This window comes from Nonomuraea sp. NPDC054003 (assembly GCF_055585125.1).
The window spans coordinates 1-55,129 of the sequence record NZ_JBVJKR010000028.1; the positions used below are offsets into that span (position 1 = coordinate 1).

General features: G+C 69.3%; 59 protein-coding genes (1 of these 59 cut by a window edge). 22 read left to right on the top strand and 37 right to left on the bottom strand.

Annotated elements, in window-relative coordinates; genetic code table 11:
- The 25 genes from ACZ6YG_RS43120 to ACZ6YG_RS43240 form a co-directional block, all read right to left on the bottom strand.
- A partial coding sequence (locus tag ACZ6YG_RS43120; RefSeq protein ID WP_466021159.1) for a hypothetical protein occupies positions 1–481 on the bottom strand: 481 nt, incomplete at its 3' end.
- An 85-nt stretch (positions 482–566) separates the two neighbouring features.
- A complete protein-coding gene (locus ACZ6YG_RS43125) occupies positions 567–812 on the bottom strand; it encodes a hypothetical protein (RefSeq protein WP_466021160.1) in 246 nt (81 codons plus the stop codon).
- Positions 769–2,211, bottom strand: coding sequence for a hypothetical protein (locus ACZ6YG_RS43130; RefSeq protein WP_466021161.1), 1,443 nt, complete (start codon positions 2,209–2,211; stop codon positions 769–771). Before ACZ6YG_RS43130 ends, ACZ6YG_RS43125 begins: the two co-directional genes overlap by 44 nt.
- Positions 2,212–2,843: 632 nt before the next feature.
- Positions 2,844–3,599, bottom strand: coding sequence for a hypothetical protein (locus ACZ6YG_RS43135; protein ID WP_466021162.1), 756 nt, complete (start codon positions 3,597–3,599; stop codon positions 2,844–2,846).
- A complete protein-coding gene (locus ACZ6YG_RS43140; protein ID WP_466021163.1) occupies positions 3,596–4,099 on the bottom strand; it encodes a hypothetical protein in 504 nt (167 codons plus the stop codon). Before ACZ6YG_RS43140 ends, ACZ6YG_RS43135 begins: the two co-directional genes overlap by 4 nt.
- A gap of 3 nt (positions 4,100–4,102) precedes the next feature.
- Positions 4,103–5,077 carry a DUF5131 family protein gene (locus tag ACZ6YG_RS43145; RefSeq protein WP_466021164.1) on the bottom strand — a complete coding sequence of 325 codons (975 nt, stop codon included), beginning with the start codon at positions 5,075–5,077 and terminating at the stop codon, positions 4,103–4,105.
- A 59-nt stretch (positions 5,078–5,136) separates the two neighbouring features.
- Positions 5,137–5,538: an RRQRL motif-containing zinc-binding protein gene (locus ACZ6YG_RS43150; protein WP_466021165.1), complete on the bottom strand. Its 402-nt coding sequence runs from the start codon at positions 5,536–5,538 to the stop codon at positions 5,137–5,139.
- Complete coding sequence (locus tag ACZ6YG_RS43155) at positions 5,535–6,281, bottom strand: hypothetical protein (protein WP_466021166.1); 747 nt, start codon at positions 6,279–6,281, stop codon at positions 5,535–5,537. The genes ACZ6YG_RS43150 and ACZ6YG_RS43155 overlap by 4 nt, the downstream gene beginning before the upstream one ends.
- Positions 6,278–6,946 carry a hypothetical protein gene (locus ACZ6YG_RS43160; RefSeq protein WP_466021167.1) on the bottom strand — a complete coding sequence of 223 codons (669 nt, stop codon included), beginning with the start codon at positions 6,944–6,946 and terminating at the stop codon, positions 6,278–6,280. Before ACZ6YG_RS43160 ends, ACZ6YG_RS43155 begins: the two co-directional genes overlap by 4 nt.
- Positions 6,943–7,086 (bottom strand): hypothetical protein, encoded by a 144-nt coding sequence (locus tag ACZ6YG_RS43165; protein WP_466021168.1) that lies wholly within the window; start codon positions 7,084–7,086, stop codon positions 6,943–6,945. The genes ACZ6YG_RS43160 and ACZ6YG_RS43165 overlap by 4 nt, the downstream gene beginning before the upstream one ends.
- Complete coding sequence (locus tag ACZ6YG_RS43170) at positions 7,083–7,691, bottom strand: Pycsar system effector family protein (protein WP_466021169.1); 609 nt, start codon at positions 7,689–7,691, stop codon at positions 7,083–7,085. The genes ACZ6YG_RS43165 and ACZ6YG_RS43170 overlap by 4 nt, the downstream gene beginning before the upstream one ends.
- Before the next feature lie 114 nt (positions 7,692–7,805).
- A complete protein-coding gene (locus ACZ6YG_RS43175; RefSeq protein ID WP_466021170.1) occupies positions 7,806–8,126 on the bottom strand; it encodes a hypothetical protein in 321 nt (106 codons plus the stop codon).
- A gap of 48 nt (positions 8,127–8,174) precedes the next feature.
- Positions 8,175–8,843, bottom strand: coding sequence for a hypothetical protein (locus ACZ6YG_RS43180; RefSeq protein WP_466021171.1), 669 nt, complete (start codon positions 8,841–8,843; stop codon positions 8,175–8,177).
- Between the two features lie 74 nt (positions 8,844–8,917).
- Entirely contained in the window at positions 8,918–10,501 is a 1,584-nt protein-coding gene (locus tag ACZ6YG_RS43185; protein ID WP_466021172.1) for a hypothetical protein, read from the bottom strand.
- Positions 10,498–11,418, bottom strand: coding sequence for a hypothetical protein (locus ACZ6YG_RS43190; protein WP_466021173.1), 921 nt, complete (start codon positions 11,416–11,418; stop codon positions 10,498–10,500). Before ACZ6YG_RS43190 ends, ACZ6YG_RS43185 begins: the two co-directional genes overlap by 4 nt.
- 20 nt (positions 11,419–11,438) lie before the next feature.
- Positions 11,439–11,870, bottom strand: coding sequence for a hypothetical protein (locus ACZ6YG_RS43195; protein ID WP_466021174.1), 432 nt, complete (start codon positions 11,868–11,870; stop codon positions 11,439–11,441).
- 11 nt (positions 11,871–11,881) lie between these two features.
- Positions 11,882–13,921: a hypothetical protein gene (locus ACZ6YG_RS43200; protein ID WP_466021175.1), complete on the bottom strand. Its 2,040-nt coding sequence runs from the start codon at positions 13,919–13,921 to the stop codon at positions 11,882–11,884.
- Positions 13,922–14,068: 147 nt separating this feature from the next.
- Entirely contained in the window at positions 14,069–14,293 is a 225-nt protein-coding gene (locus ACZ6YG_RS43205; protein WP_466021176.1) for a hypothetical protein, read from the bottom strand.
- A gap of 81 nt (positions 14,294–14,374) precedes the next feature.
- The gene (locus ACZ6YG_RS43210) at positions 14,375–14,854 is read right to left on the bottom strand and encodes a hypothetical protein (RefSeq protein WP_466021177.1); all 480 of its coding nucleotides are present in this window, start codon (positions 14,852–14,854) and stop codon (positions 14,375–14,377) included.
- A gap of 11 nt (positions 14,855–14,865) precedes the next feature.
- Positions 14,866–15,354, bottom strand: a complete 489-nt coding sequence (locus ACZ6YG_RS43215) for an ATP-binding protein (RefSeq protein ID WP_466021178.1) — start codon at positions 15,352–15,354, stop codon at positions 14,866–14,868.
- The gene (locus tag ACZ6YG_RS43220; protein WP_466021179.1) at positions 15,355–15,639 is read right to left on the bottom strand and encodes a hypothetical protein; all 285 of its coding nucleotides are present in this window, start codon (positions 15,637–15,639) and stop codon (positions 15,355–15,357) included.
- The gene (locus tag ACZ6YG_RS43225; RefSeq protein ID WP_466021180.1) at positions 15,636–16,046 is read right to left on the bottom strand and encodes an SsgA family sporulation/cell division regulator; all 411 of its coding nucleotides are present in this window, start codon (positions 16,044–16,046) and stop codon (positions 15,636–15,638) included. Before ACZ6YG_RS43225 ends, ACZ6YG_RS43220 begins: the two co-directional genes overlap by 4 nt.
- On the bottom strand, positions 16,043–17,227 hold the full coding sequence (locus ACZ6YG_RS43230) for a hypothetical protein (RefSeq protein WP_466021181.1): 1,185 nt from the start codon (positions 17,225–17,227) through the stop codon (positions 16,043–16,045). Before ACZ6YG_RS43230 ends, ACZ6YG_RS43225 begins: the two co-directional genes overlap by 4 nt.
- Positions 17,224–18,066 carry a DUF6197 family protein gene (locus tag ACZ6YG_RS43235; protein ID WP_466021182.1) on the bottom strand — a complete coding sequence of 281 codons (843 nt, stop codon included), beginning with the start codon at positions 18,064–18,066 and terminating at the stop codon, positions 17,224–17,226. The genes ACZ6YG_RS43230 and ACZ6YG_RS43235 overlap by 4 nt, the downstream gene beginning before the upstream one ends.
- On the bottom strand, positions 18,066–18,281 hold the full coding sequence (locus ACZ6YG_RS43240) for a helix-turn-helix domain-containing protein (RefSeq protein WP_466021183.1): 216 nt from the start codon (positions 18,279–18,281) through the stop codon (positions 18,066–18,068). Before ACZ6YG_RS43240 ends, ACZ6YG_RS43235 begins: the two co-directional genes overlap by 1 nt.
- 250 nt (positions 18,282–18,531) lie before the next feature.
- Here ACZ6YG_RS43240 and ACZ6YG_RS43245 point away from each other — a divergent pair, with 250 nt between their 5' ends.
- From ACZ6YG_RS43245 to ACZ6YG_RS43290, 10 genes are all read left to right on the top strand, one after another.
- Positions 18,532–19,272: a GntR family transcriptional regulator gene (locus tag ACZ6YG_RS43245; protein WP_466021184.1), complete on the top strand. Its 741-nt coding sequence runs from the start codon at positions 18,532–18,534 to the stop codon at positions 19,270–19,272.
- Between the two features lie 16 nt (positions 19,273–19,288).
- Positions 19,289–20,128, top strand: coding sequence for a phosphoribosylaminoimidazolesuccinocarboxamide synthase (locus ACZ6YG_RS43250; RefSeq protein WP_466021185.1), 840 nt, complete (start codon positions 19,289–19,291; stop codon positions 20,126–20,128).
- Positions 20,125–20,367, top strand: a complete 243-nt coding sequence (locus tag ACZ6YG_RS43255; protein ID WP_466021186.1) for a hypothetical protein — start codon at positions 20,125–20,127, stop codon at positions 20,365–20,367. The genes ACZ6YG_RS43250 and ACZ6YG_RS43255 overlap by 4 nt, the downstream gene beginning before the upstream one ends.
- A 583-nt stretch (positions 20,368–20,950) precedes the next feature.
- The gene (locus ACZ6YG_RS43260; RefSeq protein ID WP_466021187.1) at positions 20,951–21,583 is read left to right on the top strand and encodes a hypothetical protein; all 633 of its coding nucleotides are present in this window, start codon (positions 20,951–20,953) and stop codon (positions 21,581–21,583) included.
- A 114-nt stretch (positions 21,584–21,697) separates the two neighbouring features.
- Positions 21,698–22,795 carry a helix-turn-helix domain-containing protein gene (locus tag ACZ6YG_RS43265; RefSeq protein ID WP_466021188.1) on the top strand — a complete coding sequence of 366 codons (1,098 nt, stop codon included), beginning with the start codon at positions 21,698–21,700 and terminating at the stop codon, positions 22,793–22,795.
- A 198-nt stretch (positions 22,796–22,993) separates the two neighbouring features.
- The gene (locus ACZ6YG_RS43270) at positions 22,994–23,806 is read left to right on the top strand and encodes an AAA family ATPase (RefSeq protein WP_466021189.1); all 813 of its coding nucleotides are present in this window, start codon (positions 22,994–22,996) and stop codon (positions 23,804–23,806) included.
- Positions 23,807–23,925: 119 nt separating this feature from the next.
- The gene (locus ACZ6YG_RS43275; protein ID WP_466021190.1) at positions 23,926–24,645 is read left to right on the top strand and encodes a hypothetical protein; all 720 of its coding nucleotides are present in this window, start codon (positions 23,926–23,928) and stop codon (positions 24,643–24,645) included.
- A gap of 97 nt (positions 24,646–24,742) precedes the next feature.
- Positions 24,743–25,030, top strand: coding sequence for a hypothetical protein (locus ACZ6YG_RS43280; protein ID WP_466021191.1), 288 nt, complete (start codon positions 24,743–24,745; stop codon positions 25,028–25,030).
- A gap of 586 nt (positions 25,031–25,616) precedes the next feature.
- A complete protein-coding gene (locus tag ACZ6YG_RS43285) occupies positions 25,617–26,195 on the top strand; it encodes an RNA polymerase sigma factor (RefSeq protein WP_466021192.1) in 579 nt (192 codons plus the stop codon).
- Entirely contained in the window at positions 26,185–26,346 is a 162-nt protein-coding gene (locus ACZ6YG_RS43290) for a hypothetical protein (RefSeq protein ID WP_466021193.1), read from the top strand. The genes ACZ6YG_RS43285 and ACZ6YG_RS43290 overlap by 11 nt, the downstream gene beginning before the upstream one ends.
- Before the next feature lie 193 nt (positions 26,347–26,539).
- On the opposite strand, the gene ACZ6YG_RS43295 is transcribed toward ACZ6YG_RS43290, so the two are convergent.
- A complete protein-coding gene (locus tag ACZ6YG_RS43295; protein WP_466021194.1) occupies positions 26,540–26,665 on the bottom strand; it encodes a hypothetical protein in 126 nt (41 codons plus the stop codon).
- A 456-nt stretch (positions 26,666–27,121) separates the two neighbouring features.
- Positions 27,122–31,288: a MobF family relaxase gene (mobF, locus tag ACZ6YG_RS43300; RefSeq protein WP_466021195.1), complete on the bottom strand. Its 4,167-nt coding sequence runs from the start codon at positions 31,286–31,288 to the stop codon at positions 27,122–27,124.
- A 449-nt stretch (positions 31,289–31,737) separates the two neighbouring features.
- On the opposite strand from mobF, the gene ACZ6YG_RS43305 reads away from it, so the two are divergent.
- The 6 genes from ACZ6YG_RS43305 (at position 31,738) to ACZ6YG_RS43330 (ending at position 36,175) form a co-directional block, all read left to right on the top strand.
- Positions 31,738–32,088, top strand: coding sequence for a DUF6313 family protein (locus ACZ6YG_RS43305; RefSeq protein ID WP_466021196.1), 351 nt, complete (start codon positions 31,738–31,740; stop codon positions 32,086–32,088).
- Positions 32,085–32,339, top strand: a complete 255-nt coding sequence (locus ACZ6YG_RS43310; protein WP_466021197.1) for a DUF6313 family protein — start codon at positions 32,085–32,087, stop codon at positions 32,337–32,339. The genes ACZ6YG_RS43305 and ACZ6YG_RS43310 overlap by 4 nt, the downstream gene beginning before the upstream one ends.
- 300 nt (positions 32,340–32,639) lie before the next feature.
- A complete protein-coding gene (locus tag ACZ6YG_RS43315; protein ID WP_466021225.1) occupies positions 32,640–32,777 on the top strand; it encodes an excisionase family DNA-binding protein in 138 nt (45 codons plus the stop codon).
- An 89-nt stretch (positions 32,778–32,866) separates the two neighbouring features.
- Positions 32,867–34,120, top strand: coding sequence for a sigma-70 family RNA polymerase sigma factor (locus ACZ6YG_RS43320; protein ID WP_466021198.1), 1,254 nt, complete (start codon positions 32,867–32,869; stop codon positions 34,118–34,120).
- A gap of 129 nt (positions 34,121–34,249) precedes the next feature.
- Complete coding sequence (locus ACZ6YG_RS43325; protein ID WP_466021199.1) at positions 34,250–34,903, top strand: hypothetical protein; 654 nt, start codon at positions 34,250–34,252, stop codon at positions 34,901–34,903.
- 294 nt (positions 34,904–35,197) lie between these two features.
- Positions 35,198–36,175: a hypothetical protein gene (locus ACZ6YG_RS43330; RefSeq protein WP_466021200.1), complete on the top strand. Its 978-nt coding sequence runs from the start codon at positions 35,198–35,200 to the stop codon at positions 36,173–36,175.
- Between the two features lie 56 nt (positions 36,176–36,231).
- Here the strand turns inward: ACZ6YG_RS43330 and ACZ6YG_RS43335 are convergent, their stop codons facing one another.
- The 3 genes from ACZ6YG_RS43335 to ACZ6YG_RS43345 all read right to left on the bottom strand — a co-directional run bounded on the left by ACZ6YG_RS43335 (position 36,232) and on the right by ACZ6YG_RS43345 (position 37,993).
- The gene (locus tag ACZ6YG_RS43335; protein WP_466021201.1) at positions 36,232–36,498 is read right to left on the bottom strand and encodes a hypothetical protein; all 267 of its coding nucleotides are present in this window, start codon (positions 36,496–36,498) and stop codon (positions 36,232–36,234) included.
- Between the two features lie 100 nt (positions 36,499–36,598).
- Positions 36,599–37,036, bottom strand: coding sequence for a hypothetical protein (locus ACZ6YG_RS43340; RefSeq protein WP_466021202.1), 438 nt, complete (start codon positions 37,034–37,036; stop codon positions 36,599–36,601).
- A gap of 171 nt (positions 37,037–37,207) precedes the next feature.
- The gene (locus ACZ6YG_RS43345; protein WP_466021203.1) at positions 37,208–37,993 is read right to left on the bottom strand and encodes a hypothetical protein; all 786 of its coding nucleotides are present in this window, start codon (positions 37,991–37,993) and stop codon (positions 37,208–37,210) included.
- Positions 37,994–38,093: 100 nt separating this feature from the next.
- On the opposite strand from ACZ6YG_RS43345, the gene ACZ6YG_RS43350 reads away from it, so the two are divergent.
- Positions 38,094–38,291, top strand: a complete 198-nt coding sequence (locus tag ACZ6YG_RS43350; protein WP_466021204.1) for a hypothetical protein — start codon at positions 38,094–38,096, stop codon at positions 38,289–38,291.
- An 83-nt stretch (positions 38,292–38,374) separates the two neighbouring features.
- On the opposite strand, the gene ACZ6YG_RS43355 is transcribed toward ACZ6YG_RS43350, so the two are convergent.
- Positions 38,375–39,610, bottom strand: coding sequence for a hypothetical protein (locus ACZ6YG_RS43355; RefSeq protein WP_466021205.1), 1,236 nt, complete (start codon positions 39,608–39,610; stop codon positions 38,375–38,377).
- Positions 39,611–41,676: 2,066 nt separating this feature from the next.
- Between ACZ6YG_RS43355 and ACZ6YG_RS43360 the strand changes: the two genes are divergently transcribed.
- Positions 41,677–43,122, top strand: coding sequence for a hypothetical protein (locus tag ACZ6YG_RS43360; protein WP_466021206.1), 1,446 nt, complete (start codon positions 41,677–41,679; stop codon positions 43,120–43,122).
- A gap of 322 nt (positions 43,123–43,444) precedes the next feature.
- Here the strand turns inward: ACZ6YG_RS43360 and ACZ6YG_RS43365 are convergent, their stop codons facing one another.
- From ACZ6YG_RS43365 to ACZ6YG_RS43385, 5 genes are all read right to left on the bottom strand, one after another.
- Positions 43,445–45,169, bottom strand: a complete 1,725-nt coding sequence (locus ACZ6YG_RS43365) for an IS1634 family transposase (protein ID WP_466021207.1) — start codon at positions 45,167–45,169, stop codon at positions 43,445–43,447.
- Between the two features lie 105 nt (positions 45,170–45,274).
- Positions 45,275–45,979, bottom strand: coding sequence for a hypothetical protein (locus tag ACZ6YG_RS43370; protein WP_466021208.1), 705 nt, complete (start codon positions 45,977–45,979; stop codon positions 45,275–45,277).
- Between the two features lie 444 nt (positions 45,980–46,423).
- Positions 46,424–47,773 carry a competence protein CoiA family protein gene (locus ACZ6YG_RS43375; protein WP_466021209.1) on the bottom strand — a complete coding sequence of 450 codons (1,350 nt, stop codon included), beginning with the start codon at positions 47,771–47,773 and terminating at the stop codon, positions 46,424–46,426.
- 626 nt (positions 47,774–48,399) lie between these two features.
- Positions 48,400–49,197, bottom strand: coding sequence for an ECF-type sigma factor (locus tag ACZ6YG_RS43380; protein ID WP_466021210.1), 798 nt, complete (start codon positions 49,195–49,197; stop codon positions 48,400–48,402).
- Positions 49,198–49,342: 145 nt separating this feature from the next.
- The gene (locus ACZ6YG_RS43385; RefSeq protein ID WP_466021211.1) at positions 49,343–50,278 is read right to left on the bottom strand and encodes a tyrosine-type recombinase/integrase; all 936 of its coding nucleotides are present in this window, start codon (positions 50,276–50,278) and stop codon (positions 49,343–49,345) included.
- Positions 50,279–50,507: 229 nt separating this feature from the next.
- Between ACZ6YG_RS43385 and ACZ6YG_RS43390 the strand changes: the two genes are divergently transcribed.
- The 3 genes from ACZ6YG_RS43390 to ACZ6YG_RS43400 all read left to right on the top strand — a co-directional run bounded on the left by ACZ6YG_RS43390 (position 50,508) and on the right by ACZ6YG_RS43400 (position 52,899).
- The gene (locus tag ACZ6YG_RS43390) at positions 50,508–51,317 is read left to right on the top strand and encodes a hypothetical protein (protein WP_466021212.1); all 810 of its coding nucleotides are present in this window, start codon (positions 50,508–50,510) and stop codon (positions 51,315–51,317) included.
- A 115-nt stretch (positions 51,318–51,432) separates the two neighbouring features.
- Positions 51,433–51,834 (top strand): hypothetical protein, encoded by a 402-nt coding sequence (locus tag ACZ6YG_RS43395; protein ID WP_466021213.1) that lies wholly within the window; start codon positions 51,433–51,435, stop codon positions 51,832–51,834.
- A 267-nt stretch (positions 51,835–52,101) separates the two neighbouring features.
- Entirely contained in the window at positions 52,102–52,899 is a 798-nt protein-coding gene (locus ACZ6YG_RS43400) for an NYN domain-containing protein (RefSeq protein WP_466021214.1), read from the top strand.
- A gap of 30 nt (positions 52,900–52,929) precedes the next feature.
- Here the strand turns inward: ACZ6YG_RS43400 and ACZ6YG_RS43405 are convergent, their stop codons facing one another.
- Complete coding sequence (locus ACZ6YG_RS43405) at positions 52,930–53,151, bottom strand: hypothetical protein (protein ID WP_466021215.1); 222 nt, start codon at positions 53,149–53,151, stop codon at positions 52,930–52,932.
- A gap of 1,804 nt (positions 53,152–54,955) precedes the next feature.
- On the opposite strand from ACZ6YG_RS43405, the gene ACZ6YG_RS43410 reads away from it, so the two are divergent.
- On the top strand, positions 54,956–55,129 hold the 5' end (the start) of the coding sequence (locus ACZ6YG_RS43410; protein WP_466021216.1) for a hypothetical protein. It continues 897 nt past the right edge of the window; 174 of the gene's 1,071 nt are visible here — the first part of the coding sequence; it begins with the start codon at positions 54,956–54,958; the stop codon falls past the right edge of the window.

Consider the following 55,129-nt stretch of genomic DNA (forward strand, 5'->3'; position numbering starts at 1 on the left):
GGGCCAGCGACGGGGCCAGCAGGGTGCGCAGCTGGTCGGCGAGGTCGGCCAGGTCTTCAGGGGCGGGCATCAGGCCGATCGCCCGCTGCATTCTGCGCTCGGGGCTGTCCCAGTCGAGCCAGGCCGCCGCGCTCAGCGTCTCGGCGAGGGAGGTGAGACGGTCCACGAGCGCCTCCAGCTCCTGGACCGCCACCGGGTTGACGAGCCCCAGGCGCGCCCGCGCGAGCTCGGCTTCTGGGCCGCCGAGCTGCTGCAGGCGCTGGGACTCGATCAACCGCCCGGCCTGGCGGGCCAGCGGAACCAGTTGACGCAACAGCTCAGTGATCAGGTCGAACTGTCGTGCCTGCCGGTCGGGGTCGGCGAGCGTCGGGTCAACGGCCAGCGCCTGGGCGACCACATCGACGGCGGCCAGGGCTCGCCGGCGGGCCGTCACCACCACCGGATCGCCCTGAGCCGGCAGTTGCCCGGCCTTGCTGCGCATTCGGTCGACGACACTCACCAGACACCGGCCTTTCCGTACGGGTTTCGTGACAAGCATGGCGCATCCCGCCCTCTATCGTCGCCTGCTAAGGCTCGCCGCTGCCGGCCTTCTGGGCGGCCACCACCCGGGCCAGCCAGGCCCGTTCCATCGCTGGCGTCGGGTCGTCGGGGTGCGGGGCCTGCTCGTGGAGCTGCTGCGGTAGCGCGTGGCGGTGCAGGACCTCCCGCTGGAAGATCTCCGGCGGTTCGGTCGTGATCCACGCAGGGACATCCGGCGCCGCCGGGCCCTCAGCGCGTCGCTGAGCGCCGATCTCCGCCCGGCCGGTGTCCATCGCCCCCGGCGGAGGCGGGATCGTCGCCAGCGGTCGCTACAGACCCGTCCGACGCCCTCGAATTTACAAAGTAAAGACCAGGTGGTCGCTGATCTTGCTGCTTGTGGCGCTGCAACGCGGCGGCAGCGGTCGGCCCGGCAGCGGCCAGTGCGGCGCGGGCGGCGGCCGCGGCCCCGGCGCTGGCGTCGACCCGCCGGGCCTGGCGGGTCCGGCGTTCGGCGGCCGCGGCGGCCTGGCGTTCCACGGCGGCCTGGCGGCGGGCGGCGCGCTGCTGTGACAGCGAGGGCTGCAGGTCGCCGTCGGCGGTGCGCCAGGCGGCCAGGCGGTGCCGGATCCAGCCGGGCAGCCAGCGCGGCGGGTCGGTGAAGGTCCAGGCGCTGCCGTCAGGCCGGTGGTCGAGAGCGTGCAAGACGTCGTTCGGCGTCCACTCGGCGCGGAAGGGCTCGCGCAGCAGGCTGCGCAGGTGCTTGGCGCTGACCTTGCGCAAGATCGGGCTGCGCGTACGCAGCGCCTGGGCCGCTTTCAGCATGTCGATCTTGGTTCCTGGCGTCGCGGACAGCGGCCACGTCCAGGCGGTGCCGTCGCCGCTCTCACTGTCTGCTGTGCGGTCCTCGCGCCCGCGTACGACGGGGGAGTCCATAACTGGTTCTCTCTCTTCAGAGAGAGAACCAGTGGGGGGTCGCTTTTGATCCCCCGAAATCAGCTCGGACTCAGGGGAAACGACCTGATCATCAGGAGTGCCGGCGTCTTCGGCGCGCGGCTGGGGGCGCTGCGGAGCCAGGGGGATGATCAGCGCCCACTCCGCGCCCAGGTTGCCGGCGCCGTCGTCGACTAGGCCTCCGCGTGTCGTCGACCGGAAGCGGGGCGTGGAGCCCTCGGTCACCGTGGCAAGGAAGCCATGCTCACGCAGCCAGCGGACCCACTTCTTGGCCGTGGACTCGCTCAGGCCGGTCTTGGCCATGATCCGGGCCCGGGTCGGAATCGAGGTCCACACGGCCGGGTTGACCGGGCTGCGTTTGCCGCACCACATGATCACGCGCGCGACGGCCAGCAGGTTGCGGCAGGCGTCGCGGCGCCGGCCGGCCAGGAATGGGTGCGCCTCGAGGGCGCGCATCCACGCCCGCTGGGAGCGGGCGGACACGGCGCCGCCGGTCAGGTAGTTGACCGTGGCGATCGCCACGGTGATGGCCTCCCGCTTGACCAGCATGCAGGCCGTGCAGGCCGGATCGTGGCCAGCACCGTGCACCTCGCACGGCGGCCGCGACGTCGCCGGCGGCGCCGGGTCGGTGCGGTCCCCGCGGGCACGCCAGGCCGACACGGCCGCGAGCTCGTCGCCGGGCCAGCCATCGAGCTGGTCATCCCGCTCGGTGCCGGGCGGGGTCGGGGAAGCGGTTTGCATGCGCCCCGGCGTGTCTTCAGGGCGTAGTGGGCTAACCGCCTGGGTGCCTGCTATCGTCGGTCTCCAGACGTGACAAAACCCGTCGACGTCGATCTGCTCTTCGCCGGCCAAAGCTTCGGAGCTGATCGATTCAGACGCGTCAATCGGAATGAAGTTGTTTGTCCCAGCCCCGCAGCCAGCGGGGCATTTTTTATGTCCTGATCGCCTCCCGGCGTGATCAAAGTCGGGTCAGTCCCGCAGTCTTCCACGTTGACAGCCTGTGGATGAACGCTGACGGCCAAGAAAGCCCCGGCGTGTCGCGCATGGCCAGTGCAAACCGGACGGCAAGGCCGCAGACGGGCACCGGCACGAACGCCGGGCACCCCGGCTGCGGACAGCGCCGTGGCCGGCACCGGCGTGTTGTGATCACTCCTACCAGATTTCCTGACAAGCCGGGCGATTCTCTTTACAACGAGTGCGATTCGCTTGTCAGATTGCCTGTTCAATCGGGTTTTCCCGGCTCGCTCTGGCCCGATAGGACGGGCCGTCAAGCTGATGCGCGACGCGATCCCAGCGAGCGAGCCAGAGGGCAGGCCCTCGCCCCGGGGAAGCGGGGCGAGGGCCTCGGTGCGGGAGGCGTGGTGCGGCATGGGTCAGGCCACCCCGAGCTCGGTTATTGAGGCGCCGTCCTGGTCGACGTCGTCTTCGAGGGAGGCGACCCACGTGTCGGCGGCCACGGCCTGCTCGTGCGCGGCCTGGATGACGGTGGTCAGCTCGGCGCGCAGGCCTTCCAGCAGGGCGGCCGCCTGGACGGCGTAGCGGGCGATGTGCGCGGCCGGGCAACTGCCGGCCAGCTCCACCAGCTCGGTGGGCCCGGCGTGGGGCAGGCGGGCCAGCAGGCCGGCGATCGCGTCGGCCTCCGTGACGAGCTCCATGCCTTCGCCGCTGTCCGCGTCGGCCAGGGCGTCGAGCTCGGCGAGCTCGGCGTGGCCGACCGGGGTCACGACGGGCAGGCAGACGGGCTGGCAGGCACTGCACAGGTCGCCCAGCATGAGCGGGTCGGGCACCCAGGCGTAGCCGCCGATGCAGGCCGCGTTCTCGGTGCATCCGCACATCCGGCAGGCCGGCCCGTCCAGATTGGCGTCCAGGTCGGCCGACAGCTCGGCGACCGTCTCCTGGACCTCGGGGTCGCGCTGCGCGGTGCGGATCGCGGCCAGCAGCAGGTCTCCGGCCAGCTCGTACGGGCGGCGCCCGGCCCGCCGGCACATCGCGGTGTAGGTGCGGATCTGGCGCTCGCCGAGCACGTGGGTGGTGAAGCGGGCCTGCGGCACGCCGGTGCTCTTGTCGACGTGGCGGACCAGGCGCGGCACGCCGGCGCCCAGCGCGGGGGTCATGTCGGTGGCGGTCATGCGTCCCCCTTGGCAGCCAGCGCGTAGGCCAGGGCCAGCAGCGCCCGCGGGATCAGCGCGTCCTGGTCGGGCAACTGGTCGAACTCGGCAGCGGCCCGGCCCAGGTGCACGGCCATCTGCGCGGCCGGCCCTCCGGCGATCGCGTAGCAGGCGGCCAGCAGCGCGTCGACGAGCGCGATCTCCTCGTGGACGACAATCGGGTCACCGCGGTGCTCGTCCAACGCCCGGGCGGCCGCGGTCAGGTAGCCGACGCCGCGCCCGCCAGTGTGGCCGGTGCTGATCGCTGCGTGACCGGCGCCGATCAGGCACGCCAGCGTGACGTGGTCGAGGACATCGAGGCCGGGGGTCTGCTTGGCGGCCCGGGTGATTGCGTCCAAGCGGCGGGCGGCCTGGCCGCGGTAGGAGCGGGTGGCGGCCGCGGCCGGGCTCAGCGACCCGGTGTCGGCCGCCAGCGCGTTGGCCACGGTGCTGGTTGTGGTGCTGATCGTGGTGGTGGACATGGGTTATCTCCCTTGGATGGATGGGACGGAGCAGGGGTGATCGGAGGGCGGCGAGGTGATCGCCCGAGTGGGGCTTCGGTGGGCCGGGAACTCGTCCCAGGTGCGGCCGTCCAGGAGCCGTCCGCCGGCTTTCGGGGTGAGCCCGCCGCGCTGCTTGAAGAAGAAGGGGATGCGCTGGTCGACGCAGCGGTCGCGGACATCGCGGACCCAGGCCAGGTCCAGCGTCCGGTGCCCGGGACCGCTCTCGCCTCCGGCGATCACCCAGCCGATGCCGGTCAGGTCGAGGCTGGGCAGCGGGCCCAGCAGCGGCTCCAGCGACAGGAACCTGATCGCGGCCGGTGCCCGGCGGATCTCCTCAGCCCGCCGGCAGTACGCGTCGGACTCGATCGAGGTGCCGATCCACACGTTCGGCAGCGGCCACGGCGGCAACCACACGGTGTCTCCGCCGGTGCCCGTCGTCCTCCAGCCTCCGCCGAGGCCGGAGTCGCCGGCTAGCCGGTGCCCGCCGAGATCGAGTTGCCAGGAACGCCAGGCCCGGCTCGCGATCAGGTCGGTGGCCTGTTCCCCGACCTCGCGCACGAACGCCGGATCGGCCAGGACCGCCGCGAGCCGCTGGGGCCGCTTGGTCAGCACCTGGAACTGGTGACGGCCGGTCAAGGCCATGACCGCCCAGATGCGAGCCTGGACCTTGCGGCCGACGCGGGCGTGCCCGAGGTCGCTCATCGAGTTGACGAACACGGTGCGCGGGGTGCGCCAGCGCAGCGGCTCGGTGAAGGTCTGCTCGTGGACGGTGAGGGCGAAGCCGGGGCCGCTGGAGCGGGGGTCGCCGTCTTGCTGGTACTTCGCTGAGCCCATGGCCTTGAGGCGCTTGGCCAAGGTCAGCGCGTAACAGTTGTCGCAGCCTGGGGAGATGCGGTCACAGCCGGTCGTCGGGTTCCACGTGACCTCGGTCCATTCGATGCGGGAAGTCGTGCTCACCTCAGACCTCCTGGTCGTGGTGGTCGGAGCGGATCTTGCTTGTCGGGGTGGGGTGCGCATCAGGCGCTCACCTCCCAGCCGTGGCAGTCCAGGCAGGCGCCGTAGCGGCGGGGTAGGCAGTAGTCCTGCTCGATCCCGCAGTCGGGGCAGATCCGGCGGGCCCGCAGTGCCTTGGCGATCGCCTCCAGCTGCGCCGCGGTCGGCCGGCGTTTGGGTTTGGCCAGCGCCCGCTCGTACAGGTAGGCGACGCCGATGCCGCGCGGAGCTCCGGCGGCCTGGCCGCCGCGCCGGGTGCGCCACATGATCTGCGCGCGGACCGGCTGGCCGCCGGGCCGCAGCCCGTCGGCGGCCAGCTGGCGCCGGGTGGCCAGCCCGGCCGGGGCCATCCGCCACGGGTAGGTGGGCAGGCCGCTGTGCCGGGACCCGTCGGGGTCCCAGAACGGCAGCCGCGCCCTGCTCACCGCGAGTCCTCCGGCGCCGCCGGGGACACCGGCTCAGAGGCCTGCTGAGAGGCGTCCTGGGCGGCGCGCATGGCGTCGATCACCTCATCGGGCACCCACCGGCCCGATGCCGGCAGCAGCGCGCCGTGGCCGTTGGCCTTGGCCCACGCGCGGGCCTGGCGGGTGTCGTAGTCGGCGCCCGGCTGGTAGCGGCGTCGGGTGGCCGGGGTGCGGGTGCGGCCGCCGCTGATGATCTCCTTGGCCTGGTCGAGCCTGGCCTTGGCCTGGTCCAGCTGCGCGGTCAGCCGGGCCTTGGCCTGATCGAGCTGCGCGGTCAGGCGGGCGATCTCCCGTTCGGCCTCGGCCGCCGCCTGGACGGCCGCCGCCTGCCGCTCCTTGGTCTTGTCCGTCTCCATCAGGCAGCCGCGCAGCACCCCGGCGGCGTGCTCCAGCTTGGCCCGGGCCCGCTTGACCTTCGGGTCGGGGCAGACGGCGGCCAGGCGCAGCAGCTCGCGCAGGTCGGCCTGGGCGATCGCCTTCTGCCCCGGGGAGGCGTCCGGCGGGTGCGGCACTCCATGCTGGTCGATCAGCAGGCCCTCGCGGGCGGCGAGCTTGCGCACTGCGGCGACCGGCCAGGTGGTGGCGTCGCTGATCTTGGTGACGTTGACGCTCTGCCGCAGCAGGGCCAGCACCTGGCCCTCGCCTCGCACGTCCTGAACCTCACGACCGTCGCGGGTGGCGGTGCCGTTGGTCACGGCGTTCATGCCGGCACCACCCCCGAGGGTGCGGGGTGGCACTGCGGGCAGCGGCTCAGCTGGCCGCGCTTGTCGACGGCCTGGCGGGCCACCGGCAGACACCGGCCGCACCACGGCGGCCGCCCGTCCAACGAGGCGAGCATCTGCAGCAGCAGCCTCACCCGGTCGGCCAGCGGGATCGCGGTGGAGCATTCGCTGAGCCGCTCGGTCAGCGCGGCCGGTGCCCAGCCGACGGCCAGCAGGTCCACGATCGCCTCGGTGCTGTCCCACCGGGCGTGGTCGTCGTCGATGGTGACCGCCCCGATGATGTCGCCGGCGCGGATGACGAGCGCGGGCGACCGCAGCGCGTCCCACAGCCCATAGGGCGAACCGGCCGCCTTCAGGTCGGCGCTGGACCGGGTCCAGTCGACGCCGAGCGCGCCGAGATGGTCAGCTGCCACGAGGGCCTGCCAGGGGGAGGTGTAGTCGTGGTGGCCCTGAACGGCCTCGCCCTGCCAGTGCACCACCAGCCAGCGCGGCCCGCCCTCGTCACCCTCGGGGTCGCGGCTGCGGATCAGCAGGCCGGGCTCGCGGGTGGTGTAGGCGGTCGTGGTGACGACCTGGTCGCGCTCGTGGTCGTGGTAGGCGTAGGGGGTCGGGGTGAGGACGACGTCCGCCGTCGCCGGAGCCTTCATCTCTGCCCCTTCGGCGTCAGCGTGATGATGGCGTTCATCACGGCCAGGCCTTCGTCGACCTGGCGGAGCAGAGGGCCGGCCTCAGCCAGGATCCGGGCGGCCTGCTCGTACGTGGGGATCTCGGTGCTGGGCGCGGTCATGACAGCGCCCCCAGGGCCCCCAGGGCTCCCAGCGGTAGTGCGGCCACCAGGCAGGCCAGCGCGGCCAGCAGCAGGTCGACCGCGATGCGCAGCCTGCGGTACTTGGCCAGGGCCAGCTGCGACAGCCGGGCCACCTCATCGGCCAGCCGCTCGGTGAGGGGCTCGTGGACGGTGAGCGTGGCCAGCAGCGCGGCGCCGTCGCCGGCGGCGTGGCGGACGAAGCCGTACCCGTGCCCGGGGGTGGGCAGCTGGGGCCGGATCACGTACAGCAGCACCGCGACGGCGGCCGCTAGCAGGGCGGCGCCGGTGATGACCGCGACGGTGGCGGGCAGCGGCAGGTGGATGACGCCGGCGGCGGCCGCGAGGATCGCCACGGCGGTGCCGGCCCAGCCCATCAGGGCCGCGGCTTTGGTGTCGATGCGGGCGAGTTCGGCGCGCACGGCGTCGCCCTCGCGCTGCAGCACCGCCACCAGGCCGGTCGACGGCTTCGTCGTCGTGGGCGCGGTCGGGGGTGCGGTCGGGGGTTCCGTGGGGGGCGCGGTCGTGCCGCTGTCGGCTGTCCGGACGGACGGCGCGGTTGGCGCGGCGGTGGGCAGACGGGTCATGATGGAGTTGCCTCCTGATCTGGTGGATTGGTGGGGCTGTGCGGGCGCGCCCGTCGCGGATGGTCTTGGTCGATTGGCCGCGGTGGTGCGCGCCCGTCTGATGACGCGAAGTGGTTAGACGGTGCTGGTGATGGCCCCGTACAGCGCCATGACGCGCATGACGAAGGCGTGCGGGTCGTCGTCGGCGTCGCGTTCGTCGTCGTTGGCGTGCTGCAGGTTGCCCGCCTGGCAGCGCAGGTGCAGGTCGTCCTCGCTGGGCGCGGTCTGCAGCCAGGCCAGGATCGGCTCGGTGTTGGTCAGCACCGCCAGCGGGTCGGCGCGGCGGGTGGTCAGCCTGCTGGCCCAGCGCAGCGCGTCGGCGCGCGCGGAGCTCGCGGCCGGTGCGGCCGGGGGCAGGTCCAGCTCGGTGAAGGCGTACTGCGGGTCGTGAGTCATGCGGGTCTGGCTCCCTGTCGTCGGTGGGGGTCGGATCGGGCGTGGGGGTCAGGCGGTGGCCTGAGCGGCTCGGGTGCGGGCGTAGGCCAGCGCGCGGCGGCGCATGGTGATCGTGGGCGCGCCGGTGTGCACCAGGTCCACGAGTTGCTCGGCGCGGGGCGTGCGGGCGGCGTGCTGGTCGAGCATCGCCCGGATGCAGGCGTCGCCGTCCAGGCCGGAGTCCGTCAGCCGGTTGGCGGCGACGTCGTCGACGAACGCCTCGCGCGCGCCCACCGCGACCGCTCGCAGCAGCAGCGTCATGCCCAGCAGCGCGATCAGCAGGCCCGCCAGCCAGGGCGGCCAGGCCAGGCCCATTCCGGCCGCCAGGGCGACGATCAGGACCGGCAGGGCACGGTCGCACCACACGGCGGTGCGGGTGGGCGGGGTGGCGGCGCAGACGAGCTCGTGGGCCAGGGCGCCGGCGGCCGCCCGCCCGGCCGGGCTGCCGGGGTCGGCGTACAGCAGCGCCATATCGATGTGCAGCACGGTGGCGGAGTGACAGCCGACCTCGAAGGTTTCCACCAGCGGGTCGGTCTCGGGGTCGACGTCGGCGCTGCGGGTGATAGCGAGCATGATGGCCGGCAGGCCGGTGGCGGTGCCGAGCTGCAGCGCCAAGCTGGCCAGGTCGGCCAGCGCCGCCTCGCGGCCAGGTTGTGGGCTTGGGATGGGCAGGGTCATGACGGTTCGCCTTCCTAGGTGGTGGAGCGGGTTCGTTGATCAGTGGGCCAGGGGGCCACGGGCCGTGAGGTGCTCTACGTGGCGAGTGCGTACTGGCCGCGCTCGTGCTTGGCGACCGGGCCGTCCTCCGCCGAGAGCCGCTTGAGGGCGTTGCGAACGGAGTTGAGCGCCTTGATCTGGCGGCCGCCGTCGGCGTTGACGGCCTCCCAGATGACGGGGGCGGTCATCGGAGCCTCAGCGTCGGCCAGAACGGCCAGGACGCGGTCCTCCAGGGACGCGGGCGGCAGGGTGACGTCGTCGGCTTCGCCGTCGTCGTAGTCGTCGCCGGCGTGGTCATCGATGTGGTCGTCGACGCCGGCCGCCGGGCGCCGCCCGGCCTTGCCCGCCGCGCTCTTCTGCGCTTCGGCAGCGAACCTCGCACACAGGGCGTCGAAGGCGGGGCCGTCGTCGCGCAGCTCGTACGCGCTGCGCTCGAGGTTGTTGTCGAGCGCCCGCACGGCGGCGTCCGCCAGGCTGCGGGGCTGGCTGCTGAGCGCCCGCACCGAGGCGTCCTCCAGGTGGCGGGGCTCCTCAGACCCGTACAGGGCCAGGATCTCCGGGTCCAAGCCGGGCAACGGGGTGATGGAGCCCAGCCGCAGGTGACGCATGAGGGACGTCGGGCGCGGCCCGGACGGGTAGTAGGCCATCCCCTGCGTGCCCGGGGATTCGACGACGTCGCCGACGTCGAACGGCGAGCGCAGCACAGTCGGGGTCAGCTTCCCGGGGATGGGCACGAGCTGCGTGCCGCCCGGCAGGATGCCGTCGCCGACCAGCTGGCGCATCATGGACGACGTCCAGCGCAGCAAGGTGACCTCGCCGGTCTTCATCATCGCGCGGAGCGTGTCGGAGCCGCCCAGCTCCTCCAGGTGGCTGGCCTGGGCGGCAAGGCCGACGCCCACGCCCAAGGACCGGCCGGTCCGCGACAGCTCCTTCAGCAGGTACGTGGCCAGGGCCCGGTAGGGGGCGCCGCGCTCGAGCAACCTGTTGGCCTCGTCGATCCACACGTGCAGCAGCGGGTCCTCGCCGAGCACGAAGCTGTTGCGGCCCAGGGCGCTGTAGCGGCGCATCCGGGCCTGGGCGACCTTCACCGCCGCCAGCAGCATGAGGATGGCGCCCTCCGGGGTGGTGGTGCGCCAGTCGACGTTGCCCGCCGCCTCGGGGACGGAGGTGCCCTCCTTCAGGTCGGCGAGCCAGGTGCAGACGCGGTTGATCTTCTCGGCGATCAGCTGGAGCTGCAGGGACCGGGACTTGCCGGCGCCGGTCGTGCCGAACAGCACGAACCGCTGCGCGCTGCCGGTCGAGGGGTCGAACAGCCGCTTCTTGACCGGCTGCCCGTTGTGGTAGAGCCCGGCCGTGTACTGGCCGCTGCTGTCCATCACCAGGTCCTCGCGAGTCACGGCCCGCACCTCGGCGAGCGGGTTGCGCGGGTAGACCATGACCATGCCGAGATAGCCCTGCGTCTCCACGACCAGGCGGCCCGGGTCGTCGATGCCCAGCTTCTTGCACAGGGCGTCGATGTCGTAGGTGATCGCCTTGCCCTCGGGGTGCTCGACTGTGAACACGGTCAGCTCGCCGTCAGCCGCGGCGGGCCGGGCCGTCGCGGCGTTCGCGGTCTTCACACGTCCTCCCTGGTGATGCTCGTGGTGGTGCTGGTGACCGGGATGGTGCGGACCTTGCCGCCCGGGGTGCCGACCTGGATTCCGGTGAGCACCGTGCCGGGCATGGCCTTGGGGGCGATGTTCTTGGCCCAGCGGGTGGCCAGGTCGTCGGTCTCCTCCGGGTTGCCGACCTTCAGCAGCCGCACGCCCGCGCCCCGGCCGGGCACCGCCTCGATGGCGATCTCGTCCTCGGGCACGTCCATGAGGGCGCTCAGACGGCGGATGGAGATGTCGGGGACTGGCTCGCCGGGAGCGGCGGCGCGGATGATGGCCCGGATGGAGCGGGGGCCGGTCGACTCGACGTCGTCCAGGACGGTGGCCGGGGCCGGGCCGCCATCGACAGCGACCCTGGCCGCCCACCACCGAGCGGCCGGGTGGTCGCTCACGAGCGGCCCGGCCGGGACCAGCTCGACGGCCGGGGCCGGCGGCGTCAGCATGCGCCGGCCGACCTCGGCCGGGCGCGTCACCCACACCCCGACCGTCCAGGTCATCAGCGCGGCTGCCTCGACGGTCGTCGCCACGGGGTGGATGCCGGGGGTCAGCTGCTGACCGATCAGCAGGGCGGCCAGGCTGACGCCGGGCGTCACATACAGCGCCGTGGCGGCCGCCCGCTGGAGCCCGTCGGGCTTCCACAACCGCAGCGTGGCCAGCCCGCCCACAGTGAGCGCGGCATCGGCCAGCAGGGACGCGCCGGCGAGGTCGCCGGTGAACAAACCGACCGACGCGGCGGCGGCGCCGGCGAGGGTGGCCACACGGCCGGTCGCGCTGCGCACGACCTCCAGGCGGCGGCGCGCCCGGTCCAGGGCGGGCCAGCGCGGCAGCTCGACCTCCAGGGGCGGCAGGGCGGGCACCTTCGCGGCCCGGGTGTTCGTGGCCATCGGCGATCTCCTCTCGCGGGTCAGCGGTTGCTGTAGAACTCGGACCTGGCCATCCGGCCGGTCTTGGTGCGGATGGCCTCGACCACACCGCCGTAGTCGTTCTGGTGGGCGTCGCGGGCCTCCTCGAACAGCAGGCTCATCTCCTGCGTGGCTTCGGCCATGGCGGCGGCGTCCTCCAGCGCGCCGCGCATGACCGCCGCGGCGTCGCGGAACTCGCCCACGGTGTCGTCGTCGACGTCCAGACCCGCCATCTGGTCGGCTGTCTGGTCGACGCTCGCGGCGCATCCCTCGACGTAGGCGTAGGTGGCGCGGATCTGCTCACTCAGGCCACTCAGCCGCACCGCGGCGTAGCCGAGCTGGGCCATGAGAATGCCGTAGCGGACGATGCGGGAAAGGACGTTGCCGCCCTCCTCCAGCGCCTCACCGGTCGAGCTGATCGCCACTTCGTTCATCAGGGATCTCCCTATTCGTCGTGGTACTCGCGCTCGGCAGGCCGGATGTGGCCGTAGTCGCGGGTGGTGTCGGCCACGCCCAGGTCCCGGGCGGCGGCGTTGCCGGCCGCCACGGTGATCGCCTCGGACGCGGCGGGCAGCGTCTCGGCCAGGCCGTCGGCGCATGCCTTGACGTGCAGGGCCTTGTCGACCAGCCGGCCCCAGATGGCCTCCAGCCAGCCCGGCACCTTCAGGTCGACGATCTCGGCGTGCAGGGCCTCCAGCCGGCCCGCCATGCGCTCGGCGCCCGCCGCGGTGGCGCGGGCCGCGTCCACGCCCTCGGTGATCTCCTCTGCCGCGTCCTCGGCGGCCTCGATCACGTCCCGGATGGTCAGCTCGGCGTCGTCGTCGTACTGCGTGCCGTGGGCCGGCATGCCCGGCCCGCCGGCCATCAGAGTGGACGGGCGCGGCCCGGGCACGGCCCCAGCCGGGATGGAGAAGCGGTTCATCTGGCCTCCAGTGGCCTGGCCAGCAGCGGCCTGGACGGTCGGACGTTCGCCGCTCGCCGGCGGCGCGGTGCGGCGAAACTCGGTCGTGGTCGCGGTGGTGGTGGTCTGGGTGGCGGTCGAGCTGGCGGCGGCCGGGGCCAGCGCGGGCCGTCCGGCGGCCGGGGCGCCCGCCACCGCGGCGGCGGGTGCGCTCTGCCGGCGCTGCCGGGGCCGGACGTCGACGCGCTCGACGGTGATCCGGGTGGACCGGTCAGCCCCCGGCGGGGGCCGCATCCACTCGCCGCCGGGCGGCGGGGGCGGCGGCGTCCGGGTCCAGGACTCCCGGCGGCCCTGCGCACCGCCGGTCGCACCAGCCGCACCGGTCGTGCCGGTCGAGGTGGTGGTGCCGGTCGAGGCGTTCGCGCTCGCCGAGCGGGCCGCCGTGCGGCGGGCCCACCGGCGCTGCGCCCACTCCGGGGACCAGGTCCAGCGCAGCGTCCAGCGCATCCACCGGGGCCGGCGCGAGCGCCCGGCCTTGCTGCCCTCGCGGCGCTTGGAGCTGGTCTTGCCCGTGGGCGCGGCGGGCTTGGGGCGGCGGTTCCAGCGCTTGCGGCCGGGCGGCAGCGCCTTGTCCCCACCGGGGCCGGGCTTGCTCTTGGGCGGGGCCGTCCACGTCATCTTCGGGGGCTTGGGCGGCGTGGTCGTGCCGTCCTTGTCCTTCGCCTTGTCCTTGGCCTTGTCCTCGCCGCCCTTGCCGCCCTTGCCGTCCTTGGTGCCGGTGTCCTTGCGGCGCTCACGCGTCTGAAGGCACGGCTGGTCGCCGAGCCCGCCCTTGGCCTTGCTCCTGGTCTTGCTCCGCTTGCGCGGCTTGGTCCCGGGGCCCGCGTCGGGAGTCGTCCGGCCGTCAGGCGCGGCCTTGGGAGCCTTCGGAGGCTTGGGGGTCTTCGGGGCCTTGCGGTTGCGTCCCGGGCCGTCGTGCCCACCCGTCTGGGAGCCGCCAGAGCGCCGCCGGGAGCCCTCCTGGCGCAAGCCCGACAGGATGCCACCGCCGTCGCCCTTCGAGCCGCCACGGCCGCCTCCACTGCCGCCCCCGGCGCCGGTGCCGCCGTGGCCGTTGGCCGCCGCCTTGGCCTTGGCCCTGTCGGCGACGGCACGGGCCTCGTCAGCGAGCGCCTGGCGGTGCCGGGCCCGGTGCCACATCCCCTTGGCGGCCGCCACACCGAGCGCGGCCATCAGCGCCATGCACACCTGCAACGTCTCGCGGCCTGTCGGGTTGTCAGGGTCCTCAGGCCCCGGCAGCACAAGCTCGCCCTCGCCGTCCCCGGACTCGGGCAGGGACGGCAAGGGAGGGGGCGGCGGCATCAGCAGGGCCGCCGGCGGGCCCATCGAGGCGACGCTCGGCAACCCGTCGGAGTGGAAGGCGGCCGGAACATCGTCGGCCGGGGCCGCCTTGGACGGCGCTGCGGGCGCGGCAGGCAGCGGCGGCAGGGGAGGCAGCGGCGGCGGCGCGACCGATCCTTCCGAGCGCGGCCGGAAGGACACGACCTTGCCCCGGCCGGCGTCGGTGGTGGTGTTGTCAGCCACGGCGGGCCCCTTCCAAGGCGTTGACGGACAGTGACGAGATGGCGTAGCCTCGCGCGCCCGCGCGTCCGCGCGTCCACGCGTCCGCATAGGGGGCCCTCGGCGGGGCGCTCGGGGTGTAGATGAACATGAAGATGAACCTCGCCTCGGTCACTGGCTGTAGCGTTCGCAGAAGTTCTGAAGAGTGCGGGCCAGGTCGCCCCACGCCAGTTCGTCGCCGGCGGCGGTCCGCTCCCGGGCCACCTTCCGGGCCTGGTCCCACCACAGATCGGCGGTCCCCTGAGGGCCACGACCGGCCAGCCACGCCTGGCGCTCCTCGGCGTGGCGACGCTGGTTGAAGGCGCGGCGCTCTTCCTTGGTCATCGGCCGGGTCACAGTGCCTCCTTCACGGGTTGGCGGCCGGATGCCGCCCTGGCCGGGCCAGGGCGGCGGTGGACTGTGCAGCGGTGCATGCGGTCATGCCGGCCGGTCACGGCGGACCATGTCCAGGAAGCTGCCGTCCTGGTCGGCCGGGGTCACCGGGCGCGGCCGGGGGTAGGGCTGCCCGCCGCCTCCGTTCACGCGGTGCGGGACGCCGCGGCTGAGCGAGGCGGCCTCCTGCTTGGCCTCGGCGGCGGCCTGGCGGGCCTGCGGGATCTCGTGGCGCTGCCGCCGGTACTGGGCAGCCACCTCGAACGTCAGCTTCGTGGCGGCCTCCAGGTGGTCCTGGAGCTTGGCCAGCGGCGCGGTGACCTTGTGGTGGCGCCACCACGCCTCGAAGGTGCCATATCCGGCGGGCGGGTTGGCCCGCCACATCGCCTCCGCGTCCCGGCGGATGCGGGCCACGTAGTCGACGTACTCGGCCAGCGCCACCCGGAGCTGGCCAGTCCACGCGTCCACCATCGGCGGGCTGTCCAGCTGATCTCCCGACCAGGGGCCGGTCGAGTTGGTGCTCATGGTGCGTCCTTTCAGCAGGTCACGGCGTCGCCGCCGTGAGGAATGGTGCGGTTGTCGTCGGCGGGGTGCCAGTCGAGCCAGCAGCACACGGTGCGGCTGGTCGGCTCGATGCGGACCTCGTAGGTGTCGGCCACCTCGTTGACGAGGGACAGGCCGTAGCCGCCCTCACCGGCAGGGCGGGCCGCCGGGGCCGGTGCCGGCCCCAGGTCGATGCAGGTCACCCCGACCCTGCAGGCCCGGCCGCGTGCCTGGCCGCTGGGCTGATCGTGGGGCTGGACGTCCAGCTCCACCTGCACCGCGTACCGGCCGCCCGCCGCGCCGGACGCCGAATGCAGCACCGCGTTGGTGGCCAGCTCGCTCACCACCAGGGCGACGTCGTCGGCGCGCGGGCAGCCCGCAGGCAGGCAGCTCAGCACCCACGCGCGGGCCTGCCCGATCGACTCCGGCAAGCCGGGAAACGCCTGGTGGTGCGCGTCGGGGACGGTGATCGTGGTTGTCATCTACGCCACCCCCGCCCGATGCCCCGCCTGATGCTGCGTCCGGTGCACGGGCACCGCCGACTGCGCCAGCAGCCGCGACGGCCGGGCTCCCGCGAGCGGCACCTGGCCGTGCCCAGCCAGGCATTCACGCACGTAGACCAGTGGATCGGCCTCGCCGAGCGCGGCGGCCGCCACGCTCGCCCTCGATGCGGCCAGCAGCTCGCTGTAGGCGGCCGCCAGCAGCGCCAGCTCATCGCGCGTCAGCGCATCAGTCCTGGTCAGCACGTTCGTCAGCGTGGGCGTCATGACGTCGCCCCCAGCAGGTGCGCCACGACCCGGTCCAGGTCCAGATGATCGATCTCGCGGCCCAGCGGCACCCGCCGGCACGTGGCCTCGACGAACTTGCGCAGCACCGCGGTGGCCACGTAGAACGCCATCGGGATGGCGCCGTGCTCGGGGGTGAGCTCGACCACGGTGAACCCCTCGGCCTCGTGCGGGCCGATCAGGACCAGGTCCTCGCCCGCCGGGCCCTCCAGACCATCGATCAGCAGCGCCCGGCCGAACACGTACGACACCGTCTGCCGCCCCTTGTCGTCGACGAACGCCAGCGTCACCGCGAACGGGTCGCCGACGTCGTAGGAGAACATCGCGTTGACCGGCTGACGGTCGACCGACCACATGACCAGGCCCTGCAGGATGGGGCGGCGCCTCATGACGCACCCCCACCGGACTGCGCGATCGCCTTCTTGACCTTGCTGGCCGGGCCGGTACCGCACCCGAGCGCCTCACGGAACTTGTGCACGCCCGCGTCCGCCGGCAGCTTCCCGGCCGCGATCAGGGCGCGCGCCCGGTCGGTCAGCGCGTCGATGTCGACCTTCGCCCGGGCCGGCGGAGCGCTGTACCGGCGTCCGGCGTTCGCCCTGTACTCAAGGCCAGTACGAGCGTCGGTACGGCCCGATTCGGGCACCGGTACGGGCAGCACCTCCAGGACCGACCACAGCGCGGGCAGCACCCACACGGCGGTCACCGCGGCGATCGGGCCCAGGCTGTGCACGATCAGGTTCAGAACCTTGTCCCCGAAGCTGCCCCCGGCCGCGAACGCCGGCCAGCAGTTGAGCACCAGCGTCAGCGCCAGCAGCAGCACCTCGACGCGGAACATCTTCTTGCCCGCCGCAGACGTGCGGTCGACAACCTTGCCGCGCATCGCCGAGTAGGCCTGCACGGCCACGGTGGCCAGCAGCGGCAGGCTCATCGCGAACTCGATGAGAAACGCGGCCCACCAAGCGACGGAGAACTTCTCCAGGCTCAGCGCCGTGGCCACCGACGCCTGCACGCCGATGCTGGAGATGGCCAGGCCGATCACGACCGCGACCATGACCATCGTCGTGGTCGTGCGGCGTACCTTGGCGTCGCGGTAGGCCAGCGCGACCGGGTCCTGGGCCAGCTCATGCAGCCGGGCGGCCTCGTAGGCGGCAATACGACGCCTGCGCAGCCGCTTGGTGTCGACCAGCAGCGGCGTCTCATCGGCCTGCAGGCGCGCCAGCTGGTGCGCTTCTGCGACCTGGCGGCGCAGCTGGCGCACCCGCCGGGTCTCGCCGTCGTCCTCGAACTCGAGGGGGACCAGCTCGCCGTCGACGACCTCGTCATCGGCATCGTCGCCGGCCGGGTCATCGTCGTGGTCGTCGGCCCGGTCGTCGACCACGTCGGCGCGGACGGTCACGGCCTCGATCTCGCCGGGCTTGTCGGCGGCCGCCAGGTCGACCATCGGGTCCTCGGGAAGCGGCGACGGCGCGGGCAGAGGCGTGGCCTGCTCATACAGACGACGCTCGATCTGCAGCAGAACGCGGTCGATGTCGTCGTCGAACGGGCTGGGGGTGGGAGTCGCGATGCTCACCGAGCCACCTCCCCCGCGCCAGCGGCCGGCTCGGGGACAGCCGTCTTCGCTGCGGCCTCGCGCAGCATGGCCACCACCTGGCCCTGCGTACGGCTGGGCTCGCGCTGCCACTCCGTGAGCGGCTGCCCGTCGAGGTGCGCCACGATGGCGTCCCACACCAGCGTGCACAGCACCTGGTCGTGGGGGTCCGGAGGCGAGGACATGGTGACCTGGCTGACGGCCTTCATCACGTCCCGGCCGAGGATGCCCGCGGGGTCCCAGCCCTCGCGGTCCAGCAGCTCGGCGGCATGGGTCAGGGTGTCACTCAGCCAGTTCTTCGGCGCGGCGGCAGCCAGCAGCTTCTTCGTCACGTCCGCGCGCGTCGGAAGTGCCTGCGAGCGCCGACGACGCCACAGCCGGGACCACCAGCTGTTGCGGCGGCGGTCGGCCAGCAGCTCGATGCCGTCGGCGACGGAAGCCAGGCCGTCCTCGACCTCGTCGCGCACGGGCTCGACCTGGTCGGTCAGGCCGTCCACGCTGTCGGCGATCTCGGACAGCGGCTTCATCGCCGCGGTCAACTCACGCACCGCGCCGGCGACGTCGGGCCGGTTATCGCGGGCGGCGGCGAGCTGGCGGAGCTCGACGCGCAGCCCGGCGAGCTCGCCGGCGACGGCCAGCACCGCGGTCGCGGTCGCAGCCTGCGCGGCGTACATCGCGGTCGCGGCGTCCCGCTCGTGGACGATTTTGTACGTGCTGTCGAAGCCGACGTCATAGAAGCGGTCGTTGCGGGCCGCGTCGGCCAGCAGGGCCTTGGCCTGCTCAGCAGGAGTGGGGGTCTGTGCAGGTGGTGTGATCGTCATCAGGCCACCGCCCCTGCGGACTCTGCGCGCAGCAGCTCCGAGATGTCGCGGGAGCGGAAGCGGCGCAGCCGGCCCCCTGGAGTCGGAACGGCGCTGAGTCGCCCGGTTCGCACCCACCGGCGGATGGTCTCGGGGTGGACGCGGAACACGGCCGCTACCTCGCCAGTAAGCAGCAGCTGTTCCTTCGCAGGCCCTTCATCGGTAAGGATGGTCATTGGGTCGTTTCTCCTCTTCAGACGGGGATGGGTGGCGACCCTGCGGGGCGGCCTGGTGGGATCAGCACCAGGACCGCCCTTCGTCGTGTCGAAACGGACTTGGTGTAATAGGACACAAGCTAGATGTGTACTAGCACACTGTCAATGACGTGGCGGCAAAGCGTGTCGAAGGGGCTACTTTGGCTTACCGCTAGGTGTACTAGTACGCTATGAGCTGCAATCCTGACGCAGCTCACAGGAGGAGCGTTTCGTGGCACCTGAGGTTCATCGACCTGAACCCCCGTACCTGCAAGTGGTCCGACACATCCGGGGTCAGATCGAACGCGGGGAACTGCAGGATGGCGACACGATCCCGTCAGCTCGCCAGCTCGGCAAAGACTGGAATATCGCCTTGGCCACCGCGACGAAGGTGATGGCTACCTTGCGCGCGGAAGGCCTCACCCGGGCGGTGGTCGGCGTGGGCACAGTCGTCAACACGGCCAGCACGTCACACTCGCCAACTGACCGTGCGGTTTCCATACGACGGACCGGGCGCATCTATCCGCCTGACGAGCACGCAAAGATCGTTTCCGCCTTTCTGGTCGAGTCGTCTGAGCAGGTAGCCGATGCTTTGGGCATTGAGGCTGGCGCACTCGCAATCCGGCGGCAAAGGGTCACGTATCGCGGCGATCGGCCCGTTTCGGCTTCCATCAGCTGGTTCGATGGTCAACTCGCGGAGGCGGCTCCGCGGCTGCTGGAAGCCGAGCGCATCCTGCAGGGCACGTTTGGCTATCTGGCGGAGGTCACCGGCCGGACCATCAGGACGTCCCGGGATCAGAACGCTGCCGATGCGGCCACTGACCAAGACGCTCGTGACCTCGGGGTTCCTGTCGGGTCGCCTGTTCTAAGGGGCCGAAACTGGGTCATTGACAGCGCAGGCTCGGTGCTGGAGTACGGCGAGTACGTCTCGGCTGCCGGCCGCTGGCAGGCATACGAGTTCGAGATCAACTGAGAGACGGGAAACCTTTGTGAAACTGATCCACTCGGGCAAGGTACGCGACGTCTACGCAGACGGCGACGACCTCATCTTGGTCGCCTCAGACCGCGTTAGTGTGTACGACGTCGTGCTGCCCACACCTATCCCTGACAAGGGCAAGGTCCTGACCCAGCTGTCGCTGTGGTGGTTCGACCAACTCGCCGATGTCTTTCCCAACCACGTAATCAGCGGTACCGACGTACCTGCAGAGTGGGCCGGCCGCGCCGTGCGATGTCAGCGACTGCAGATGCTGCCGGTGGAGTTCATCGCCCGCGGCTACCTGGCCGGGCTCGGACTTCAGGAGTACCGGAAGCAGGGCACTGTCTCGGGCGTGCCGCTCCCGGCCGGCCTGGTGGAGGGCTCCCAGCTGCCCGAACCAATCTTCACCCCTACGACGAAGGCGACCGTTGGCCATGACGAGTTCGTCACCTTCGACGACGTCGTCAACCAGATCGGCGCTGACACCGCCAATCGGCTCCGCGACGCCACGCTGGAGATCTACAAGCGCGGTGCCCGCATCGCTGCCGAGCGCGGCATCATCATCGCCGATACCAAGCTCGAGTTCGGCATGGCACCGGACGGCACGCTGGTCCTAGCCGACGAAGTGCTCACCTCCGACTCCAGCCGCTTCTGGCCGGCGGAATCCTGGGAGCCCGGCCGCCCGCAACACGCCCTCGACAAGCAGTTCGTCCGAGACTGGTCCAGCACGCTTGACTGGGACCGGACCCCGCCCGGCCCGCCCATCCCCGACGACATCGTGGACGTCACCCGCGCCCGCTACATCGACGTCTACCAGCGCATTACCGGTACCGCCTGGAAGGACGACCGATGAGCACCGAACGCCAGTACTACGACCCGGCCCACCTGGTCCGCGAGATCCGCGAACTGCTGCATGCGCACGGCCGCGAGCCCGGCCCCGCTACCAGCGAGGCAAAGACTGCGGCCAGCATGCTGCTGAGGGCGCTCAATGTCACCCCTGCCATGGACGGGGTAGAAGCATTGATCCGCGCGATGGATAAGCCGTGGGTGGAAGCCGATGACCAAGCAGCGGAGCACATGGGATCGCGCTGACTTCTCTTTCCCGAAGTCTAGCCCAGCAGCTCATGCCGGACGGGGCCCGGGCTGGGGTGCTCCGCCCGTCTGCCACAAGGTCCTGCCGCGCGCGAAAGGGTTACCTCGACTTCGGTTGAGGCCCCCCTTTCCACACATCAACGGTGCTCTTGGAACGCGCTGCGTTCGATCTATTCCAGCAGCGTTCGCAGTTCGGTGAAGGTTTGGCGGACTTCCTTCGGGTGATCCCGGACAGCGCTGCGGAGGATGTCCCGCTTGACCACGTGCCGGATCCCTGGGGATCGATCCCCGCGGCAACGACTAGGGCGTCTTCCCCTTCGGGAGGGGCGGGTGTTCTCTCCGACGACAGCCGTCAGGTATACGGTGATCGTGGACTTGCCGACACCGACCTCCCTGCACTGACCCACCGCTGAGGCGAGCTCGTGGTAGGCGTGCTGATGCGTGGAGACGGTGGGTGAGCGCCGGAGGGTGGGCGTCAGCTTACGGCTGGTCTACGGTGCTGTGCCCTTCGGCAATCTTGATGGTCTGCCGGCTTGAACGGACAATCCGCCCGTGAGGACCTTGACCTGGCGAGGGAGGTCTGATGGCGGAACCTGCGTTCCATGAAGACGACGAGGCCCGTCGGCGGCTGGAGGAGTTGGGGCTGAGCTGGTCCGACATCGAGCATGCGCTGCTCGCGGCGGATCGTGAGGCGCGTTTGTACACCCATCTCGATCCGCCCAACACTCCTGGCATCGGCCGCTGGGGCAAGACGAACCGCTTTCTGCGGGAGCGGTTGATGGTGCGCGGCTGGACATACGACAACCCACGGAATCTGCCCCGGACGATCCATCCGGAGGGCGAGTTCGCGATCGTGGCCACCACGGGTGACGAGTGCACCGGCCTTCGTCTGCCCGGTATGCAGCCGACGACGAAGTATGCCAAAGGGCCAGCGACGGCGCATCTGGTGGAGAGGAACGAGCGCTTCGTGCAGCCTGCGCTGTTCGAAGAGGAGGTACCGGGCGAGGAGATCGGTGAGGCGCTGGCGGAGGTGACCGGGCCAACTGGCGGAGAGCCGCATGTCGTGTGGCTGCTGCTGTACAACGCGATGCTGGCGGAGATTCGTTCAGAGTTGTCGCTGCCGCTGTCGATCACTTCGAAGGGGTACGTGGACAGCTGGAGCGAGCGGATTCTGCTGCCGGCTCTGACGGGAAGGGATCTCGGGAAGGAGGCGTGAAATCAGTGACGGGAGAGGCCGAGGCGAGGATGATGGATCGTCTCTCTTGGCCGATCAGCGGAGGATGCGCCACGGTGTAGTCCCCGTCCGAGCTTCCAGCGTCTGGTTGATGTGATGAGTTCTCCGTCCGGGTTTTTCGCTCCCTCACGTCTGGTGTTGGCGCGCAAGCGCCGTGGGCTGACGGTCCTAGGCCTGGCTCAGCTCAGCGGTGTGAGCCCGCGCTCGGTGTCGGCATACGAGCGGGGCGAGCGCAGCCCAAGCCCGCAGGCCCGTTCCTGCCTCGCCGACGTTCTGAATTTTCCTGAAGGCTTCTTTCTCGGAGAAGATCTGGAGGAGGTACCTGAGCCGGCGATCAGCTTCCGCGCGGCCATCAAGCACACCGCAGGACGCAAGAACGCTGCCCGCAGCGCCGCCAGAATCGGCATTCTCATCAATGAGTGGGTGGAGGAGCGCGTCAGCGTGCCCGATCCGGACATGCCGCGCTTGCCGGGAACGGACCCGGAAACGGCCGCGCAGGTGGTCCGGATCAGCTGGGGGCTGGGGCAGGCGCCGGTCTCGAACATGATCCGTCTACTGGAGAGGCACGGCGTACGTGTCTATGCGCTGCCACCCGACTGCGCCGATGTGGGGAGCTTTTCGTTGTACTGGCGCGGTGTGCCGTTCTTGTTTCTCGGCCGGGCAGGTGACGGCGCACAAGCCCGGGTGGAGGTTGCCCACGAGCTGGCGCACCTGGTGTTGCACCGTGGTGAAGTGTCACCAGCCAGCGGTGAGGCGGAGACGGCCGCGGACGAGTTCGCCGCCCACTTCCTGATGCCTGCTCCCGATCTGCTGGGCCGGACGCTGTATCGCGCCGGCAGCGACCGCATTCAAGATGTGAGCCACGCCTTGAAGGTGCCCGGAATGGCGTTGGCGCACCGGTTGCGTGGCATGGGACTGCTGGAGGGGGAGGACTATCGCAGCGTGTGTGCCAACCTGCATCGGTTTGCCGCTCTGCCTGTGGGTGGGGAGACCTCGCAGGTGCTTACAGACCTGCTGACGGCCGGGCGGGGCCAGCAGGTGCGCCCGGCCGACATCGCTCGCCAGCTCCGGCTCACTCGTGAGGACGTCGTCGGCCACCTCCATGGTCTGGCTCCTATCTTGATGGCGGGCAATGGGTATCCCATGGGGCCGCCACCAGGCCGTCCTCCCCTTCGGATGATCAGAAGCAGTTAGCCGGGTCGGCAGGGGTATCATCGCCGTAACTTCTGTGATGAGAAGCCTAGAAGGCCGTCCCCGCTCGCTGGGGGCGGCCTTTCTGCGTGCCTGCCGGTGAGGGTCTCTCTAGGATGTCGGTTGTCACTGGCGTCAGTGACAACTCATCACAGGAGGACCCATGATCGCCTACTCCGGCCGACACGGCGAGACGATACCGTGACGACTCCATCCTCAACCCCAGTCCAGCTCGATGCCACAGCTGTCCAGGAACAGCTCGCCGGAATTTGGAATCTCCTCACGCCCACCGACCGGGCCCAGTTCGAGAGCGTGGTCGCGGCCATTGCCGGTCGACCTATCCGCATCACGATCGGCAACATGAAGGGCGGCGTCAACAAGACAACCACCGCCGTCCATCTGGCTCTAGCCCTCGCACTGACCGGTGATCCCGTCCTGCTCGTCGACGGTGATCCGAAGAACCAGAGCAGTCTCATGTGGAAGCTCGGCGCCGGCGACGAATGGCCGATCAACCTGACCGTCATGCCCTGGGCAACTCCGGATCTGGCCAAACGGGTGACTGCCATGGAGGGGCAGTTCAAGCATCTGGTCATCGACACCAGTCCTCAGCACGACGACATCCTGCGCGCTGGACTGATGGTGACCGACACCTTCGTGATCCCCTGTCAGCCGACGCCCATGGACACCGCCCAGCTCGACTCCACGTTCCAGGTGGCAGAGCAGATGGACGCTCTCAAGGCCGCCCACGGAGGCGAGCTGGCCGCGATCGTTCTGTTCGCCCGGGCCAAGCAGGCGGGCGCGAACGACACGAACTTGCTCCGGACTTCCTATGCCCGGGTCGAGAAGAAGGACTATCCAGTGTTCTCCACGCCGCTGTACGACTCCATCCGCTACGCGGAAGCGTTCGGCATGTTCCCACGCACTTTCCGGGAGTACGGCAAGGTAGTCGCCGAACTGGCGGCATTCGCGCTGGGGCTCGATGAGGTGCCCGGCGTACAGGGAGGCCGTAGGTGACGCCACCGGACACTCGCGAGCAGCATCGGCCGCCTCAGCGCAGGCGGGCCGCCAGCCGAGGCAATGCGGCGGAGGAGGCCTTCGATCGGCTGGAGAAGGCACAGCAGGAAGCTGCGGCGATGACGAGCTGGGCCGATGACGCATGGGCGACGTCGGCGCCAGACACCACCGACGCAGAGGTTGTCCGCGCGCCAGCCCCTGCCCTGCCTGCAGACGCGTTCGTGGAGAAGCTGGCCCGCGGGGACGTGCCCACTCTGGAGGACTGCGAGAAGCACATCACGGCGATCACCACGCAGTGGCTTCTCGCGGTGGGCCGGGCCCTGGCCGCCATCCGTGACCATGGATTGTTTCGGGACAAGGGCTACACTTCGTTCACGGCGTACCTCAAGAACGAGCACCCGTGGCATCCGTCGTACGTTTCTCGCGTCATTGCCGACATCCCCGTCGTGGAGGCACTCGCTGAGCACGGCGTGGACAGGGACCTAAATGAGGGGCAGGCCAGCGCGGTCAGGCCGGTACTGGAAGAGCACGGCCGTGAGGCCCTATACGACGTGTGGGACTCCACTGAAGGAAAGAAGTCTGCTGCCGCCCTCGTACGGGTCGCCCGGGCCAAGGGCTACCTCCCCCCTCCGGAGGACACCGAGACCGAGAGCGGGGAGGCCACCTTTTCAAAGAACTTGGCGCGCTTCCGCGAGTTCGCCGAACTGGTGAGCGACGGCCAAGGGAAGCGCCTCATCGAGGCTGCCAAAGAGGACCCCGACTGGGGAAAGGGCGTGCTCTTTCCTGCCCTACGACAGGCAGTGTGGATGCTGGAATCAGAGTTCGAGCCCGAAAGTTGATCTTGTTGACAAATTTGTCATCAGCACCGAGGGCGCCCTACCCCACAGCAGAGGCGCCCTCGGTGCTCTCGGCCCCCACAATCGCGCCCGTGAACAGATGGAACGCGAGGACGCGATGAGGCACCCCGGGCCGTTTGGGTTCCTGCTGGAGGGCTGGCAAAAACGCAGCGTGTGGGGCTGGGATGAAGGCACCGGCAGCTGGTGGGCGCAGTTGTGGCGCGATGACCTGCCCAGCGACCCGGTGTCCGACGCCCCGAACGTGGGCTTCGGCCCGCTGTACGGCCAGCACATCTCCACGGTGAGCGGCCTGGTGCCGCTGATCGCGGCCGCCACGCAGGTGGAGCCGGACCGTATCGACCAGCTGCTTGCCGACAGCATGAGCTGACCCTCCCTGAATCCCCGCCGCCCGCCGACTACGACGGCGGGCGGTCAACGGGCAGTCCCTCAGGGACTTGATGGGGGCCTCGCTGTTGCACGCCGGCATCTTTGTGCGCACTTCTCCTCCGATAGCGGCCGATGAAGGAGGACCAGTGCTCGATGAAACCACCCCTGGGGAAAACACTCACGGGTCCGCACCCCTGGAAGGTGGGGCTGACGGAGCGGGCGGTTCGCCTGCAGCAGGTGATCAGACAGGGCGGCCAGTGGTAGCCGTGAACGCGGCTCTGGTGGGTGTACCTGCCGCGTACGTGACCACGCAATCCGTCCCGGTCACTTTAATCACCGCGGGAGTAGCTGTGGTCTTCGCGCTCCTGGCCTACCGGCGTCGCTAAAGATCCGCGTTCCTGAAATTTCTCGGATCGAGCTTTGCACGATGGCTCCCTAACTTGCACTCTTAGGTCAACACGGCGGGCACCGTTGCTCCGGTCCCGCTTGTCCGCGCCGCTCGGCTCCGCCGGGCGGCCAGATCCATTTCCCAGCGCTGCCGATAGGCAGCCAACACACCCAGGAGTGCGGATGAGCAAATTGCGACCTTGCGCATCAGCGAGGTACCAGAAAAGGAGCAGGATCAAATGGCCACGTCCGAGCAGGCGGATACGAAAACCCAGCACCTTCTGAGGGAAGAGGGCTTCGAAGACTTCTACCAGGGGCACTTCACGCAGCTCATCAAGTTCCTGATCTTCTGGGGCGCGCGGAACGAAGCGGAGGACGCCGCCCAGGAGGCCATGGAAGCCGCCTTCCGGAACTGGCAGGGCATCCACTCCGACCGTATGACGTGGGTGCGGACCGCAGCGACGAGGATCGTCCTTCGTAACCGCAAGAGGGCGAAGCTTCTCCAGGACCGGCTCTACCTCAACAGTTGCCTCCAGGACCGTGTGTCCTACAGCGGCAGCACCATGCTGGTGTTGGAGATGCTGGACACGCTGCCCCAGGAGCAGCGCGAGGTGATGGCGTGGATCATCGACGGCTACGAGCCCGGGGAGATCGCGAAGATGACGGGCCAGAAGTCCGCTACGGTGCGCTCCCACGCCCGTCACGCCCGGGAGAAGCTGAAGGCGCTGCTCCACCAGCACACCGAAGCGGCTAGAAAGGAGGCAAGCGATGGACCATGAAAAAGACCTCGATACCCTTCTCACAGACGCGTCCAGGTCCGCGCTGAAGTCTCTGGACGCAGCGATCGATGTCGAGCAGCGGCTGCGCGACCTGTACGACGGCGTAGCTGACGAAGACGACACACCCACTGGCACCGACAGCATGCACTGAGCACATGGCGAAGAAGATGAAGGCCAACGCGTAAGCCACCATGTGGAGAAGTCGCGGTACGGTGGGTATGTAGGTGTGCTTACACCGTTGGGCCGCTGGCGGACCAACAGTAAGAAGCCCCACGGCGGCCCAGGCCTGGAAACCGATGGACCACCGCGGGGACTTCAACAGCAAGAAGGGCTCAGCCGGAGGGTCACTCGGCTGGGCTCTTCCCGTTCAGGACCAGTTCGACCAGCAGCAGCAGCGCCCTGATGAGGATCATCAGCCACTCCCACCAGTTGAACCGGCCCTTCGGCGGCGCCTCGTCGTTTGTCGCCATTCGCGCTCCCTCGGTTTGGGGCGAGGCCCCGGCTCTACCTGCTGGGGGCGAGCGAGCCGGCGGTGTAGGCCCCGGGTGGATGTGGGCCCCCACGTGGTGGGTCCGCATAAACCCCGACGAAGTGCTGTTGGTGTGAACGACGTGTGGCGCTAACCACGACTCTACGGGCCACCAGTTCGAGCCGCGTGGTGCTGGAAGATCTACAACTAAGACCCCCGCAGCGGCTTAGTACATGCGAATCTACCTGGGGAAACGCGTTAAATGGCTGCGCATTTCTGGGTGATCGAACCTCTTTTCACCTCGCATGATGAGTCCAGAGTGCGGTGCGCATGGGCTCGGATTTGCGCGCGGATACGCGCCTGTGCGCGTATCAAGAAATCGCCCATCACGGCATTAAACAGACTCTGCTTATGATCTTGAAAGGTAAGAGAGTAGTAGCCAAAAAGCAAGGCTGCTTTAGCGGCTCAGCCCGGGCCCGCGGTCGAGGTCGCGACCCGGTGACGGCCGGTACGCCTGCTGCCTCTCACGTTCAGGCTCTCGTCCGGGTGACGGCCGGGCTGTACCTTGCCGGGTGGCCGCCGCGCGCTGTCGCTGGGCGTGTTCGGCATGGGCGGCGCGTTCAGCCTCGCGCCGGTCGGGCGGCAAGTCGGCGCGTCGCTCGCGTTCGTCATGCACGGCGACCAGCTCGGCGCGGGCAAGCTGGTAGCGGTGGCGGGCTTGGGCGACCTGCTGGGTGGCGGCGTTGACGTCACGGGCTCGGGCACCGCGCAGCGCACTGTCCAGATCGCGTTCGAGGTCGTCATGCCGACGTCGGACCAACGGCCAGGCCGTCGACGGCGGCGCCTGGGCGGCAGCCTGGTCGGCTGCTGCCTCCAGCATCGGCCCTTCCTCGAGGATGGGGGCCAGGCGCTCGCGCGCGGCGTCCAGGTCCTCACGCAGCCGGGAGAGCGCGGCGTCCAGGTCGCGGCGGCGGGCCCGGTGCCAGGGCCGCAGGCTGCCCAGGGCGGCGAGCTCGCGGGTGAGGTCGGCCTCGCGCCGGCGGAGGCGGCGGATCTGCTCGCGGCCGTCGACGGCCGCCTGGCGGGCTTGCTGCAGTCGGTGGGCGGCCTGCTCGGCGGCGTCGATCTGGCCGGTCTGCTCGGCGAGCCGGGCACGTTTTTGCTGCAGCGCCTGCTCGGCGGGGCCGCCGCCGTCGCGGTCGTAGCGACGGGCTTGCTCGTCGGCAGCTCCCAGGGCGGCGGCCGCGGTCCTGACGCGTTCGGTCAGCGACTGCATCCGGGCCTCCAGCTGGGCGTCGTCCAGCAGGCCGATCCCGTACGGGCGCTGGGACAGGCCCAGCAGGACGCTGGCCCGTTGGACCGCGGCCGCCGCTTCGCGCTCGGCGTCCTGCAGTTCCTGGCGGGCCCGGCGCCGGGCCTCCTCGCCGGCATCGTCGCCGGCTTCGTCCGCCAGCTCGGCTACCACCGGCTCCGGCGCGGGTGAGCCCGCGGGTTCTGCGTCCCGTTCGGCGTCACCGGCCCCCGCACGAGCCTCCTCGCGAGCCCCGTCGCGGCCCCAACGGCGGGCGAAGTCGGCCAGCCGGGTGGCTGCCTGCTGCGGGTCGGCCGGTCCGGCGTGCTCGGCGTGCCGGTGGGCGATCGGGGCGGGTTCGGCGGTGATGAGCCGGTCGGCGCGATCGCCTTGCAGGGTGGCGGCGTAGGCGGCCAGCGCGCGCTGCAGCTCGACGGGGTAGCCGTCGGCCTCGCCGAGCCGGGCCCGGTCAGCGTCGGTCTCCAGCAGTTCGCGCGGCAGATACAAGCGCACCGCCTCGCGGTCACGGGACATGGCCGCATACAGGCTGTGCGGGTCCAGCCCATACCCGTAGACCAGGGCCCGGTCGACGGTGGCGCCCTGGGTGGCGGCCACCGTCATGGCGGTGCCGTAGCCGAGCCCGCCGGCGGCGATGTAGCCGGGCTCGATCCACTCCTGCTCGACGCGGAGCCCGTCGGCGTAGGGCGCGCGCCATTCGACCAGCACCCGCCGCTGGTCGTCGATCCGCACCACGCGGCCGCGGTAGCCGTTGAGCACGTCGGCACCGCCCTGGCCACGCCGGGCCCGGTAGTCGTTGGTGTGCACCCGCACGTGATCGTTGATCGCGAGGGAGAGGGTGCGGCCGCCGGCCTGGCGGTAGCGCATTTCGGGGCCGGTGACCTCGCCTGCGGCGCGTCGCACCGCCCGGGCCGCGGCATTGAGCCGGTCGACGTCGGCGTTGCTGCCGGCCAGCAGCGCCACCCCGGCCAGCTCCGCGTGCACGTCGCCCGCGTACGCCTGCCGGGCCTGCTGCCAGTCGGCCAGCATCGCGGCCATGGTGTCGTCGGCGGCGCGGCCGGCGTGCACGCGTCCCCCGGCGCTCCACGTGCGCAGCGCCTGCTCGCGCTGCCCGTCGCGCCACAACGCCAGGGCGGCCCGCTCGCCGTCGTCGCGCTGGCGCCGGTTCTCCCCGAGCACCAGCCCGTCGACCTGGCGGTGGATCGCGGCGAACACGCCGCCGACGCCGATCGCGCGCAGCTGGACCGGGTCGCCGATCAGCACCACCTTCGTCTGCGCGCGCTGCGCCTCGGTGAGCAGAGCGGCGAGCTGGCGGTCGTCGACGATCGCGGCCTCATCGATGACCAGGACGTCCACGCCGTCCAGGCCGGGCCCGCGCTCGATGCGGCGCAGCCAGTGCGCAACGGTGCTGGAGGCGATGCCGGACTCGGCGGCCAGCCCCATGGCGGCCACCGCCGCGGTGGCCGCGCCGGCGACCACTAGGCCGCGGCTCTCCCACGCCGAACGAGCCGCGGCCATGATGATGGTCTTGCCGGCGCCGGCCACGCCGATGACCGCCTCCACGCCGTGGCCGCCGCCCAGCAGCCGCTCCAGCACCGCGCGCTGGGAGAGCGACAGGTCGATCCCGGCGCCGGCCTCGAACGCGCCCAGCGCGAGCTCGGCGGCCGCGTCGTCGACCACGGCCAGGCGGGCGCCGTACCCGGCACGGGCGCACTCCAGCGCGGCCTGTTCGGCGTCGGTGATGTCGGTGGAGGTGTAGCGCTGGTTGTTGGACAGGTGCACCGCCCCGGCCGACGGGAGCTCCACCACCGGTCCGTGGGTGAGGACCTGGTCGGTGAGCGCGTCGGCATCAGCCAGACCGGCGACTCCGTCCGGCAGCGCGTCCATCACTTCGGCGAGCACGTCGGCCCGGGTCACGACTTTGTCGTGGCCGGTCAGCCCGTCCTCGCTCCGCCAGATCCACGCGGCGATCTCCTCCGGCGAGGGGCGCGCCGGCAGGCCCCGAGTGGCGCCTACGCATGCGGCGGTCAGCGCGGCCGGCTCGACGCCGGCGGCGCGGGCCTGGGCCGTCCAGGAAGTGCGCAGGTCCACCGGCGCCGTCGGCGCGGAGCTCTTGTCCTCCCGGGTCCTGGCCGCCGCGTTCTTGGCCTGGGCGGTGCTCGCGTTGCCCTGATCGAGGCCCATCTCCTTCAGGAGATCGGCGACCTGGCTGCCGCGCTTGCTGAACCGGCCGCGCAGGTCCTCGCCGATGCCGGTGATCTCCCAGGCGCCGGTGTCCGGATCGCGTTCCCAGGCGATGCCGCACCGCTCGGTCAGCAGGCGCCGTAGCCGCGCCTGCACCAGCGTGCCGGCCGCCTTCACATGCCGGTGCACGTCACGGCCGCCGGCACCGAGCGTGGACCACTTGCCGTCGATGCCGCGCAGCATGTTCGCGATCATCACGTGGGCGTGCAGATGCGGGTCCGGCGCCTGACCGCTCACAGGGCGGGCGGCTCGATGCCACAGGATCCAGCCGAGCACGCCGGTGCCCGCGATGCGCTCAGCACGCTTGCCGTCGCCGTGACGGCCGCGCATGCCGTACCCGGCCCACTGCTGCAGCGCGGTCACCGTGTCATCCACCGCTTCGGCGAAGGCGTCCTCAACGCGCTGGGCCAGCTCCGGATCGGCTAAGCCGTACAGCACGCTCACGCTCTTCGGAAGTTCGAGCGTGAGGTCGTAGCCGCGGTTGCCGACCTGCACGCGCTCATCGCGGTGGGCACGCGCCTCCTGCAGCCGGTCCGGCTCATACAGCGCATCGAGGCCCAGGCCCGCAGCGGCCGCCAGGCGTTCGGCGTCGCCGACCGGAATGGTGTGCGCCTCGCCCCCACGTTCAACGCCGCGCTCCAGACGCCCGGCGCGCTTGGCCGCCCACTGCGCACCGGCGAGCAGCTCCTCCACACTCTGCCCGCGCTCGACGGCGGCCTGCTGCAGCGCCTGCAGCAGCACCTCCCCGGGCAGCATCGCCCGCAGGTGCACGGCCAGCTTCGGCTTGACGAGCCGCATGCCCGCCCTCAGATCGCGGCCGGCCATCAGCCGCCGGGCCGCCTGATGGTCCTCGGGCGTCAACGGGGTGCCCGGCTCGATGCCGAACTCGCGCAGCCCGTCGCCGATCCACGTCAGGCCACGCCCTGGCTCGGCACCGGCGGCCGCCTCCTGACCGGCTTCCTGGCTGTCGCCGCCGACGAGGCGGTAGTCGATCTGGCCGCAGCCGGCGTCCGCACGGAGCCGGTAGTCGATCTGCGCCGCGGCGGGACCCAGCACGGTGAGCCATGCCATGCCGTGCACCCCCCTTCGCGCACGCGACCAGGCCGTCGGGCGGAGCCCGCGTATCGCCCCTGCGATACCTGGGTACACACGATCGATCTCTTTGGGCTTGAAAGAGAAGAATGACATTTATGTTTTAGTTGAGCAATGACAGTTGTCAGATGTCTGCGAGGTTCCTGGTAGGTAGGGAGGTGGTGGGGTATGGCGACATGCTGCACGTCTCGGTTGTCGCCCCCGGGGGCGACGTCATCTGTCAGTGGCCGAACGACCCGAGCACGTTGCAGGCAGAGGGCACACTCGGCGCCACCGGTGAGCGTCTTCACGCGTACCGCAATGGGAGATACGGCGGCAGCGGGTTTTCGCCCCCTTGAATGCAATCGCCCAGCGATTACCGTCAAGGCATGACACCGGCTGGGTCGGAGCCACCGCGGGCTTCGCTGGCGGCGCGGTGCCGCAGATACGTGCGCTCCCTGGCTGCGCTCAGCAAGACCCAGTACTGGTTACTCACGCGTGCGTTGTGGGTCGCCCTGGCATGCATCGTGCTGTTCGTCATCGACGGCATGCTGATCGGCTGGTCAACGGCGTACGAGGTGCTCATCGGCATCACCTCGCCCGCGGACGCGGGGTCCGCGCCGGTGACCTGGATAGTGTCCCTAGTGGGCTGGCTGGCCATCCCAGCATTCGTCGGCGGCACCGTGGGCTATCTGGTCACCCGGCAGATCGAGGCCCGCCGCCGGCGTTCGCGGGCGGAGGTGTTTCAGGACCTGCAGCAGCGGGCCCGGGCCAACCGGCGACCGGGGAGCCAGCGATGAAGTCTCTGGCCCACCTGTACAAGCAGGACGCGCAGTGGGAGCGGTTCGTGGAGACGTTCGTGACCGAGATCCATCGGGGTCGCTGGCCAAAGGCGGAAGACTGCTGGGAGCGGACCGTGGTGCATTTCCTCAACACCAGCGAGATGGAGGGGAGGTCGCCGTGGCAGGCCACCGCCCTGGCTCAGCGTGCGGCCCAGGGCATTCTGTGGCACGCGGCCAAGGAGTCGGGGACGTGTACGTGGTGTGCCTGACCTTCCCAGCGGGTGGGACATCCGGCCGCCGGGCGCTACGTTGACTGTATGGCGAGCACGGGCTCGGTGACAGCGCAGCAGGCTGCGGAACAGCTGCTGCGGCGTGCGGCTCCCCCTTCGGTGAGCGCCGACGACATCGCCTCAACCGCGGCCGCGCTGCTCAACCTGGCCCGCGCCGGCGACATCACCGAGGAACAGATCGACCAGGTGATCTCCGAGCACGCCAGGCCCCGGCCTTCGGCGGGGGAGCGGCCGCTATCGGAGGTGCACTTCCTGACGGTGGCCGAGGTGGCCACGCTCATGCAGGCCTCCAAGATGACGGTCTACCGCCTGGTTCACAGCGGGGAACTGCCCGCCATCCGCGTGGGGCGCAGCTTCCGCGTTCCCGAGCAGGCCGTGTACGACTACCTCCAGATCTCCCACGCGCATCGTCATTGACGGCCGCGCCGGACCAGGCCAGGTACCGGCCGACGACCGTCTGGCGGAAAGGGCGGAACGAAAGCGGCCCTGAGTGTCGTGAGGTAGACATGGCAGACACCACTTACCTAGAGGCCGGACCGATGACCGACGATCGCGAGCTGAGCGCCGCCGAGATCGAGGCCTTCCAACGCGAGCAAATCTTCGCCGACGAGGACGCGGCCACCGCCGAAATGTACCCACGGGTCTTCTGCGGGTCAGCTCGACACTTCTACGAGCGGATAGTGCGCCCCCACGAGCCGCTCCCGCCGGAGCATGTCACCCTGCCGCTGAGCGGCCGGCGCGGTGAGGACGGGAGGCGACTGGAACTCGCCATCGCCGAGTGGAACATGCTGTGGGAGTCCGCCCAGTTCCGGCGCCGGTTCTTCTCCGAGGAGGACCTCCCGGAACCGATGCGCACGATCGCCGACCGCGGCGACGTGAACGTGATTTTCGTCCCGAGGACGACCAGTCGCTACCACGAGTACGCTCCGCTGTTTCACCTCCTGCCGCGCTCAACCCTGCAGCGACACGGACTACCGCTTCTGCGCGCTGGCCAGTGGCCTTACGTCATGCAGTTGGCACCCGTCGACCGCTTCCTTCCCGCTGACTTCGAAAAGCGGCTATCGCGAGCGTGGGCGTCGGTGGTGTGGAAGCACCTCAACTCCGGAACGGGAATGAGCCGGTTCTCCGGAACCGACCCCATCCGGATCCTGGCCCACAACCTGGATTTCTGGCTCCCGGCCGTCACCGCTGCCATCCAGGCGATCCAGGGTGAACTTCCCGTCGTCGATGCCGACGTGGAACCGATCCCCATTCCGCTGCAGGACGGAACCTTCCTGGCAGGGGCGGTCGCCGCGAGTCCTCGCGTGGGCTCCGATGTGTGGCGAGGCGAGGACGAGGCCGCCGACGTCGTGGCATTGACCGTCGATCACGCCGACGCCACCGGCCAGCTCCGCGGCATCTTGGACGCAGTCAACTCCAACCGCGTCGAAGACGACTTCTCCGACCACTGGTCGCGTGCTCGAGAGGACTTCGAGCGCAAGCTGTACAGCAAGCGCTCCAAGATCAAGGTCCGGTTCGTCGAACTGACCGACACCATCCCCGTTCAAGGCCCCGAGACAGAAGTGATCGCCAACTTGGTCTACAGCGATTTTCTCACCCTGCTTGATCCGCGCGAGAGGCAGATTGTCGTCCTGATCAACAGCGGCGTCACCAAGCTCACCGAGATCGCGAACCTGATGGGCTACAAGAACCACAGCCCGATCTCCAAGCGTCTCGCCCGAATCCGGAAGAAGGCGATCGAGCACTTCAGGCACATGTGAGAGCCGGTCAGCGTCGACACCACCTGAAGAGGCCCGTACTCCGCGCGAGTGCGGCATCCTTGTCATCCCCGATGCCTCACCTACCCCCGCGTTACGAGCCCCGCGTTACGAGCGTTTTGGAGAGCCCTCATGACGCTGTATCTGAAGCTGTCGCAGGACACCCGCCAGCTGGAGTACCTCAGCGCATTGCCGGGCAGTATCGTCTTGCCCGGCCCGCCGCACGGCCTTGACGATGTGCCCCAGGACAAGGCACTCATCTGCGTACTGCACATGGGGACGTACGAGGCGGCCGGCTACATCATCACCGAAACCGACTTCTCCAACTGGACCGGTTCCGCCGCCGACCGGCCGTTGACCTGGCTCTTCATGGATCGCCCGATCGCTGACGATCTTTGCCCGGATGCGGTGGAGACTCGCCGATCCTGGCAAGCCGACCTGCAGGCCGATGCCGAAGCGGCCGCGCACACCGACAATCTGCTACCCATTACACGGGCCAGCCGCAGCGGGATCGGCCTGCACATCGCCACGTTGCGCAGGTACGCGAAGGCTTTCCGCGGTGAGTCACAAGGCACCAGATACGACGACCTCCTGACGGATGCCGGAGTACAGCACATAGCGGCGGTCGACCTCGACGCCCTCGCAGACGATCTGGAGAAGTGGATCGCGCATGACTGGCTCGCCGTCATCGACCTCAGCGCGGAACGCCAGAATCTGGCGGGGCCGCTTCCTCACTTTCCCGGTATCAGCTCAGACGTTGATCAAGGCGGCAAAGGGCAACGCTGAACACAACCGACTCCGAGCTCCCATCAGCGCGCTGTTCGATGTCCGACCCCTACGGAAGAATGCCGTCATGGGTGAATCCCTCGCCACACAGTTCCTTAGAGCAGATCACGAGGTTTCCTGCACTCAGTGCGGTTACCCGATCTGGATCAGGTACTCAGAAGTTGTAGCTCAGGCCACCATCCCTTGTCCCTGCTGTTTCATCCAGATTCGACTGGTCGACGACACCGGTAGTGCTCAGAACGCAGGCGAGGTCGTCGACCAGGGGATCGCACAAGCTCTGAAGGGCCTCAGCCGATGATGTACCAGCAGAAGCTGCAGGTAGCCGTACGCGAACGACTTCGCCGACTCATGATTGCGCCCTTCACTAGTGCTGGCCACGAGGTACATCTCACGGTCGCGTGGATCAAAGGCCAACCGGCCCTCAGAGGCCTTTTGGAGGAAGCGGCTAGAGCCGAATCCAGCCTGGACCGAGAACGTTTCCGTGCAGGTCTGGCCCCCGACGAGCCGTTCGTTTGGACGAGCAGGACCGAGGAAGGACGTGCCACCCTTGTCTGGGAACTGCTGCAGGACATCGCCACGGAGGACGAGCGCGATTCCCAGGCCGGGTTCCGGACCGCCATGGAGTACAGCAGCAAGTCCAACCTTCAAGACAGCTGGCGGGAGTTCACCGAGGACATCCTGCAGCCGCTATTCGACTTCCTCAGCGAACGCATCGGCGCAGGGAGCAGCATCCTGCACACCTTGCAGCGCTATCGGACCCGCATCGAGTGGTTCGATCGTGAAGAACTGCACGCTCGGTACATGACTGACACCCGCAACGGTGAGGAGATCTATAACCTCGACCTTCAGCGTTTTCTGTTCCTTGAAGGCGATCACCTCACACACGCCAAGCCACGATCCGCTTCAGGTGAAGCGGACCTGATTGGCGACCTCGACGGCGGCGAGCCCTTGATCTGCGACGGGAAGATCTTCGACGGTGACGGGCGAGGCAAGTCCTACCTCATCAAGGGCATGCACCAGATCATCAAATACGCCCACGACTACGGGCAGCACACCGCTTACCTCGTTATCTACAACCTCACCAACAAGCTCCTCGATCTCCCCACCGACGGCACCCCCGGCGTCTGGCCGCCGTATGCCGAACTCGTCGGCATCCGGGTGTACTTCATCCACGTCCGGGCCCTACCACCGACCACCACCGCCAGTAAGGCCGGCAAGGCCACCCGCGTTGTCATCGCCCGTGACGACCTTGCCAACCCCGACAGCACCTGACACCGATAACGGCTCCCCACAGCGTCACCAGGGCTGCCAACGCCTGCTGGGCCTCGTTACTGCCGCGATAGCGGAGGCGAGCAGCAGGCGGCGGGGCCGGCCGGGAGCATCGCGTAGTCGGCGAGGTTGTCCATGAGCTCGCGGGCGCCGGCGGTGTTGAGCACGACGTCCTCGACGCGGTCGGCCGCCGGCGACGGGCCGTGCAGGTAGCCCGAACGAGACCAGCTTGAGAGTGCCCGGGCCGTCCTCGGGCGTCTCCGCGCTGCGGGGTTCGCCTTCGTGCACGGAGGGTCGCAGTACCACTCGGGAATCTTGATGGTCATCGGGATGTGCTCCTTTCCTGTTGTTCGCGGTGCCGGAGGTCGGCACCGCGGTGGTTCGCCGTGACCACGACCCGAGAGGAGAGGGGGCCGGGTCGCGGGGTCAGTAGCGGCCGACGCTCACCGCGAGCTCGTGGCCGGTGGGCAGCAGGCCGGTGCCGGCGTAGCCGGACCAGCCGTCGTCGGGCACGGTCAGCACCACCTCGCCGATCCGTGCCGCGCTCGCCCGGTCGACCACCACCAGGCGCGCCCGGAGCTCGCGGCTGTCGTGGACGTCCTCGTACACCTGCAGCGCGGCCACGCCGGTGGCGGGCAGCGTGGCGCTCCAGTCGATAAGGCCGCGTAGCAGGGCTGCGTGCTCGGCGGTGGTGGTGACCCGGCTGGCGCGCGCCCCGGCCGGTTCGGCGGCCGCCCACATCGGCAACGGGGCCGCGAGCGCTTCCGCTGCGACTCCGTCGACGTGGCCGGAGGCGATCCACCCGTCGCCGGTGCCCAGCCGCCTGCAGGGCCATCCCATCGCGGCGGCGACGGCTTCGACCACGGCGCGCTGGTCGTCGGCGGGGGGCGTGGGAGGAGGCCGGCCGGATCCCGACGCCGGCGAGCGCGGTGTGGGCGAGGTCGCAGTCGACGGTAATCGGCGGCAGTCCGCCGGCGCGCTCCAGCAGCGTGGCGGCCGCGCTGAGCAACACCGGCAGCGAGCGGTCCTGGTTCGTCATGGACGGCTCCCGCGGGAGTGGCGGGCGGCCAGTTCGTCGCCTTCCAGCACGGCCAGGCGGGCGCGGGCGCCGGCCAGCAGGTCAGCGTGCTCGGCGTCATCGGGACGCTCGGCGGCGATCGCCTCGTACAGCTCGACCTTGCGGCGGGCCAGGCCCAGCTCGACCTCGCGCCGCTCGTGCTCGGTCACCCCGGCGCTCTTGTACACGCCCGCGCCCCTGAGCAGGTTGGCGGCCTCGATGATGAGCCCGGCCCGCTCGGTGTCGGTCATGGCCGGGTAGCCGGGCGGGAGGTAGTCGAGCGCCGCGTCGGCGGCCGGCCGGGTCCCGGTGTCGGGGCCGGTCTGCGGCAGCTGGTGCGGGGCTTGGAGCCAGCGGGTCAGGCGGGCGAGAGCGGCGCCGGGGTCGGCGAGTTCGCCGAGCTGGTCGTCGGCGCGGTCGGGGACCAGCCAGGCCATCAGCGCGGCGCGGCGGAAGACGGTCTCGGCGGCGCCGTAGCGTTCGTGGGCGGCCTGTTTGCTGATCTCGCCGAGGTTGGCGCCGATCGTCTCCCAGGAGGTGCCGGTCAGCCGCTCGGCGATGACGGCGGCCCGCAGGATTGCGCGGCCTTGGTCGAACAGCCGGAAGGCGGCGCTGGCCAGTTCGCCCGGCTCATGGTCGCGGTGGTCGCCGTCGGCGGCCAGGGTGCGGTAGCCGTCGGAGGCATCGGCGGCCTCGTAGGTGACGGCCAGGCGGGCCAGCGCGGCCCGGGAGAAGGCACGGGTTCCGGTCTCACTTTCACTCATACGTCAAGCATTCCCTGACCAAAACTTATCGTCAAGGAAACCTTGACGAACGCTTGTGGTGGGCGCACGCTGGCAGTACCCAGCCGGGGAGGAGAATCCGATGCCACTGCTGCCGAGCGAATATACCCGCGAGGACCTGCAGAAGATCGTCCGCGATGAGAGCGCGAACGCGGCCCAGCGCTCCGAGCAGGGCCACGACTGGGCGGCCCAGCAGCACCAGGACAACGCTGATGAGGCCCGGCAGATGATCGACGCCCGTCACTACGGCCGCAACTCCCGCAAGCACCAGTGGCGCTGACCCGCCGGAACGCGACGCTCAATCGGAAGGGCCGGGGAACAGTTGGACACGCTGCCCCGGCCCTTCCGGCATGGACGCCCCTTTCAGCGCTCGGCGTCGACCAGGGCAGCCAAGCGTGCGCCGAAGCGCACCTCCGCCTCTTTCCGCTCACGTGGGGTCAGCCGGGCGTCCACCCCGACCGCGCCGTCTACCTGCAGCGCTGTGCTGAGCGCCTCCTCGGCCGCCCACAGCCGCGGCCTCAGATGAGGGCCGGCCGCCGGATCGGCCGCCAGGGCGCGCAGGTCGGCGGCGACCGCGCGGGCGCCGTCCACGTCCCACTGGTAGCCGCTGGCACCCTGCTGGACGACCTCCTCCAAGATGTCGGCGGCCAGGCGCAGCAGCTCAGGCTCCGGGCACTGCTGGGCGCGCTGGGCATCGTTGACCTCGTTCTGCACCTGCCGGGTGACCTCCTGGCGGTGGTCGTGCGCCAGGACCCGGTCCGCGCGCGTCGCGGTGTCGTCGCCGGCGACGTTGGCCAGCAGCGCCCTGGCGCGCGCCCACCGGCGGACCAGCCGGGCGTGCATCGGCTCGATCGGGTCGGTCAGCCGCGGCGGCTTCTCCTCCAGCACCTCCATGAGCGTCACCGCGTCGTCCGGGACGAAGCCCATCAGGTCCACGTCCAGGTTGGTGGTCCACTGGGTGGTGTCGATCGGCCAGTCCTTGCGGCCGGTCTGCCACAGGCTCAGCACGCGACCTGCGCGGTGGTGGGTCGGCTCGGTGTACGGGCTACCCGTGGTCACGTCCCGGGTCAGGCGCACCAGGGCGTGCCGCCACCAGTCCCGCTCGGCGATCTCGGGGCTGTGCTCGCCGAACTCGACGGCGTGCTCGCCGAGCTGGTCGACGTCGGCGGCCGGGGCGAGTTCCGCCGTGGCGCTGACCATTGGACGACCACGCATCACCAAGGCGTGCCGGGCGGCCTCTGCCAAGCTGTCGAGTTCTTCGGTGGTCAGGTCGCCGCCGGCGGGCGGGCGGGTGAAGATCAGGCGCGTCAGCAGCACCACCCGCTCGCGGCCGCCGCTGACTTGCCAGACGACGGCCCGCGGGCACGGCACCCGCGCGTACCGCCAGGCTCCGGACAGCGCGAGCGCGACGGCCGCCCTGTCCCGCTGGCTGAGGTGGACGGCGCGGCCGTCCGACTCGGGGCCGAGAGTCAAGCTCACCAGGACCCACACGGCGGCGGCCTGGTCGCGGTCGAGGGCGCGCCGCGCGGCGTTGTACGCCTCGCCGGTGGCGGCCTGGCGGGCCCTGATGTCCTTCTTGCTGGCGCTGTTCTTGACCATGGCCGGCTCCTTCGGGGGCGAGGGTGCCCACGTCACCCCGCCAGGGAGTCGTCACGACCAGGTCGTCGTCGGCGGAGCGTTCGTCATCGCGCGATCCGGGGACCTTGTCCTCTTCGCCACCGCCGACGTGGGCGGCGGGTGACTCGGAAGCGGGCCAGCGCGTACGGCCTCTGAGGTTCACCGTACGCCGAGCCACCGACGGTTTCACCCTCCTTCACGGCCAGGTCCTGACGCAGCCAGTCGACCTCGCCGGCATGCCTGCTCGTACTCGCGCTCCAGCTCGGCGCGCACGCTTGGCTACATAGTGGCGGCTTCCAGACGATCGGCAGTATCTGCGGCGTCCGGCTGCTCGCCCACCACGCCGACCTCTGGTGGCTTCCCCTACCTGGGGATACTCGAGGAACCCATCCCGCCCCCGATCACCTACCCCGTGAGCAGCTCAGCGACATGCAGCCGCCCGCCCGTACGACGAGGTTCGCGCCAGGAGAGCAGTTCCAGGCAGGGCCCGGACGATGCCGGTGCACATGCATTTGGAAGTTGCATCAGTAATTTCTTAATTTGTCGGGGAAGCCTTGGGAGCAGAGGCGGGAAACCGTACGCTGTTCGGCCATGGCGGAATGTTCCGCCGGTGCCAGGTGCGGGGACGATCGACCTGTCGTCGACGCGCCGATCACCGGGTGAACGGCACGCGAAGGCCCCAGGACAAAACGCCACATCCATGGACAAGAAGCCTGCGATCTTGATAAACCGGGCATCCGATCCTGGGTTGCGTCTTAGCCTGGGGCCTGAATCACCCGTGCATCAGGTGGTTACTTGATCTGGTTACTTGATCAAGAACCACGCCGCGGCGGCAACCGCGATCACGATGCACAGGCGGATGGTCCGGGGGGTGCTGTCAACTACGTCCCGGACCATCCGCGCCACCTCCCCCATCCAGCTGGTGGGGGGATCGGCCGCGGGCGATTCGGCGGGAGGACCTGGCGGGGCCTCGCGCCCGGGGGGCTCCGCGCCGCCGGCCGGGGGCTGGATTGCGGACATGAAGAATCATCCTCTCCGATTGCTTGATCTGGGCAATCTGCTCAGACAACGAGAAAGGCCCGCATCGGATCACCCTTGCCACATGCGCGAGGAGGGGACCGCAGCGAGCCATGAACATCCCCCTTCTGGAGTCGAGACGGCAACCACAAAGGGACGCCCATCGGCGCACCCCTCAAGGTCCGGTTGCCCACCCCACCGGAGTCTGTCGAGACACACCTAACCCGCCCGTCCCAATGTCCGCAACCGAATCGCCACACTCCGAAGTCTTCTCACCCTCGGTGAGCGTTCATCAACGGAATGCACGGTTTGTGTCGCGGCGGGCCCCGACCGCAGTAATGGCCATGTGACCTGCGGCAATGGGGGCCTCAACCACGCTTAAGCCCTTCCATTCCGAAGATCACCGAGCAGGGCGGCCCTATGAGGGGCGCTATCCGGCATGGGAAATTTCCCGTTTGCCGTCTGATTGTCGGCTCTACGCCGACGGGTTTCGGCCCGGCTTCAGGGTTGCCAGAAGACGGGCCTTCGGAAAACGCGAAGGGGTGTTTCGCGTTCCGCTCTTCATGCATAGTGCCCGCCCGCGATAGCGGCGGCCAGAAGGGCCGCAACGGACCCAAACGGAACGAACATGCGCTCGGTATAGCCCGCGTGACCTGCGGATCAGGAATAAGAAGGGAAGGACTGGACCCGCCGGCCCTCACATACCCGCCGGCGTTCCGGGGGGCCGTTCCGGCCCGGTCCGCCGGGCAGCGCCGCGGTCAGCGTACCGTCACCTCCCGTTCCTGCCCTGGTGGTGAGGGGTCCTATCGATGCGGATCGTTCCGGACTGGTGTCGTCCCAGGTCAGAAAGGATCCCTTCGGGATCTCGGCCAGTAAGAGCCGCACCGGGATGGAACGACTCGGACCGATGCGGACCGATGCGGACCACCGACCCTCCCTGTGGTCGGCATTCGGTAAGGCGGCGATACGGAAGAATCGGCGTCCTACCCTTCCTCATCAACGGCGATCAGGATTGGCGGTGCAGATCGCCCATGAGCGGTTCCCCTCCTGCTTCGACGCCGACCGACCGTTGTGTCGCGGCGCTGGTCGAGCTCTGGAAGAAGGCCGGATCTCCGTCTTACGGCGAAATCGTGCGCCTGTCACGGTCGGACAAATTGAGCAAAACCGCCATACAGAACGTCCTGAACGGCCGTCGCAAGACGCCGCAAAGTTGGAAGTGGGCGGCGTCGTTCTTCCGGGCATGCCAGCGCTATGTGAAGACCACCGAGCTGGACCCTGACGAGGTGCTGGGCACCTACCGGCAGTGGCATCAGCATTACCTGGCGCTCAGGAATGATCACGTCGAAACCGCGCCGGCTTTCATCCCTGCGGGGGGCGAAGCCACGGCCAGCCCCACAGTGGAGTCGCAGCAGCCGCGGCCGTCCCACGCCGGTGAGCTCGCGGAGACAGGGGGGAAGAAGGCACAGATCCCGGTCTCTCCCTGGGAGAAGATGATCCTGCCCGCACCCCCTTCTCACGCGCCGCTGCGCAGCCGGCTCACCGCGCCGGCTGGTTCCGACGCCGCGCCGCCCTCGCCCACCTATCCCTCCTTTCTGGGCGATCCCGACTACCTCACGTCTTTCACCGCCGACAGCTGGCCCGACTCTGGAACCTGGCCCGATCCTGATCTCTGGCTCGACCCCATGGCGCCGAGTGCGGCCCCGCAGCTCCAGGAGAAATGGCGGGCACCGGCAACGGCCTGCGGGCCAGCGTCCGATCCCTCCGTGTCACGGCGGTCGCCTCCTGCTCGCGCCAAGTGGCGGCAGCTCGAGCCGCCTCAGCCGGTGGAACAGGAGGCCACCTACGCGACGCTGACCACCCTGGGTGCGCACAAGAGCATCAGCCATGACCGCATCCGTTCCTGGTTCGGCCCGTACGGACTGCGTGTGCTGGAGCTGGCGGAAACCCAGCCCAGCCGGGCTGCGGACGCCATCCCGTACGCCCTCGCCTGCTTGGAACTGGGAATCCTGCTGGTCAACCGGGACGCCATAGGTGAAGGCACTCACTTCCTGCAGCGCGCCCAGGAGACATACCCCATGCTGGCCGTCGATGTCATTCCGCACCACGGCGACCGTTTCCACGGCGAGATCCCCCGCCGGATCTGCTACTCGGTGGCTACGGCCTATGACGAGCTGGGCAACTCCGAGAGCGCCAACAGGTGGCGCCGGTATGGCGAGTCCATCGCCACCAGCACTCCGATTGCGCTCGCCGTCTTGGCCACCGGCAGGCACGCCGCCCAGGCCGGACAGATCAAGCGTTACACCCTGGCTCGCGCCGACGACATCCGCCGCCTGTATTGGACGTCGGCCCTGAGCGCCAGCCGTCTTGCCACCGAGACTTCCGGCACGCACGTCTCCGACGTCGCACCGGCGCTCGGCGATACCCGTTTCACGACACGGGAAGTGAATCTGCTCCGTGCCTTGCTCGCCAGCTCTTAAAGGGCCGTCGCGGTCAGCCCGGCCTGGACTCCGCGGTGACGGCCCACCTGGGACAAGGCCACCGATCGGCCTTGGGCCACGTCTCTGATCCCCAGGGTTCAACGCGTCTGCACGGCCCCCAGGCCACCGGCCAGCCGACCCTCACGCTCCACCTCGTCCACGCGCATCAGGGCCTCCTACATGTTCGCCGGGGCCTGGTGCACCCGGGTTCCGCAGTTGGTAGTCACACGTGGGCCCGGATTTGGGTGTTGACCTGGGAGAACGCGTGCAGGGCCGGGGAGGGTCGTGTGCCTACGCCCTCTGCGGCCGGGTGCTGGTCGGGTCAGGCGGGTTCGAAGACGGAGACCCGTGCCGGCGGTGTGATGGAAAGTGCCTGGTAGACGGCTCGTTGTGCGGGTCGTAGCGGGGTGGTGTGGACGACGGTTCCAGCCGGTCCTGCGAGGGTGACTTGGGACAGACGGGACAATTCGCGGTTGATTCGGGGCCATCTTTGTCCGCATCCGCGTTCGGCGACGCGGGTCAGCAGCAGGGCCAGCCAGCAGATCAGCACGTGCGCGCGGATGCGGTGTTCGAGCCGGTGGAAGACCGGGCGCAGGAGCAGTTCGGACTTCATGTCCCGGAAGCCTCGCTCCGCTTCCAGGAGGTTGTTGTAGCCGAGTGCGGCGTCTTCGGTGCTGATGTCGGGATCGCTGGTGGCCAGCAGGTACTTGCCGTCCAGCCGTTCTTCGGCCTTGACCTTGGCCCGGTCGATCACCAGCCGTCCGTTCTTCTGCTGGCGGATCCACCGCTTGAGCGTGGGGTGGTCGCGCAGCGCGCACTCGGCGCGGACGTGGGCGGCCTCGGTCTTCTCCCGCGCCTTGGCGCTCAGTTCGCGCCTGGCTTCGCGTTCGCGCTGGGCCTTGATCCGTTCCAGCTCGGCCTCGATCCGGGTGATCGCCTGCTCGCGGTGCTGCTGGTCGCGCTGTTGCTGGTCGGGGTTGTGGCAGATGATGAACCTGACGTCGCCGGCACCGTCGATGCGGACTTCCTTGACGCGCAGGTTGTCGCGGACGCTCTGGTAGCGGCCCTGCCGCGACAGCGCCTGTTCGACCAGGGCGCCGCCGTCGCGCATGCGCATCCCGGCGATGTAGTGGCCGCCCGCGCGGCGTAGGTAGGCGAGGTTGTCAGTGGAGGAGAAGCCGCGGTCGACCACGGTGATGACGCGGCCCAGCTTCCAGGCGCGCATGTCGTCCTTGACCTCGGCCAGCACACTCTGATCGTTGGTGTGGCCGGGCCAGCACCACACCCGGACCGGGATGCCCTCACGGGTGACGGCCAGCCCGATGACGATCTGGGGCAGGTCGTCACGATGATCCTTGGACTTGCCGTAGGTGCGAAAGGCCTGCTCGCCGGAGTCTTCCTCGTCACGTTCGAAGTAGGTCGAGGTGGTGTCGAAGAACAGCAGGTCGACTTCGAGGTTGAGCAGGTGGGCGACGGCGAAGAACACCGCCTCCTGAACCTCGCCCTGGGTGTCGGCCTCCACCAGCAGGTCCATCGCCCGATAAGCCTGGTCGTCGTCCATCGCCGCCAGGCCGGGGATGATCACGTCCTGGCTGGCCCATTCGGCGGCTGACAGCTTGCTCATCGGCGCGATCGCCCGGTTGGCGACCAGCGCGAACAGTACTCGTTCCATGTTGGTGGTGAAGCGCCGTCCGTCGGCCGCCTTCTTCATCGCCGAGGCGACGGCCAGCTGCCGCCACAGGCCCTCCAGCAGCCAGACGGCGCCCATGGGACGGGAGTCGGTCACCTCGATCGGGGCGCTGCCGGCATGCCGGCCGACCTCGACGGCGTCATCGGCCTGGCCGGAGTCGTCCAGGCCGCCGCCGAAATGCTTGCGGATGGAGGCTGCAAGCCCGAGCAGGCCGCCCACGTCCAGGCGGTCGACCCGGCCCAGGTTCATCAGCACATCCGGCTTGATCTTGCCGTCTACGCGCCGGTTGTGGGCCAGCGCGACATATCTGACCACACTGCCGTCGGCGTTGGTCCGCCGGGTGAACCGCAAGTACATGACTACACACAACCATGAACCATGAGCTCACGTACATGAAATTTTCGAGGTCGTGTTACTACACTCGCGGCCCTTCGCGGCACCTCGAAGCTCACTACAGGCCGTCTACCTGCAGATTCTCGCTGCGCACTCGCCATGTGTGACTACGAACTGCGGAACCCGGGGTGCAGGCGCAGTCCGGTGCCGACCAACAGCAGGCACGACGCCCGCGCCGGCGGCCGCCTGCCGCCAGGCCGGATCCGTCTGCAGGTCGCCCTCATACAGCGCACCACCCGGGCCGATCACCCGCAGGCCGGTGGGGCCGTGCAGGTCGACCGTCCAGCCCGGGGCCGCCTCGGGTTCGGCGTCTACGACGGCGCTCCCGGCGGTGGTCACGGTGGCCACCAGGTGCAGGCCGTGCTCCAGCAGCCAGGCGGTCACTGCGTCGATGCGCTCCCCGTGGCCGGCGTCGGTGGCCAGTGCCACGCTGACCTCTACCAGCAGGGCGGGCCGGTGGCTGCCGCCCGCGTGCGGCAGCAGGGCGGCCACCGCGTCAACGCCGGTCTGCGCGGTGCGCGCGGTCAGCGCCGCTGCCAGACCGGGCGTCTCGACCAGCCCTGACCGGGCGCAGGAGCGGTGCGCGAGCTGGGCGACGCTCACCAGGCCGTCGCGCAGCACAATCACCGCGGCCGGGGTTTCGGGCAGCTTGCCGGGCCGCCGGCAGGCCACGCAGGTGTAGGAGACGGCGGCGGCGCGGGCGAGCTGGTCCAGGTCCGCCGGCGTCAGCAGCGGGGCGACGTCCAGGCCGGGCGGTTGAGGGGTCGTGGCCATCAGGTAGGCCTCCCGCGGGTGTCGGGGAATCGTCGGCTTTACGAGGGTCGGGTGTGTTGATCGCGCTGAGTCTGCGGCAGCTCGGCGGCCGCGGTCTGGACGTCGGTGAGCAAGTGTCCGCCTGCTGCGGGTCCGTTGGCGATGGCCTTCTCCACCACTGGGCACGGCCAGGAAACCATCCGGCTGGTGCCCGAGACCAGCTCGCCGCCCTACTCCCCACCATCGAGCGCGTTCAGGACGCCGAGCACCCCGACACCCTGGCCGCCCGACACAACCTCGCCCACTGGACGGGGCAGCCCGAAACACCGTGTGTTGAGAGAGGACGACGGGTGTAATCGACGTCTGGCCCGCCACCAAGGCCCGGAGTCGCACCGGCGGCCACCCCGCCGCCATCACCCCCGGAGTTGCTGCGTGCGGCCCCCAGCGAGTCCGGCAGTTCCCTGTTCAAGCAGAGAGCTGCGGGCCTTGTTCGGACGCATCGTCGCCCTTGGCTGCGGCGTAGAGCGCGAGCTGGGCCTGGTAGCGGTTGCTGACGCCGTCCCACCAGGGATGGCTCTGCAGTGCCTTGACCAGGCTCAGGCGTTCGCCACGGGCTCGGGCCAGTTCGGTGCGTTGCTCGTCGGTGATCTCGGCAAGGCCGGCCGCGATATCGGTAGGACGCGGGTGTGTGGCACCTATCCGGACGCAGCGCGCTTCCGATTGGTAGAAGGCGCGCTGGGTGGCGATCAGGTCGCCGGGGATGAGAAAGCCGTCGACCTCTCGAGTGGGAAGACCCGGCTCAGAGACCCAGTCGGAGGCATCAATTGGATCGCCGCTGTCGCGAGGGCGGGACAGTTCGGCTCGAATCCAGGTGTCTTCGCCGTAATGACAGGCTGGGTCACGTTCGCGTGGGACCAGGGGGCGATCCTCTCGGGCAGTAACCCGGTCATGGACATCAGCTGGGGAGGGCTCAGGGCGGCCCTGCAGGAACCTCTCCTTGTCCATGGGCGTGACCCACAGGTGCCAGCGCCGTCGGCCGTCGGATCGCTCCACGAACAGCGGAACGAGCTCGCCGGTGGCGGTTTGACGGATGACGTCGTCGTAGTTCAGACCGTGTGTTGGCTCCCACACGCCGTGGCGGCCGCCGCACCGGCCGCGACCAGTGCGCGGGCAGGGAAGAGGATTGCCGCCATCGCAGGGTGTCATTCGTAACGTCTTCACACCACCACGAACCGGAAGGGCATCGCGCCGTCGCACGTCCTTCCAGCTGAAAACGTTCAGACGAGCCCATGGGGCTCGATCGATGGGAATGGCGTTCTCATCGTTGACGAGCCACAGCGGCGTCAAGCCGTCGGCCAGCGCGGTACGAGTTCGCCTGTCGACGGAGCCCTTCGCGATCGCGGAAAGCTGGATCTCATATCCGAGCTTGCGGCCTTCGGCACCAATGACGGTAACGTCGGTGCGACGCTTGCCGTGTCTGGCGCGATCTTCCACGCGCACCGCAAAACCCTGCCGATCAGCGGTCTCGGCGGTGTAGTCCTTCAACGCCTTGTGTAGATCGCTTTCTGGCTGGGTCTCCTGCCGCTCGCCTTCGGGCACGTGATACGCGTAGAAACGACCGTCGCGCCTTCTCAGGCTCATAAAGCCAGGACACGCGTACCCGCCGTGCTCATAAGCATCCAGGCAATACAACGCATCTGACCTGTACCGCCGGTACAGCTCGTCAATCAGGCCGGGGTGCTCGGGATGCCCGAAATGCTCTTCCGTGAGGTTGAGCTCGATTCCGTAGAGTCGATGAAAGACGCTATGGGTCACCCTCCGACGATACGGTGGGACACCGACAAAGTGGCTACTACCAGCGCCGGTTTCTGATCGTTCGCTGCCCGCGGCCAATTCGCCGCGACGCTCCCAAGCGAATATGCACCGCCGTGTGCGGGAAACCGCCGGACGAGTGGTCGCTCCGTCGCTCGAAGTCGAACATTAGGCTGGGCATGCCGCTGGCCGGGGACGATGGATGCGTCCCCGGCCAGCAAGGTGGTGCAGGCGGTTCTCTACTGTTCGCGGCGAACGCCCTTAAAGGGCTGGTCATCGGCCTTCTTGTCAAGGAAGCGGCCTGTGTCTGCGTCGCGCTTGACCCAGCCGGTGGGAGTACTGACCTGCGACCTGTTTCTCACCGCACCCCGCCGGTACCCGGCTCCGGTGTTCTTGGCCATGAGGGCCTGCTTTCAGTTACTGGGCCGGTCCCGATTGGATCGGCCTGACACCAGAGGTGTATGTGCGACTGGTGGGGTTTCCCCCAGATTTCTTCGGAGAGATTTTTGCTTTCATGGCTGCGGCCATCGCGACAACCTTGGTGGCAGCATCTGGTGACACGCTCCGTCTGGCTGCTTGGGCGTTCTTGGTCCCCAGCGAGGATCGTTCGATTTTCCGTTTGATCTCGCTCATGCGATGCCTCGTTTCGTCATCCGAACCCTCTCGTTAGCGATCATGCGTTCCACGGCTTTTTCCGAGACATTCAGCCGCTGTCCGATCTCCCGGATGGGTAGGCCCGCTGCGCGCAGGATCAGTGCATGCCGCACTTGCGGGTTGGAGATGGCAGCCAGGGCACGTTGGACGTGGGCCAGCTCGATGACGCGATCCTCGGGACCAGCCGTGTGGGCGCGTTCGAGCAGGTCCAGGGTTTCGTGGTCGGCGACAGGATGCCTGCGCAGTTCGGTCTTGATCCACTGACGGTAGATGTTGGCGAAACGGATCAGGCACTGGCCGATGAAGTATGTCCGCAGGGAGGCACCCTTGCGGTAGTCCCATTTCCTGGCCAACAGAACGCCTTCGCGGAAGTGGTAGAGGGCCTTTCCCACGGTCTCACCGGCCAGTTCCTGGACGGTATCTGGGTCATCGAAAGCGCCCAGGGGTGGCTCGGGCAGCCCTCCGTATCCTCGCTCACGGCAACGGGTCAAAATGAGACCCCGCCGAATCCAGCCACCGATGACCGCCAATCCGTACTTGGCAAGTTCGTTGGCGAACACCTCATAGTCCGCGCCTTCGAAGCGACCCCACGCCAGACTGTTCACCAGATCAAGGTCGGCGGCCAGCCGGTCGACCTTCTCGGCCTCGCCGAGGTGCTCACGCTCCTGCAGCCAGCTCTCGGGGATCTGGGAATCTGCCTCTACTGGCCGTTGTAAGGGCATGCCCGACAGCACCGCGGCGCCTGGCCGATGCTCGCCGGGATCAGGCACCATACCGTCCTTCCTTGCGGGTTGACCGCAGAGGCCTCTGTGGTCAGCCCTTCTTAGGTGCACGGATCCCAGGATCCCCCAGCTATTTTCAAGATTTCTTTCGCGTCCCAGGAGGTGGAGGGTTGCGCCGATCATGCGCCCCTGCCGATTAGCGGCGTGCGCCCGGATCACGGTTCTGCTGCCAGCGCGCCAGTGCCTCGGGAGAGACGCGGGCGTACCGGGCGAGCGACGCGACCGACGTGTGGCCGGAGTAGGCCAGCAGCGTCGAGGTGTTCGCGCCGTCCTCGGCGGCGTGCGTCAGAGCACTGTGGCGCAGCTGGTGGAGCGTGAAAGGGCCCCCGGGCAGGTCAGCGGTCTCGGTCTCGAACAGCTCGGCGGCGCGGCGGTAAGACAGCCGGGCCCGGCCGGAGGCGGGGTCGATGTCGGCCGGCGGCAGGGGGACGCGGGCGCGCCGGTCGGTGAGGAACACCGGCCCGCTTCGGCGGCCGTCCAGCAGGCGGGGCAGCAGGCGGGCGGTGGGCGTCTGCCAGACGATGACGTCGACGGCGCCGCCCTTGCGCTTGACCTTGGCGCGGCGGTTGCGCTGGTCGAGGTCGCTAGCGTCGAGGGCGAGGACCTCGTCGGCCCGGGCCGCCGATTCGTACAGCAGCCGGAACAGGGTGCGCTCGCGCAGCGGCAGCTTCTCGCGGGTGAGCAGGGCCTCGATGAGGGCACGGTCGAGGGCCTTGGTGCGGTCGGGGGTGCGGGCACGGCGGCGTATGCGGCGCAGCGGGTCGCCGGTGAGCCAGTCCTGGTCGCGCCACCAGGCGCTGGCGGAGCCGAGCGCGTCCAGACGGGTGTTGAAGGTGGCCGCGGCCGCGCCGCCCCAGCGGCCGGTGAACCAGCCAGCGAGCCGGTCGGCGCCGGCCTCGCCCTCCAGTTCCTCCAGCGCGGCCTGCTCGCCGAGCTCAGCGGCCAGGGCGCGCAGCGCGATCGCGTACGCCTTGGCGGTGTTGCGGTTGTCGATGGTGGCGAGGAACGCCTCGACGGCCGCGCTGATGACGGGCGCGCCCGGGCGGGGGGTGATTCGGTGCACTGTCGCCACGGGGGAACCTCCGGAGGTCTATCGCAGATAAGCACCCCGAGTCGCCCCGTCCGGCCTGGAAGCGCTCTGCGGAGCGTCCAAGGTCGGCCGGGCCGTCGCTGGCGGCGGGATCGAGCTTATCGCAGATAATGACTCACTATCTGCGATAGCGGAACTACAACCGGGTGAACCAGACATAGGCCTCGCACGTCTCCTGTACCTCACCCCTTCGACTCGCAGGAGCGTCAGCGTGGACGTGCAGCAGATACGGGATAAGGCCGAAAAGTCGCTCGCGCGCGTCGGGTTCACCATCCGGGAAAACGATGACGAGCCCGCCCAGGATCCCCAGCCCGGTGGTGCGTGTCTGTTCGTTCAGCAGGGCAGGGTCCGTCTGTACCTGACGCCCGCCAAGCCGAGCTGGGAAGCGGCAGACGTTGCGGCGCGAACTCTTGCTGGCGTGAACCTGCGCGTCGTTCCGGTTAGCGCTGATCCCGCCGAATCGGAGGTGAGGTCCGCGTACGTGCTGCTCGGCGGTACCGGGGAGATCGTCGAAGGTCGCGAGCCTCGCCTCGGGCCGCTTGGCGAGGGCTGGCGAGACCAGCACCAGCGGATGCTGCGCAGCCACGTCCGCCTCGCGGAGGCCGCCTCGGGAGCCATGAGCGGAGGTTCCGACGAAGCTCGCGACCGTCTGTTCCACTTCTTCCAGGACGCCTACCATCTCAAGGACTGGCTGAAGAACGACGACGATCCGCGCATACCGCCCAACGGCGACGTGGAGGCACTCTTCACCAACCCGCAGCGAAGTATCCCGGTTCTTCGCTTGGCCGCCGACCTCTGCAATGGCGTCAAACACCGCAAGCTGAGGACCGGGACCAGCAAGACCGGGGATGACAGCACCAGGATCAGCAACCAGAGCGTCTCGGTCTTCCTGGGTTCCCCCGTCATCGCGGAACACCAGTGGTATGTGACCTCCGGGGGTCAGAAGTACGACGTCATCGAGTTGGCCGACGACATCGTGGAGGCATGGAACACCTGGTTGACGGCACGGAATCTGCTATAAGCGGGTACGCGGGGATCGGTGGAAGACTGATCTCCGACTCCGGCCGATCAACTCGCCGACGCACGTGATGAACAACTGACTCGCACGTGCGCCGGGCGGCTGGGAATCTGAAGAGATGACGTTGAAGGCATGGCGCTGGGTCCTGTTCCCCCGCCTCCACTGGCGTACATACAGGCTGCTGGCTGCCTGCACGGCGACCATGGACTACCACACGGCGTGGGGCTTGATTCTGCTCAGCACTGGGAAACATCCGGAGGGCCGCTTCCCCTGGGTCAGCGACGAACAGGCCGCGGCCGCCGGCGTCGTCACCGACGACTGGAACGCGATCTCCCACTCCGAGAAGTGGTGGCGGGTGGTGTGGCTCGCGCGCGAAGGCGGCAAGACCCCAATCCAACTCCTTGGCGTCAGCGAGCAAGACATCAAAGCCGCTGGCCTACGAGTTATCGACTGGGACGTGCCGACGCCGCTGCCCACGCTTCCCGGGCCCCGGCCGCGGCGTCGCCGACGGCCGTCGTAGCCGATAACCGCGCGCACACCCACCGTGACCAGGAGACTGGCCTTTCGGCGTTAATCGCCCCTTATGGCGTAGCGCCAAAATGCGAGTTGCTCGACGAGACCGGCGCGCCCTCCCCGCACACCCTGCGCCACACCTTCGGCACACGCCGACCGCATGCTCATCGCTGCCGCCCGCCTCCTGGACGACGCTCGCGGACGGCCGAGCCTGCGAGGCCGCCCGGGAGATCGACACGCATCCGTGAGCCGATCAGATCGAAAGGCACAGCGCATGGCCACAGAGAGCACCACAGACACCACCACAGCGAAACTGGCGGTACTGATCGACGCCGACAACGCCCCGCCCACCGTGGTGGAGGAATTGCTGGCGGAGGTCGCCAAGTACGGAACCGCGCACGTCAAGCGCGCCTACGGCGACTGGACCGGCACCCGCCTGAAAGGCTGGAAGGAGCAGCTGCTCGCCCAGTCGATCCAGCCGATCCAGCAGTTCTCCTACACCCTGGGCAAGAACGCCACCGACGCCGCGATGGTCATCGACGCGATGGACCTGCTGTATTCGGGGCACCTCGACGGGTTCTGTATCGTCTCCAGCGACAGCGACTTCACCCGGCTGGCCGCCCGCATCCGTGAGTCCGGGCTGACCGTGTTCGGGTTCGGCGAGCGCAAGACGCCCAAGCCGTTCGTCGCCGCGTGTGACAAGTTCATCTACCTCGAGAACCTCAAGCGCGCCGCCGCTCCGGCCGAGGCGAAACCTGCTGCGCAGACCTCGGCGGCGAAGCTGACGTCCGATACCGACGTGGTCGCCTTGCTGCGTCATGCCGTGGAGGCGGCCTCCGACGACGACGGCTGGGCCCAACTCGCGGCCGTCGGCCACATCATCACCAAGCAACGCCCCGACTTCGACTCCCGCACCTACGGCTACACCAAGCTCAGCGACCTGTTCGCTGCCACCGCCCTGTTCGAGCTGGACCGCCGCCGCACCCCCGGCGGCGGAAAAGCGGCCGTCGTCTACGCCCGCGACAAGCGCCACACCGCCGCGCCTCCCAAGCAGTCGGCCCCGGGGACCTGAGCGGATCCCGGACCCGCTCAGCGGAGGCGGTCAGATACGCCGCTCGCGCAAGGCCTGCAGCAGGTCAGCGGCCCGGGCCTCGGCGGCCTGTGCCTGCTGCCGGGCGGTCTGCGCCGCGGCCTGGGCGGCGCAGAGCTGCCCATGCACCTCGCCGAGCTGTTTGCGGGCGGCGGCGGCCAGGTCCTCACACAGCCGGTCGGCCTCGTCGGCGTGCTGCCGGCGCTCGCGCTCCAGCACTCGGGTCGCTGTCACCAGAGGTGAAGCAGCTCTCTGCGATCTTGACTCGCGGGATGGAAGGGGGCGCTGCCGGGGGCGGGGGGGCAATGTCCCACAATGTAGACATTGGGTAGCGCACTTGCCCCTTTTGAGCCCAGTATTGCCCCCAACGTAATGTGGGGGACATCGCCAAGAACTGGACATTGGGCAGCATTTCCCCAGTTCAAGCGATGCTCTTGTAGTTGGTTGTGTACGGTGCGTATACCTGATTGGCCAAGGAATAGCAAAGCGCGGTCGGTCGAACGACAGACGCGGCAAGTCCTGTGGCGCATTAGGGGTAACTGAAGAGCGGAGGGGCCCGCCCGGTTCCGGTCCTTGCTCGACCGGGGGCGAACCCCTCCTGTGTCACTCGGCGGCCCTGTGGCCTTGTCGGCGGTAACCGACGTGGTCCAGGGCCGTCAGCTCTTCCCCTTGTCGAACAGGTCGATGATCAACCTGCCAACAGAGGCAGCGGCACCCACAATCGTGGCCCACTTCGTACTCTTGTCGCCCGGATCTGCGGGCCTCTTCCTGTGGCGGCACATGGCCACCTCCTGATCTGTAACCCCCTCCAAGCACGAGGGGGACCGGACCGGCCGCAGGGAGCGGTCGGCCAGGCTGCCGTTCAGCAGCCCACGTGACGCCACCGACAGGCAGACGTAGATCAGGTATGCACCCCGAGGAGTTGCTGGGGGTACGGCAGAAACCTACCGTGTGTGACCTCAGAACTCCGGGGCAACGACAGTGTGAACAGTGCTCGGCGGACCGGTAAAATGCGGAGCTTTTGAGCTGAGATCATGCCTGTGTCACCCACGAGGTTTTTGGCTGGGTAGAGGGCGACTACCAGGGCGATCTCAGCCAAGGCCTCAAGGGTGATCTTGGCGAGGTAGATGCAGGCTCAAACAACGGCCCTACCCCTTGTCCCGTGTGATTTACGTCTCACTCTTGCCATTCGGCGTGTTGCTACCGAGCGCCCCTCAACTCGCCGCCAGAGACCGGTTCTCTAAAGCCTCTGGCCTGCCATAACTCAAACGCTCCAGCGATATCCTCCAGCAGCACCATGGCCAGACGAGGCCTCCCCCCGGCACTACCCCACCCGGCGCTGCGCTGGTGTCGATGCTTGAGATGACGGCAGTAAAAGGGGCGGATAGCCGGTGGCTGTCAGGTCATCGGCCCAGAACGTGATCAACTCCTCCGCGGTGAAGCGATCGAAGGGGGGCGTGAGCGGTATACGGCCGCTCTCCAAGGCCCAGATCGTCACCAGCAGGCACGCCATCTCCTCCGAGGTGCATGAGCAGTCGTGCTGCCGGCAGCCGCCAGGGCGCTCGCAGGCGCCCGTCCGCGCGGCACGGACGACGGCCGACGAATCGGCCGGACAGGCGGGCAGGCAGAGCGGAGCGTCAGGGGCGGTAAAGCACGGCATTGAGTGCCCTTCACAGATCGGGGGAAGGTACGGCGACGCTCACGATGCCTGCCCCGATGTCGTCGCCACCAGCGGTTCAAACAGGGTCGAACAAGGTCGATGCGGTTCGTGGGGACGTCGGTACGGCGTCGGTGCCGGGCCGAACGAAGCAGGCCAGCCTCGTGACCGGGGCCGGGGGCATTCGATGTCGTTCGGTTTCGCTCGATGCGCGTCGATGCCAGCCTGGCCAGGGGGTGTGAGCTGGCCTGCAGGAAGGCAGGCCAGGCCGAACCATCTCGAATACGTGATCGGCACGCGGCTTGCCCCGTATCGGTGGCAACATGACTGCCGTCACGATTCGTTGATCCCCACAGTCACGGCGTGACTCCCCCCCATTCCATGATCACGAATCTGGCAACAGCGATGACCCATAAGCAAAGTGCTGCCCTGCGCGCTTTTATCGACCAGCTCAACGAGCTGAAGGAACAGGCCGGCAAGCCGTCCCTGCCCTTCCTGCACACGCTGTCGCGCGGACCGCTGTCCAGCGGCGCGCCAAGGCGCGAGCTTCACCCC

Coding starts and splice junctions, on each gene's coding strand:
- ACZ6YG_RS43235 (WP_466021182.1), bottom strand. CDS start 18,066: ATGACGATCACACCACCTGCACAGACCCCCACTCCTGCTGAGCAGGCC.
- ACZ6YG_RS43260 (WP_466021187.1), top strand. CDS start 20,951: ATGGCGGAACCTGCGTTCCATGAAGACGACGAGGCCCGTCGGCGGCTG.
- ACZ6YG_RS43335 (WP_466021201.1), bottom strand. CDS start 36,498: ATGACCATCAAGATTCCCGAGTGGTACTGCGACCCTCCGTGCACGAAG.
- ACZ6YG_RS43215 (WP_466021178.1), bottom strand. CDS start 15,354: ATGACAACCACGATCACCGTCCCCGACGCGCACCACCAGGCGTTTCCC.
- ACZ6YG_RS43180 (WP_466021171.1), bottom strand. CDS start 8,843: ATGACCCTGCCCATCCCAAGCCCACAACCTGGCCGCGAGGCGGCGCTG.
- ACZ6YG_RS43265 (WP_466021188.1), top strand. CDS start 21,698: ATGAGTTCTCCGTCCGGGTTTTTCGCTCCCTCACGTCTGGTGTTGGCG.
- ACZ6YG_RS43135 (WP_466021162.1), bottom strand. CDS start 3,599: ATGACCGCCACCGACATGACCCCCGCGCTGGGCGCCGGCGTGCCGCGC.
- ACZ6YG_RS43290 (WP_466021193.1), top strand. CDS start 26,185: ATGGACCATGAAAAAGACCTCGATACCCTTCTCACAGACGCGTCCAGG.
- ACZ6YG_RS43345 (WP_466021203.1), bottom strand. CDS start 37,993: ATGAGTGAAAGTGAGACCGGAACCCGTGCCTTCTCCCGGGCCGCGCTG.
- ACZ6YG_RS43320 (WP_466021198.1), top strand. CDS start 32,867: ATGGCAGACACCACTTACCTAGAGGCCGGACCGATGACCGACGATCGC.
- ACZ6YG_RS43240 (WP_466021183.1), bottom strand. CDS start 18,281: ATGACCATCCTTACCGATGAAGGGCCTGCGAAGGAACAGCTGCTGCTT.
- ACZ6YG_RS43210 (WP_466021177.1), bottom strand. CDS start 14,854: ATGAGCACCAACTCGACCGGCCCCTGGTCGGGAGATCAGCTGGACAGC.
- ACZ6YG_RS43160 (WP_466021167.1), bottom strand. CDS start 6,946: ATGAAGGCTCCGGCGACGGCGGACGTCGTCCTCACCCCGACCCCCTAC.
- ACZ6YG_RS43140 (WP_466021163.1), bottom strand. CDS start 4,099: ATGTCCACCACCACGATCAGCACCACAACCAGCACCGTGGCCAACGCG.
- ACZ6YG_RS43170 (WP_466021169.1), bottom strand. CDS start 7,691: ATGACCCGTCTGCCCACCGCCGCGCCAACCGCGCCGTCCGTCCGGACA.
- ACZ6YG_RS43130 (WP_466021161.1), bottom strand. CDS start 2,211: ATGCAAACCGCTTCCCCGACCCCGCCCGGCACCGAGCGGGATGACCAG.
- ACZ6YG_RS43225 (WP_466021180.1), bottom strand. CDS start 16,046: ATGAGGCGCCGCCCCATCCTGCAGGGCCTGGTCATGTGGTCGGTCGAC.
- ACZ6YG_RS43220 (WP_466021179.1), bottom strand. CDS start 15,639: ATGACGCCCACGCTGACGAACGTGCTGACCAGGACTGATGCGCTGACG.
- ACZ6YG_RS43195 (WP_466021174.1), bottom strand. CDS start 11,870: ATGAACGAAGTGGCGATCAGCTCGACCGGTGAGGCGCTGGAGGAGGGC.
- ACZ6YG_RS43125 (WP_466021160.1), bottom strand. CDS start 812: ATGGACACCGGCCGGGCGGAGATCGGCGCTCAGCGACGCGCTGAGGGC.
- ACZ6YG_RS43365 (WP_466021207.1), bottom strand. CDS start 45,169: ATGTACTTGCGGTTCACCCGGCGGACCAACGCCGACGGCAGTGTGGTC.
- ACZ6YG_RS43175 (WP_466021170.1), bottom strand. CDS start 8,126: ATGACTCACGACCCGCAGTACGCCTTCACCGAGCTGGACCTGCCCCCG.
- ACZ6YG_RS43310 (WP_466021197.1), top strand. CDS start 32,085: ATGAAGTCTCTGGCCCACCTGTACAAGCAGGACGCGCAGTGGGAGCGG.
- ACZ6YG_RS43295 (WP_466021194.1), bottom strand. CDS start 26,665: ATGGCGACAAACGACGAGGCGCCGCCGAAGGGCCGGTTCAACTGGTGG.
- ACZ6YG_RS43380 (WP_466021210.1), bottom strand. CDS start 49,197: ATGGTGCCTGATCCCGGCGAGCATCGGCCAGGCGCCGCGGTGCTGTCG.
- mobF (WP_466021195.1), bottom strand. CDS start 31,288: ATGGCATGGCTCACCGTGCTGGGTCCCGCCGCGGCGCAGATCGACTAC.
- ACZ6YG_RS43400 (WP_466021214.1), top strand. CDS start 52,102: ATGGCCACAGAGAGCACCACAGACACCACCACAGCGAAACTGGCGGTA.
- ACZ6YG_RS43315 (WP_466021225.1), top strand. CDS start 32,640: ATGCAGGCCTCCAAGATGACGGTCTACCGCCTGGTTCACAGCGGGGAA.
- ACZ6YG_RS43330 (WP_466021200.1), top strand. CDS start 35,198: ATGATGTACCAGCAGAAGCTGCAGGTAGCCGTACGCGAACGACTTCGC.
- ACZ6YG_RS43275 (WP_466021190.1), top strand. CDS start 23,926: ATGACGAGCTGGGCCGATGACGCATGGGCGACGTCGGCGCCAGACACC.
- ACZ6YG_RS43350 (WP_466021204.1), top strand. CDS start 38,094: ATGCCACTGCTGCCGAGCGAATATACCCGCGAGGACCTGCAGAAGATC.
- ACZ6YG_RS43355 (WP_466021205.1), bottom strand. CDS start 39,610: ATGGTCAAGAACAGCGCCAGCAAGAAGGACATCAGGGCCCGCCAGGCC.
- ACZ6YG_RS43165 (WP_466021168.1), bottom strand. CDS start 7,086: ATGACCGCGCCCAGCACCGAGATCCCCACGTACGAGCAGGCCGCCCGG.
- ACZ6YG_RS43255 (WP_466021186.1), top strand. CDS start 20,125: ATGAGCACCGAACGCCAGTACTACGACCCGGCCCACCTGGTCCGCGAG.
- ACZ6YG_RS43280 (WP_466021191.1), top strand. CDS start 24,743: ATGGAACGCGAGGACGCGATGAGGCACCCCGGGCCGTTTGGGTTCCTG.
- ACZ6YG_RS43370 (WP_466021208.1), bottom strand. CDS start 45,979: ATGGCCACGACCCCTCAACCGCCCGGCCTGGACGTCGCCCCGCTGCTG.
- ACZ6YG_RS43155 (WP_466021166.1), bottom strand. CDS start 6,281: ATGAACGCCGTGACCAACGGCACCGCCACCCGCGACGGTCGTGAGGTT.
- ACZ6YG_RS43395 (WP_466021213.1), top strand. CDS start 51,433: ATGACGTTGAAGGCATGGCGCTGGGTCCTGTTCCCCCGCCTCCACTGG.
- ACZ6YG_RS43360 (WP_466021206.1), top strand. CDS start 41,677: ATGAGCGGTTCCCCTCCTGCTTCGACGCCGACCGACCGTTGTGTCGCG.
- ACZ6YG_RS43190 (WP_466021173.1), bottom strand. CDS start 11,418: ATGGCCACGAACACCCGGGCCGCGAAGGTGCCCGCCCTGCCGCCCCTG.
- ACZ6YG_RS43325 (WP_466021199.1), top strand. CDS start 34,250: ATGACGCTGTATCTGAAGCTGTCGCAGGACACCCGCCAGCTGGAGTAC.